General features: G+C 54.3%; 60 protein-coding genes and 2 tRNA genes (2 of these 62 running past the window's edge). 37 read left to right on the forward strand and 25 right to left on the reverse strand.

Annotated elements, in window-relative coordinates:
- Both dut and ABJV08_RS04540 read right to left on the reverse strand, forming a co-directional pair.
- Positions 1-100, reverse strand: partial view of a dUTP diphosphatase gene (gene dut / locus ABJV08_RS04535; RefSeq protein WP_348038582.1) — the start only. The gene continues 347 nt to the left of window position 1, outside the view; only the first 100 of its 447 coding nucleotides appear in the window; the start codon lies at positions 98-100; the stop codon falls past the left edge of the window.
- A complete protein-coding gene (locus tag ABJV08_RS04540) occupies positions 100-1,371 on the reverse strand; it encodes a bifunctional phosphopantothenoylcysteine decarboxylase/phosphopantothenate synthase (protein ID WP_348038580.1) in 1,272 nt (423 codons plus the stop codon). Before ABJV08_RS04540 ends, dut begins: the two co-directional genes overlap by 1 nt.
- 173 nt (positions 1,372-1,544) lie before the next feature.
- Between ABJV08_RS04540 and ABJV08_RS04545 the strand changes: the two genes are divergently transcribed.
- Both ABJV08_RS04545 and ABJV08_RS04550 read left to right on the forward strand, forming a co-directional pair.
- Positions 1,545-1,841, forward strand: coding sequence for a hypothetical protein (locus ABJV08_RS04545; protein ID WP_348038578.1), 297 nt, complete (start codon positions 1,545-1,547; stop codon positions 1,839-1,841).
- A 343-nt stretch (positions 1,842-2,184) separates the two neighbouring features.
- Positions 2,185-2,730: a hypothetical protein gene (locus ABJV08_RS04550; RefSeq protein WP_348297264.1), complete on the forward strand. Its 546-nt coding sequence runs from the start codon at positions 2,185-2,187 to the stop codon at positions 2,728-2,730.
- On the opposite strand, the gene ubiB is transcribed toward ABJV08_RS04550, so the two are convergent.
- Both ubiB and ABJV08_RS04560 read right to left on the reverse strand, forming a co-directional pair.
- On the reverse strand, positions 2,727-4,280 hold the full coding sequence (gene ubiB / locus ABJV08_RS04555; protein ID WP_348038574.1) for a 2-polyprenylphenol 6-hydroxylase: 1,554 nt from the start codon (positions 4,278-4,280) through the stop codon (positions 2,727-2,729). The two genes, ABJV08_RS04550 and ubiB, sit on opposite strands and share 4 nt — an antisense overlap.
- A gap of 13 nt (positions 4,281-4,293) precedes the next feature.
- A complete protein-coding gene (locus tag ABJV08_RS04560; RefSeq protein WP_348038572.1) occupies positions 4,294-5,034 on the reverse strand; it encodes a class I SAM-dependent methyltransferase in 741 nt (246 codons plus the stop codon).
- Between the two features lie 105 nt (positions 5,035-5,139).
- Between ABJV08_RS04560 and mutM the strand changes: the two genes are divergently transcribed.
- The 3 genes from mutM (at position 5,140) to ABJV08_RS04575 (ending at position 7,276) form a co-directional block, all read left to right on the forward strand.
- Positions 5,140-5,952, forward strand: coding sequence for a bifunctional DNA-formamidopyrimidine glycosylase/DNA-(apurinic or apyrimidinic site) lyase (gene mutM, locus ABJV08_RS04565; protein ID WP_348038570.1), 813 nt, complete (start codon positions 5,140-5,142; stop codon positions 5,950-5,952).
- A gap of 112 nt (positions 5,953-6,064) precedes the next feature.
- The gene (gene rpsT, locus ABJV08_RS04570; RefSeq protein ID WP_348038568.1) at positions 6,065-6,325 is read left to right on the forward strand and encodes a 30S ribosomal protein S20; all 261 of its coding nucleotides are present in this window, start codon (positions 6,065-6,067) and stop codon (positions 6,323-6,325) included.
- 276 nt (positions 6,326-6,601) lie between these two features.
- Positions 6,602-7,276: a DUF4136 domain-containing protein gene (locus ABJV08_RS04575; protein WP_348038566.1), complete on the forward strand. Its 675-nt coding sequence runs from the start codon at positions 6,602-6,604 to the stop codon at positions 7,274-7,276.
- Between the two features lie 12 nt (positions 7,277-7,288).
- On the opposite strand, the gene dnaA is transcribed toward ABJV08_RS04575, so the two are convergent.
- The gene (gene dnaA, locus ABJV08_RS04580; RefSeq protein ID WP_348038608.1) at positions 7,289-8,665 is read right to left on the reverse strand and encodes a chromosomal replication initiator protein DnaA; all 1,377 of its coding nucleotides are present in this window, start codon (positions 8,663-8,665) and stop codon (positions 7,289-7,291) included.
- Between the two features lie 595 nt (positions 8,666-9,260).
- On the opposite strand from dnaA, the gene ABJV08_RS04585 reads away from it, so the two are divergent.
- Positions 9,261-9,336: transfer RNA gene (locus tag ABJV08_RS04585), tRNA-Val, on the forward strand.
- Positions 9,337-9,368: 32 nt separating this feature from the next.
- Here ABJV08_RS04585 and ABJV08_RS04590 read toward each other — a convergent pair.
- From ABJV08_RS04590 to ABJV08_RS04600, 3 genes are all read right to left on the reverse strand, one after another.
- Entirely contained in the window at positions 9,369-10,043 is a 675-nt protein-coding gene (locus ABJV08_RS04590; RefSeq protein ID WP_348038564.1) for a cytochrome b/b6 domain-containing protein, read from the reverse strand.
- A gap of 6 nt (positions 10,044-10,049) precedes the next feature.
- Positions 10,050-10,565 carry a cytochrome c gene (locus ABJV08_RS04595; RefSeq protein WP_348038562.1) on the reverse strand — a complete coding sequence of 172 codons (516 nt, stop codon included), beginning with the start codon at positions 10,563-10,565 and terminating at the stop codon, positions 10,050-10,052.
- 127 nt (positions 10,566-10,692) lie between these two features.
- Complete coding sequence (locus tag ABJV08_RS04600) at positions 10,693-11,310, reverse strand: TlpA disulfide reductase family protein (protein ID WP_348038560.1); 618 nt, start codon at positions 11,308-11,310, stop codon at positions 10,693-10,695.
- Here ABJV08_RS04600 and argH point away from each other — a divergent pair.
- The 5 genes from argH to ABJV08_RS04625 are packed head-to-tail and all read left to right on the forward strand — an operon-like array spanning position 11,309 to position 15,472.
- Positions 11,309-12,685: an argininosuccinate lyase gene (gene argH / locus ABJV08_RS04605; protein WP_348038558.1), complete on the forward strand. Its 1,377-nt coding sequence runs from the start codon at positions 11,309-11,311 to the stop codon at positions 12,683-12,685. The two genes, ABJV08_RS04600 and argH, sit on opposite strands and share 2 nt — an antisense overlap.
- Before the next feature lies 1 nt (position 12,686).
- A complete protein-coding gene (locus ABJV08_RS04610; protein ID WP_348038556.1) occupies positions 12,687-12,938 on the forward strand; it encodes a lipoprotein in 252 nt (83 codons plus the stop codon).
- Between the two features lie 31 nt (positions 12,939-12,969).
- Positions 12,970-14,229, forward strand: a complete 1,260-nt coding sequence (gene lysA / locus ABJV08_RS04615; RefSeq protein ID WP_348038554.1) for a diaminopimelate decarboxylase — start codon at positions 12,970-12,972, stop codon at positions 14,227-14,229.
- Positions 14,226-15,002 carry an NAD(P)-dependent oxidoreductase gene (locus ABJV08_RS04620; RefSeq protein ID WP_348038552.1) on the forward strand — a complete coding sequence of 259 codons (777 nt, stop codon included), beginning with the start codon at positions 14,226-14,228 and terminating at the stop codon, positions 15,000-15,002. Before lysA ends, ABJV08_RS04620 begins: the two co-directional genes overlap by 4 nt.
- Positions 14,999-15,472, forward strand: coding sequence for a DUF2721 domain-containing protein (locus tag ABJV08_RS04625; RefSeq protein ID WP_348038550.1), 474 nt, complete (start codon positions 14,999-15,001; stop codon positions 15,470-15,472). Before ABJV08_RS04620 ends, ABJV08_RS04625 begins: the two co-directional genes overlap by 4 nt.
- Before the next feature lie 327 nt (positions 15,473-15,799).
- Here ABJV08_RS04625 and ABJV08_RS04630 read toward each other — a convergent pair whose 3' ends face one another.
- Positions 15,800-16,345 carry a hypothetical protein gene (locus ABJV08_RS04630; protein WP_348038548.1) on the reverse strand — a complete coding sequence of 182 codons (546 nt, stop codon included), beginning with the start codon at positions 16,343-16,345 and terminating at the stop codon, positions 15,800-15,802.
- A 50-nt stretch (positions 16,346-16,395) separates the two neighbouring features.
- Here ABJV08_RS04630 and ABJV08_RS04635 point away from each other — a divergent pair, with 50 nt between their 5' ends.
- The 4 genes from ABJV08_RS04635 to ABJV08_RS04650 all read left to right on the forward strand — a co-directional run bounded on the left by ABJV08_RS04635 (position 16,396) and on the right by ABJV08_RS04650 (position 20,040).
- Positions 16,396-17,160: a TlyA family RNA methyltransferase gene (locus ABJV08_RS04635; RefSeq protein WP_348038546.1), complete on the forward strand. Its 765-nt coding sequence runs from the start codon at positions 16,396-16,398 to the stop codon at positions 17,158-17,160.
- A 60-nt stretch (positions 17,161-17,220) separates the two neighbouring features.
- Positions 17,221-18,387, forward strand: coding sequence for a mechanosensitive ion channel family protein (locus ABJV08_RS04640; RefSeq protein ID WP_348038544.1), 1,167 nt, complete (start codon positions 17,221-17,223; stop codon positions 18,385-18,387).
- Positions 18,388-18,506: 119 nt separating this feature from the next.
- Positions 18,507-19,685, forward strand: a complete 1,179-nt coding sequence (locus ABJV08_RS04645; protein WP_348038542.1) for an acetyl-CoA C-acyltransferase — start codon at positions 18,507-18,509, stop codon at positions 19,683-19,685.
- Between the two features lie 61 nt (positions 19,686-19,746).
- Entirely contained in the window at positions 19,747-20,040 is a 294-nt protein-coding gene (locus ABJV08_RS04650; protein ID WP_348038540.1) for a putative quinol monooxygenase, read from the forward strand.
- On the opposite strand, the gene dgcA is transcribed toward ABJV08_RS04650, so the two are convergent.
- From dgcA to ABJV08_RS04665, 3 genes are read right to left on the reverse strand one after another with little or no spacing between them, the layout of a single operon-like run.
- Complete coding sequence (gene dgcA / locus ABJV08_RS04655; protein WP_348038538.1) at positions 20,037-21,017, reverse strand: N-acetyl-D-Glu racemase DgcA; 981 nt, start codon at positions 21,015-21,017, stop codon at positions 20,037-20,039. The genes ABJV08_RS04650 and dgcA overlap by 4 nt on opposite strands.
- Positions 21,018-21,052: 35 nt before the next feature.
- Complete coding sequence (locus ABJV08_RS04660) at positions 21,053-22,465, reverse strand: putative O-glycosylation ligase, exosortase A system-associated (protein ID WP_348038536.1); 1,413 nt, start codon at positions 22,463-22,465, stop codon at positions 21,053-21,055.
- Positions 22,458-22,625, reverse strand: coding sequence for a hypothetical protein (locus tag ABJV08_RS04665; RefSeq protein WP_348038534.1), 168 nt, complete (start codon positions 22,623-22,625; stop codon positions 22,458-22,460). The genes ABJV08_RS04660 and ABJV08_RS04665 overlap by 8 nt, the downstream gene beginning before the upstream one ends.
- A 109-nt stretch (positions 22,626-22,734) precedes the next feature.
- On the opposite strand from ABJV08_RS04665, the gene ABJV08_RS04670 reads away from it, so the two are divergent.
- Positions 22,735-23,967, forward strand: a complete 1,233-nt coding sequence (locus ABJV08_RS04670) for a TIGR04063 family PEP-CTERM/XrtA system glycosyltransferase (protein ID WP_348038532.1) — start codon at positions 22,735-22,737, stop codon at positions 23,965-23,967.
- A complete protein-coding gene (locus ABJV08_RS04675; protein WP_348038530.1) occupies positions 23,951-24,997 on the forward strand; it encodes a hypothetical protein in 1,047 nt (348 codons plus the stop codon). Before ABJV08_RS04670 ends, ABJV08_RS04675 begins: the two co-directional genes overlap by 17 nt.
- Before the next feature lie 13 nt (positions 24,998-25,010).
- On the opposite strand, the gene ABJV08_RS04680 is transcribed toward ABJV08_RS04675, so the two are convergent.
- Complete coding sequence (locus ABJV08_RS04680) at positions 25,011-25,340, reverse strand: hypothetical protein (protein WP_348038528.1); 330 nt, start codon at positions 25,338-25,340, stop codon at positions 25,011-25,013.
- Positions 25,341-25,658: 318 nt separating this feature from the next.
- Between ABJV08_RS04680 and ABJV08_RS04685 the strand changes: the two genes are divergently transcribed.
- Both ABJV08_RS04685 and ABJV08_RS04690 read left to right on the forward strand, forming a co-directional pair.
- The gene (locus tag ABJV08_RS04685; RefSeq protein WP_348038526.1) at positions 25,659-26,312 is read left to right on the forward strand and encodes a S24 family peptidase; all 654 of its coding nucleotides are present in this window, start codon (positions 25,659-25,661) and stop codon (positions 26,310-26,312) included.
- Positions 26,313-26,368: 56 nt separating this feature from the next.
- Positions 26,369-27,031, forward strand: coding sequence for an MBL fold metallo-hydrolase (locus ABJV08_RS04690; protein WP_348038525.1), 663 nt, complete (start codon positions 26,369-26,371; stop codon positions 27,029-27,031).
- 6 nt (positions 27,032-27,037) lie between these two features.
- Here the strand turns inward: ABJV08_RS04690 and ABJV08_RS04695 are convergent, their stop codons facing one another.
- Positions 27,038-27,427, reverse strand: a complete 390-nt coding sequence (locus ABJV08_RS04695; RefSeq protein WP_348038523.1) for an MAPEG family protein — start codon at positions 27,425-27,427, stop codon at positions 27,038-27,040.
- A 214-nt stretch (positions 27,428-27,641) separates the two neighbouring features.
- Here ABJV08_RS04695 and rpmF point away from each other — a divergent pair, with 214 nt between their 5' ends.
- The 4 genes from rpmF to ABJV08_RS04715 all read left to right on the forward strand — a co-directional run bounded on the left by rpmF (position 27,642) and on the right by ABJV08_RS04715 (position 31,038).
- Complete coding sequence (gene rpmF / locus ABJV08_RS04700; RefSeq protein WP_348038522.1) at positions 27,642-27,821, forward strand: 50S ribosomal protein L32; 180 nt, start codon at positions 27,642-27,644, stop codon at positions 27,819-27,821.
- A gap of 52 nt (positions 27,822-27,873) precedes the next feature.
- Positions 27,874-28,917: a phosphate acyltransferase PlsX gene (plsX, locus tag ABJV08_RS04705; protein ID WP_348038521.1), complete on the forward strand. Its 1,044-nt coding sequence runs from the start codon at positions 27,874-27,876 to the stop codon at positions 28,915-28,917.
- Positions 28,914-29,885 carry a beta-ketoacyl-ACP synthase III gene (locus ABJV08_RS04710; protein WP_348038519.1) on the forward strand — a complete coding sequence of 324 codons (972 nt, stop codon included), beginning with the start codon at positions 28,914-28,916 and terminating at the stop codon, positions 29,883-29,885. The genes plsX and ABJV08_RS04710 overlap by 4 nt, the downstream gene beginning before the upstream one ends.
- Before the next feature lie 112 nt (positions 29,886-29,997).
- Complete coding sequence (locus ABJV08_RS04715) at positions 29,998-31,038, forward strand: helix-turn-helix transcriptional regulator (RefSeq protein WP_348038517.1); 1,041 nt, start codon at positions 29,998-30,000, stop codon at positions 31,036-31,038.
- Positions 31,039-31,059: 21 nt separating this feature from the next.
- Here ABJV08_RS04715 and ABJV08_RS04720 read toward each other — a convergent pair.
- Together ABJV08_RS04720 and ABJV08_RS04725 are read right to left on the reverse strand one after the other, a co-directional pair.
- Positions 31,060-31,134: transfer RNA gene (locus ABJV08_RS04720), tRNA-Val, on the reverse strand.
- 43 nt (positions 31,135-31,177) lie between these two features.
- Positions 31,178-31,555 carry a response regulator gene (locus ABJV08_RS04725; RefSeq protein WP_348038515.1) on the reverse strand — a complete coding sequence of 126 codons (378 nt, stop codon included), beginning with the start codon at positions 31,553-31,555 and terminating at the stop codon, positions 31,178-31,180.
- A 225-nt stretch (positions 31,556-31,780) separates the two neighbouring features.
- Here ABJV08_RS04725 and ABJV08_RS04730 point away from each other — a divergent pair, with 225 nt between their 5' ends.
- Positions 31,781-32,581, forward strand: coding sequence for an N-formylglutamate amidohydrolase (locus tag ABJV08_RS04730; RefSeq protein WP_348038513.1), 801 nt, complete (start codon positions 31,781-31,783; stop codon positions 32,579-32,581).
- 227 nt (positions 32,582-32,808) lie between these two features.
- On the opposite strand, the gene ABJV08_RS04735 is transcribed toward ABJV08_RS04730, so the two are convergent.
- Together ABJV08_RS04735 and ABJV08_RS04740 are read right to left on the reverse strand one after the other, a co-directional pair.
- Positions 32,809-33,594, reverse strand: a complete 786-nt coding sequence (locus ABJV08_RS04735; RefSeq protein ID WP_348038511.1) for a SapC family protein — start codon at positions 33,592-33,594, stop codon at positions 32,809-32,811.
- 51 nt (positions 33,595-33,645) lie between these two features.
- Positions 33,646-35,094 (reverse strand): FAD-binding oxidoreductase, encoded by a 1,449-nt coding sequence (locus ABJV08_RS04740; protein WP_348038509.1) that lies wholly within the window; start codon positions 35,092-35,094, stop codon positions 33,646-33,648.
- Positions 35,095-35,267: 173 nt separating this feature from the next.
- Between ABJV08_RS04740 and ABJV08_RS04745 the strand changes: the two genes are divergently transcribed.
- Together ABJV08_RS04745 and ABJV08_RS04750 are read left to right on the forward strand one after the other, a co-directional pair.
- Positions 35,268-35,768 (forward strand): hypothetical protein, encoded by a 501-nt coding sequence (locus ABJV08_RS04745; protein ID WP_348038507.1) that lies wholly within the window; start codon positions 35,268-35,270, stop codon positions 35,766-35,768.
- Positions 35,769-35,875: 107 nt separating this feature from the next.
- Complete coding sequence (locus ABJV08_RS04750) at positions 35,876-37,252, forward strand: DEAD/DEAH box helicase (RefSeq protein ID WP_348038505.1); 1,377 nt, start codon at positions 35,876-35,878, stop codon at positions 37,250-37,252.
- A 7-nt stretch (positions 37,253-37,259) separates the two neighbouring features.
- Here the strand turns inward: ABJV08_RS04750 and ABJV08_RS04755 are convergent, their stop codons facing one another.
- The gene (locus tag ABJV08_RS04755) at positions 37,260-37,865 is read right to left on the reverse strand and encodes a hypothetical protein (RefSeq protein ID WP_348038504.1); all 606 of its coding nucleotides are present in this window, start codon (positions 37,863-37,865) and stop codon (positions 37,260-37,262) included.
- 127 nt (positions 37,866-37,992) lie between these two features.
- Positions 37,993-39,420 (reverse strand): sigma-54 dependent transcriptional regulator, encoded by a 1,428-nt coding sequence (locus tag ABJV08_RS04760; RefSeq protein WP_348038503.1) that lies wholly within the window; start codon positions 39,418-39,420, stop codon positions 37,993-37,995.
- A 307-nt stretch (positions 39,421-39,727) separates the two neighbouring features.
- Here ABJV08_RS04760 and ABJV08_RS04765 point away from each other — a divergent pair, with 307 nt between their 5' ends.
- From ABJV08_RS04765 to ABJV08_RS04800, 8 genes are all read left to right on the forward strand, one after another.
- Positions 39,728-40,855: a Re/Si-specific NAD(P)(+) transhydrogenase subunit alpha gene (locus ABJV08_RS04765; protein WP_348038501.1), complete on the forward strand. Its 1,128-nt coding sequence runs from the start codon at positions 39,728-39,730 to the stop codon at positions 40,853-40,855.
- On the forward strand, positions 40,852-41,328 hold the full coding sequence (locus ABJV08_RS04770) for a hypothetical protein (protein WP_348038500.1): 477 nt from the start codon (positions 40,852-40,854) through the stop codon (positions 41,326-41,328). The genes ABJV08_RS04765 and ABJV08_RS04770 overlap by 4 nt, the downstream gene beginning before the upstream one ends.
- Complete coding sequence (locus tag ABJV08_RS04775; protein ID WP_066743604.1) at positions 41,328-41,624, forward strand: NAD(P) transhydrogenase subunit alpha; 297 nt, start codon at positions 41,328-41,330, stop codon at positions 41,622-41,624. Before ABJV08_RS04770 ends, ABJV08_RS04775 begins: the two co-directional genes overlap by 1 nt.
- Positions 41,621-43,096 (forward strand): NAD(P)(+) transhydrogenase (Re/Si-specific) subunit beta, encoded by a 1,476-nt coding sequence (locus tag ABJV08_RS04780; RefSeq protein ID WP_348038498.1) that lies wholly within the window; start codon positions 41,621-41,623, stop codon positions 43,094-43,096. Before ABJV08_RS04775 ends, ABJV08_RS04780 begins: the two co-directional genes overlap by 4 nt.
- Positions 43,097-43,246: 150 nt before the next feature.
- The gene (locus tag ABJV08_RS04785) at positions 43,247-43,372 is read left to right on the forward strand and encodes a hypothetical protein (RefSeq protein ID WP_348038496.1); all 126 of its coding nucleotides are present in this window, start codon (positions 43,247-43,249) and stop codon (positions 43,370-43,372) included.
- Between the two features lie 102 nt (positions 43,373-43,474).
- Positions 43,475-44,170, forward strand: coding sequence for an amino acid racemase (locus ABJV08_RS04790; protein ID WP_348038494.1), 696 nt, complete (start codon positions 43,475-43,477; stop codon positions 44,168-44,170).
- Positions 44,171-44,298: 128 nt separating this feature from the next.
- Positions 44,299-45,492 carry a parallel beta-helix domain-containing protein gene (locus tag ABJV08_RS04795; protein ID WP_348038492.1) on the forward strand — a complete coding sequence of 398 codons (1,194 nt, stop codon included), beginning with the start codon at positions 44,299-44,301 and terminating at the stop codon, positions 45,490-45,492.
- Positions 45,493-46,512, forward strand: a complete 1,020-nt coding sequence (locus ABJV08_RS04800; RefSeq protein ID WP_348038490.1) for an SO2930 family diheme c-type cytochrome — start codon at positions 45,493-45,495, stop codon at positions 46,510-46,512. It begins immediately after the preceding gene.
- A gap of 13 nt (positions 46,513-46,525) precedes the next feature.
- Here the strand turns inward: ABJV08_RS04800 and ABJV08_RS04805 are convergent, their stop codons facing one another.
- Positions 46,526-46,966 carry a DUF2147 domain-containing protein gene (locus ABJV08_RS04805; protein ID WP_348038488.1) on the reverse strand — a complete coding sequence of 147 codons (441 nt, stop codon included), beginning with the start codon at positions 46,964-46,966 and terminating at the stop codon, positions 46,526-46,528.
- Positions 46,967-47,002: 36 nt separating this feature from the next.
- Positions 47,003-48,262, reverse strand: coding sequence for a multidrug effflux MFS transporter (locus ABJV08_RS04810; protein WP_348038486.1), 1,260 nt, complete (start codon positions 48,260-48,262; stop codon positions 47,003-47,005).
- A 93-nt stretch (positions 48,263-48,355) separates the two neighbouring features.
- Between ABJV08_RS04810 and ABJV08_RS04815 the strand changes: the two genes are divergently transcribed.
- Together ABJV08_RS04815 and dinB are read left to right on the forward strand one after the other, a co-directional pair.
- Positions 48,356-49,927: a pentapeptide repeat-containing protein gene (locus tag ABJV08_RS04815; RefSeq protein ID WP_348038484.1), complete on the forward strand. Its 1,572-nt coding sequence runs from the start codon at positions 48,356-48,358 to the stop codon at positions 49,925-49,927.
- 39 nt (positions 49,928-49,966) lie between these two features.
- Complete coding sequence (gene dinB / locus ABJV08_RS04820; protein ID WP_348038482.1) at positions 49,967-51,082, forward strand: DNA polymerase IV; 1,116 nt, start codon at positions 49,967-49,969, stop codon at positions 51,080-51,082.
- A 22-nt stretch (positions 51,083-51,104) separates the two neighbouring features.
- On the opposite strand, the gene ABJV08_RS04825 is transcribed toward dinB, so the two are convergent.
- From ABJV08_RS04825 to ABJV08_RS04835, 3 genes are all read right to left on the reverse strand, one after another.
- Positions 51,105-52,478 carry a glutamate--cysteine ligase gene (locus ABJV08_RS04825; RefSeq protein ID WP_348038480.1) on the reverse strand — a complete coding sequence of 458 codons (1,374 nt, stop codon included), beginning with the start codon at positions 52,476-52,478 and terminating at the stop codon, positions 51,105-51,107.
- Between the two features lie 74 nt (positions 52,479-52,552).
- On the reverse strand, positions 52,553-53,134 hold the full coding sequence (locus ABJV08_RS04830) for a YqaA family protein (RefSeq protein ID WP_348038479.1): 582 nt from the start codon (positions 53,132-53,134) through the stop codon (positions 52,553-52,555).
- A 12-nt stretch (positions 53,135-53,146) separates the two neighbouring features.
- Positions 53,147-54,694, reverse strand: coding sequence for an alanine/glycine:cation symporter family protein (locus ABJV08_RS04835; protein ID WP_348038477.1), 1,548 nt, complete (start codon positions 54,692-54,694; stop codon positions 53,147-53,149).
- 144 nt (positions 54,695-54,838) lie between these two features.
- Here ABJV08_RS04835 and ABJV08_RS04840 point away from each other — a divergent pair, with 144 nt between their 5' ends.
- On the forward strand, positions 54,839-55,529 hold the 5' portion of the coding sequence (locus ABJV08_RS04840; protein WP_348038475.1) for a DUF2855 family protein. The gene runs 380 nt beyond the window's last position; 691 of the gene's 1,071 nt are visible here — the first part of the coding sequence; it begins with the start codon at positions 54,839-54,841; the stop codon falls past the right edge of the window.

Below are 55,529 nucleotides of genomic sequence, written 5' to 3' on the forward strand. Positions count from 1 at the left end.
GAACATCCATGCCAGCCGAGCCGCTGGTTTCATAGGATGGCAAGGGAAGGTCGCCGGCGCTTTCTAGACGTTTTGCCGGAATATCAATGGGTTCAAACATCAGGCGAATTCCTCACTTATTTTGGCAACGAGCCGCCTTGCGACCTCCGGTTTTGGTAGCCGCTCCCACATTTCATTGCCGCTGTGGGTAATGATATGCACGCTATTGTCTGCGCCGCCCATCACATCCCCGGACACGTCATTGGCGACAATCCAGTCGCAGGCTTTTCTCTTGAGCTTTGCCTGAGCATGTTCCGCCACTTTCTCGGTTTCGGCAGCAAAGCCAATCAGCAAAGCGGGGCGCTGGTCGCTTTGGGCAAGACCCGCCAATATGTCCGGATTCTCGGTCAGTTTAAGCGGTGCCGGTGCCGCGCCTTTTTTCTTGATCTTCTGCCCGGATTGGTTGTCGGCACGCCAATCGGCGACCGCAGCAACCATGATCGCGACATCGGCGGGCAGGGCGTTCTGCACTGCCTTTTCCATTTCCAAAGCGGTCTGGACATCGACGCGCATGACGCCAGCCGGTGTGGTGAGGTGGACGGGGCCTGCCACCAATGTCACCTGTGCGCCGGCATCGGCAGCAGCGGCGGCGATCGCAAAGCCCTGACGCCCGGAAGAGCGATTGGCAATATACCGCACCGGGTCAATGGGCTCGTGGGTTGGGCCAGCGGTGATGAGGACATGTTTACCGCGCAATGGTCGAGGCCGGTCCGGCGCGAAGGCCGGCTGTCCGTCGAGGGGGTTGGGGCCCAGTTCATTGTCGGCCAGCAGATCGGTCACGTTTATGTCACCACCGAGCCGTGTTATAATTTCCGACAACATCATCGGTGGTTCAGGCAATCGGCCGGGGCCAAATTCACCACAGGCCATATTGCCTTCATCGGGCTGCATCACGGCAACGCCGTCGTTCTGCAGTTGAGCGATATTGCGCTGCGTTGCGGCATGTTCCCACATGCGGACATTCATTGCCGGAACCGCGAGCACTGGCGTGTCGGTTGCCAGGAGCAGGGTTGTTGCCAGATCATCGGCAATCCCGCCGGCCATTTTGGCGAGCAGATTTGCGGTCGCCGGACAGACTACCACCAGATCGGCCTCACGGCTGAGCTGGATATGCCCCATCTCGGCTTCGTCCTTCAGGCTCCATAAGGTTGTATGCACTTCATTTTCCGACAGCGCTGCCAATGTCATCGGCGTCACAAATTGCGCGCCTGAATCGGTTAGTACGCAGCGGACTGTCATACCCGCTTTCTTGATAAGACGAATCAGCTCGCTGGACTTATAGGCAGCGATCCCCCCACCAATGATCAGGAGAATATGTTTGGGTTCGTTCATAACGTTCTTCTTTACACCGAGAATTCCCTCGGTCCACATTTTCATAATCTACTTGTGACAATTCAATTCAATGGCTTGGTGTAAATGGAGAAAGCAGCCAGTTTGGAGAAGGGAGACAGCTTCGGAATGTTGGACGTTGGCGTGACCTCTCAATCATCGGCTTAGGCACCCGTTTGGCAATCAATATCGACACTGTCGCTGGCATGTGGTGGCGTTTTGTGCATAATGTAAAAAAAAGTAAAGTTGGTCGCGCATCAAGTTTGAAATCAGGGGTGTGCAATGAAACAGGTTTCTTCCGCAATATTATTGGTGGCCATGCTCGTCCCAGCGGTGGGCCTCACCACTTCATGTTCTTCCTCGATACAGCCGCCACCGCCGCCGCCACCACCGCCACCACCACCGCCACCACCACCGCCACCGCCACCACCACCGCCACCGCCGCCGCCACCGCCTTCTTTTCCCGATGTTAGAGTGTCGCCGGAGCTATGCAGAACATCGACCGATTCAGTCGTTATTGCCGCATGTTGGAATACCGGATGGTTGCAACCCGAGCCGGTACCTGCTGCTAACCCGCCACGGCGAAACCTGGGGCGACCTTTCCGGCCCGGAAATTTGAGCAGTGGCTATTATGGCGGTTATAGGCCGATGAATTCGAGCTCCGATGCTGAGGGCTTTGAAGATGCGGGCAACGATCCCTTGATTGAATGCATAATTCAAAACCCTAAATTGCGAGAAACGATCCGGATTGATGTTCGGGCCGTCGAATGTGAAAGCTTCACCCGCCAGATCCAGCGACTAAAGGATGGCGGTTACTTGCTGACGGTACCGCAAGCCATGCCATGGCGATCGAGCACCAAGGTGATTTTGGCGATGGCCAACAAGTCTTATCAAAAAGACCTGCAGCCGACAGAATCAGAAGAGGAGAATGGGCGAGTTTTTACCGGTGAAGTCGCTATTTCGCAGTTTATGTTTGCTGAAATTGTCGATGATTCGGGAGCCTTTGAAGTTTCGTCTCAATCGGAAAAAGTAGTCGATATGATGATTGATCCCACTCCAAAATGGGAATGGAATCTGAAAGCAAACAAGCTAGGAAAGCATGACATCACGGTGAGGATGGGGATTCGCTTAACTGCCAACGAAGGTGGACGGGATCGATATTTTCCGTTGCAACGGAAAACCATCAAAGTGTCACCGACCCTGTTACAGAGAGTTGAGCTGTTTTTCACCGATTTGACGAAATTGTTCAGTTCGCCGCAGGAAGCGATCGAAGAATTGGCGGCTTTATTTGGTCTGTTGGGCGCTTTGGGAGCAGCCTATTGGGCAATGCGGAAGAAATGGAGAAGGCCTGAAGCGGCCTAACCCCACCACCACATCGCGCCCGCACCTGCTACACCCGCGGCCAATGCTGTGATAAAATAGCGCCAGAAGCCGCCATCTTGGCCCTTGGTCCGTTTCGCCCACATCAATTCCACTTCGGCCACCGGCAGTGCAGGCGGCGCGCCGCCTTTGCGGGGAAGTTGGGCGTCGAGACGGCGGACAATATCCGGCAGCATCATCAATGTACCGACATCGTCATTAATCCGATCGGCGATGGCCGCTTCAGGGCCAAGTTCGCCGCGAATCCAGTCTTTCACATAGGGCCCGCTGGTGTCCCACATATTGATCAGCGGATTGAGGTCGGTGGCGATGCCTTCGACCATCACCATGGTTTTTTGCAGCAGCAGCAAGTGCGGCTGGGTTTCCATGTCGAAATCCCGGGTGATCGCAAACAGACCGTCGAGCATATCGCCGACCGAAAGCTCGCTTACCGGTTTGCCGCGCATCGGCTCGCCAACGGCGCGCAACGCTGTCGCGAAGTCCTCCATACTATGATGATCAGGCACATATTGCGCCTCGAAATGGATTTCCGCGACGCGTTTGTAATTGCCGGTGGTCAGGCCATAAAGAATTTCCGCTAGCCAGAAGCGCGCTTTCTTGTTGATCCGCCCCATGATGCCAAAGTCGATCGCGACAATGGTGCCGTCCGCTTTCACAAACAGGTTTCCCTGATGCATGTCGGCATGGAAATAGCCCGCTTCAATCGCCTGCTTCAAGAAGGTGCGCACCAGTCTGGTCGCGATATCATCAAGGTCATGGCCAGCCTCGATCAACGCGTCGCGTTTCGAAATTTTTATGCCATCGACCCAGTCTAGCGTCAGAACACGTCCAGAGGTGCGATCCCAGTCGATCGACGGTATTTCAAACTGGTCGACATTGGCCATATGCTCGGCCAGTTCCGATGCGCTTGCCGCCTCACGCCGCAGGTCCAGTTCCCGCATCGTCCAGCGACGAAAATTGGCGATCACCAGCGCAGGGCGGAGTCGGGTGGCTTCCCCGCCCAATGCTTCCAGATGAGCGGCCGCCCATTCGTATGTCTCGATATCCTGATTGAATTTCTTGATGATGCCGGGACGGAGGACTTTGACCGCGACATCTTTGCCTTCAATGGTTTTCGCCCGATGCACTTGTGCGATCGAGGCTGCGCCAACTTGGTCCGGATCAATCTCGCTATATAGCTCATCGACTGGTTTCCCGAGGCTGCTCTCAATCTCGTCTTTGATCTTGTCAAAAGTGACCGGCGGGAGATTGTCCTGGAGATCAAGCAGGTCCTTCGCAGCGGCTTCACCGATTATGTCTGGACGCGTTGCCAAAGTCTGGCCGAGCTTGATCGCCGCGGGGCCAATGGCTTGCAGGGCGGCAGAATAATTTGGTGTCTTGGGCTGGATCGTGCCCAATCTTGCAATACGGAACAGACGGCGGACCTGGGGTGGCGTTGCCTTGTGCTTTTCCAGGTCGCGCAGCGCGCCATGCTTGGCGAGTGTGCGGCCCCATTTCAGGAGGCGGAATATATGGGTGCGGGAACTGGTCATAAGATGGGGGCGCTTAGACCTTCCAGCCGCTGTGGATGGCGACCAGGCCGCCCATCATAGGTTCCACCTTCGTTTGGCTGAATCCGGCGGCTTCGATCATCGAACGAAATTTTTCCATCGAGGGAAATCTCGCGATTGATTCGGCGAGATAGCGATAGCTGGCTTCGTCATTTGCGACAGCCTTGCCAACCTTCGGTAGGATTTGATGAGAATAGGTCTCGTAAATCTTGTCAAAACCGGGCCAATTGGTCTGCGAAAATTCCATGCAATAGAAACGCCCGCCATATTTCAACACCCGATGGGCCTCTGCCAAAGCTTGATCAATGCGGGTGACATTGCGGATGCCAAAGACGATCGTATAGGCATCGAAATGGCAATCGGGAAAGTTCAGCTGCTCGGCATTTTGCTCGCTCCAGACGAGTCGTGTTTCATCTCGTTCAAGCGCCCGTTCTACGCCAGCGGCCAGCATGTCAGCATTGATATCGGAAACGGTAATATCTGCTCCGCTGTCGACCATCCGAAAGGCGATATCTCCGGTGCCGCCAGCCATATCCAGGATGGTCTCGCCAGCGCGTGGTTTGACGCGGCGCACGAAGCGGTCTTTCCATAGCCGATGGGTGCCACCGGTCATGGCGTCGTTCATCACATCATATTTGGAGGCGACGCTTGAAAAAACCGCGCCAACCCTGCCGGTCTTTTCGCTTTCATCGACCTCTTCATAGCCGAAGGAGACGGTTTTGCTTTCGATAGCCATTTTTTGCCCGTGCTAATTTTTCTAGAGAATCCCGAGTAGACGAGCCTTGGCAGCACTGCAATCACTCTGTAGCTGCCCTTTGGACCATAGCGGATAAGGATTGTCATGCCCGAACTGCCCGAAGTTGAAACGACCGTCGCCGGTTTGCGGCCTGTGCTGGAAGGGCAGCGACTCACGCTGGTCGAGCCGCGCCGCGCCGACCTGCGCTGGCCGATTCCTGTTGATCTGCGGCAACGGATGACGGGAGCTATTGTAACCTCGCTCGGCAGGCGTGCCAAATATGGGTTGGTAGAAACCGATCGCGGGGACGTGATGATTTTTCATCTGGGCATGTCGGGCCGCTGGCGGATCGATCCGGTGGAACTGGAAAAACATGACCATCTTTTGATCGAGACCGAGACTGGTCGTCGGATGGTGCTCAATGATCCTCGTCGATTCGGATCACTCGATATCGTGCGTGCGGAAGACCTGGATCGCTATAAGCCTTTTATATTGATGGGCCCAGAGCCGCTTGGGGATGATTTTAATGCGACCTATTTGAAGGGGGCAACCAAGGGGCGCAAGGCGCCGATTAAACAGCTATTGCTCGATCAGCGTATCGTTGCGGGACTTGGCAATATCTACGTGTGCGAAGCGCTCCACATGGCTGGTATATCGCCGCGCAAAAAAGGAGATGCGATTTCAAAGCCGCGCTATGAACGGCTGGTTGCCGCCATCAAAGAGGTTTTGACTGCCGCTATTGCAGCCGGCGGTTCGTCGCTGCGTGACTTTGTCCGGCCGGATGGAGAATTGGGATATTTTGCCAAAGACTGGCTGGTATATGGTCGCGAAGGAGAGGCCTGTCATTGCGGCGCGCTGGTACAACGGCGAGTCGATAGCGGGCGGTCGACCTTTTACTGTTCGCAATGCCAAAAATAAGCGGTTCACTAAGCTATTGACGGGAATCGGCTCCCACGCTATTGGCCGCCGTCTTGAGCCGGAAGCGATACGAAACGTCCCGGCATTTAATTTCAGATTTTGAGGGTTTTTCATGGCTAATACGCCGCAAGCAAAAAAACGTATCCGTCGCAACACGCGCCGCACCGCGATCAACAAAAATCGCCTGAGCCAGATCCGTACGAAGATCAAGGCCGTCGACGCAGCTGTTGAATCCGGCGATAAAGCCATAGCCGCAGCGGCGCTCAAAGCTGTTCAGCCAGAATTGGCACGCGGTGTGAGCAAAGGCCTGTATCACAAAAATACAGCATCGCGGAAATTCAGCCGTCTGACAAAGCGGGTTGCAGCGCTGTAATCAGCCTGACAATCTGACACAGAAAAACCCGCCCGATTGTGGCGGGTTTTCTTTTGGGCGACTGCCTTCTGATTCGCGAAAAACCCCTGCGCTCCGATTGCCGCTTTCGGAAAATGGCGCAAGAAGAGCGTGAAGGGCCGCTTTGTTTTTACTTGTGCAGATGACCTGAAAGGGTTCAAGTTGATCTGAGGTCGTAATCTGGCGCTGTTCAAAGCCGGTTCAGCCTGAATTCTCTATCATGCTGGTTATGATGATAGGCAATCTGAAGGAATAGACATGGCAAATTTGGTGAAGCAAAATCCTGGGCGTAAAGGGCTTTTACTGCTCGCGCCGCTTGCTCTTTTGACGCTGAGTGCCTGCGCAACACCCTTCCGCGCCGACGTACAGCGGTTTGTTGCGCTGCCCGACACCACAGGTCAGAGCTTCGCAGTGGTCGCCGCCGATCCTGATATGTCTGGCGGATTGGAATTCGGTCAATATGCTACATTGGTGGAACAACGCATGCTTGATCTGGGGTATCAGCGCAGCGCCGATCCCGCGGCAGCTGAGCTGCTCGTCAGCATGGACTATGATATCGATAAAGGTCGGGAAAAAACCGTGGGTGACTATGATCCGTTCATGTCATCTGCGAGATTTGGCGGCTATTATGGGCGTGGCTATTACGGCCGTCATCGTTACCGCTATGGATTCCACGACCCGTTCCTGTTCGGGGGACATGGTTTCTCCGGCTATAACGGGGTTCGCAGCTTCACCGTTTACACCGCCGAATTGGACATGAAGATTGACCGGGCCGTTGATGGCGAACGTCTTTTCGAAGGCAAGGCCGAGGCATTGTCACGGTCGAAAAACCTGACCTATCTCGTGCCCAATCTGGTTGAAGCAATGTTTACCGATTTCCCTGGCAATAGCGGTGAACAGGTCCGGATTTCGGTAGCGCCCGAGAAAAAATAGTCTCGCCGGCGCTCAGCTTTCCAGTTGGCGGAGAAGCATGCGGACGTCATTGTCCATTTCGCTATCTTCGCCACGCAGATGTTCGACCAATTTCACCGCATGGATTACCGTGCTGTGGTCACGACCACCGAATTTCCGTCCGATTTCCGGATAGCTGCGGGGCGTCATCACCTTTGCGAGATACATTGCGACCTGCCGCGGCCGAGCGACAGCCCGCGCGCGGCGTTTGGATGACATCTCATTTCGATCGAGCCGGTAATATTCGCAAACGGTGCGCTGAATTTCGTCAATCGTAATCCGACGGCGACAGGCGCTCAATATGTCGGACAATTGTTCTTCGGCCAATTCGCGGCTGATTTCGCGACCCGTTAGCTGTGCATAGGCAAGCAATTTGTTGAGACCGCCTTCCAGCTCGCGCAAATTGCGGCTGATCGTGCGTGCGAGAAATTCCACAACCTCTTCTGATACATGCTGATGCGGCATGGTGGCGAGACGATGTTTGAGAATGTCGCGGCGCAGTTCGAGGCCAGCAGACTGGATGTCAGCGACTAGTCCCATCGACAGGCGGGAGAGCAAGCGTTGGTCGACACCATCCAGCGCCTGAGGCGGACGGTCTGCCGCGACCACCACGCGCTTGCCTTGGCTGATCAGCGAATCGACCGTGTGCAGAAATTCTTCCTGTGTAGAATTTTTGCCAACGATGAACTGAATATCATCGACCATCAGCAAGTCGGCTTCGCGCAGCGATGCCTTGAACTCCATCCCCTCGTTGCGACGCATGGCAGAAACAAATTCGATCATGAACCGTTCGGCCGACATATAGATAATCGTGGAAGACGGAAATTCCTCGCGAAAGGCATGGCCGATGGCGTGCATCAAATGCGTCTTGCCCTGGCCGGTCGAAGATTGAAGATAGAGCGGGCTGAACAGGGGTTTTTCAGCCGCGGCTGTGCGCTGCGCCGCATTGAGCGCGAGAACATTCGAATGGCCCGCGATAAATTGGTCGAAGGTCATCCGAGGATCGAGGTCTAGCCGAAATTTGCTTTCGGGGTTGGCGTTGTGATGGCTGTTTGCCGCAGAGGTGCTCGCTTGCGATATCTGAGCGATTTTAGCAGCGCCGGACTGGGCTTGAAAAGAAAGGCCTTTGATTGCCGGGTGATGGGCTTTCCACGCGAGCAGCAAGCGTTCCGAATAACGATCACGCACCCAATTGGCCGCAAATTCCGAAGGGAGCGTGAGCTGCAAGATACCGGAGTCGGGGTCAAATGTGGTTAACTGTACGGGCTTGATCCACTGGCCAAAAATCTGTGCGCCGAGATCCCGCCGCAACCCGGCACAAATTTTTTGCCAAATCGTTTCGAGATCCGCAGAAACAATATTCTCAGATATTGCCGACTCATTTTCAGGCAGACCGTCAATCCGATCAGATACGCTTTCGTTCACGAACATCCCCCGACATTATCCCCTTGGCCCGCACAATAGCAGCGCCAAAATTCGATTTGAGGCTTCTTATTCCTAACCAATTCAATACCCCCCAGCCATGGGAATAGATCAGGCACAACAAGCCGATGTTGAAAACACTGTTTCAACCGATATTTTTATTTTCATTTGAGGCGAGGAAATTGCATCCGAAGCCGCCAGCCAAGATTTGTTACTAAGCGCCTGAGTCCGATTCGATCAAGGGTGGCGCTGTAAAAAAAATGAAATATTCCTGTTGACAGCGGCTAGCCTCGGTTTTTTCCAAAAAACCCCATAAGATACTGATTTATAACTATTATATTCTGTGGATAACATGGCAAAACGAGCGAATCGCGGAGTCAGCCTAGGTTCCGGAATTTTGGTTAACCGTCATAGCTGATGGATGCCTGAAATTTTCTAAATGGAAACTACATGATCAACCAATGTAAATAGGCTTGCCAAAGGCTTCATGATTTGGCAGTGGCGCTCGCCTAACCTCTACGATGTGAAATAGCATCGATCATGGGGGCGATTAGCTCAGTTGGTAGAGCGCTTCGTTTACACCGAAGATGTCGGCGGTTCGAGCCCGTCATCGCCCACCATTACCCCCATTTCATATTCGGCGGGGATCTCTTCAGCCAAGGTTGACGAGGGCGAAGACGCTAGCAAGCGACAGAGTGGCTGCGATTATCACCGGCAAAAGATGAGCGCGATTCTCTGGCAAGAGGTCGGACGGGAAATCTTGTCGGTCTCGATGACCGGAAATCATCGGCCAAACCAGCTTCTCTTTGATCACAAAACGGTAGATTGCGATGGCAATGAGGTGCAGCCCGATCAACAGGGATAATATTTTGAAGTTGAATTCATGGATATCCGCTGCTTCACGTCCGGTCTCGAATGAAATCCATATCGCAAGGGGGCCGGACTCAAGCCCGTCAACATCGACAGAAAATAGCCCGGTCGTCACTTGGGTAACCAGCGCCAGCAACAAGGCAAAGACGCTGAGCACCGACAAAGGGCTGTGGCCAAAAGTCGGAGCAAATTGACGGTTCCGCAATGTCCCGAGATAGGGTCGCAGCGATCCGATCCGTCGCACCATCGGCACGAAGCGCGCCGTCCAGCTTCCCATGAAACCCCATATCAATCGGAAAAGGACCAGGCTGAACATCGTTAGGCCCAGGCTCTTGTGCCAGTCCATATGGCCCTCTTCCGCTGTCCACCAAAGCAGAGGAACGAGGACAACCATCAGCCAATGTACCAATCTTATCGTCCAGTCCCAGACCAGGATTTTCGAAGGGCTAGTGGTCATCCCAGATCAGTCATCCAGGCGATATTTGTCGTGGCAAGCTTTGCAGGTGCCGCCTGTGGTTTTAAACGCGGCACCAATTGCAGCAACGTCTCCACCCTGAGCAATTGTCTCAAGCTGAGCGGCGGCCTCCTGCAATGCGGTGACCTTGTCGTTAAAATCGGCCGTGTTTTCCCAGATGACCGGAAGAGCTTCCGTTTCAACCCCAGATTCAGGGCCGGAACCTGCCGGGAACCAATCGGCCATGCCGACCGCTTCTTTCGGAACAACGGCTGCAGCAGTCTGGATCTGCGCCACATCCGGGCTACCGGCCTTTAATTGATCGCTGATGGCTTTGAACGCCTTGCCCATTTTCTTGAGCTGTCCCTGACGGGCTTCGATCTGTTCTTTGACTGTCATTCCGTTCGGGAGTTCAGCGCTCGCTGCTTCAGAGGCCGGTTCGCTTTCGCTATTTTGCCCGCACGCGGAGAGCAAAGTTAGTCCAGCAAGCGCCGGTAGAATGAATTGTATTTTGCAGCGTTTCATCGAAATCTCCCTCAAATCAGCAATGCAAAGACTAATAGAATTCGGCAGAAACACAAATGATTCTGGCGTTTGAAGCGGAGTTTCTTGTGTGCGGTTCGAACGGCTGCGCTTTTTTTAAGTGCCGGACCTAATTTTCGGAGAGTGTTTCCTCGAGCAGCGTAGCGGCCTTAGCGCCATCCCAATCCATGGCCCCGATGACTCTCCACACTTCTTTGCCCTGCGCGTTATACAGCACTGTGGTTGGCATAAGGCCGGAACCGAAGCCGAAGCTTAAACCGTTTTCCGGATCCAGATATGGCTCCAGTTCCCGGAAATCGCTGCGGGCAAAAAACGGCAGGACTTTCTCGGCACCCTGAATGTCTTGCGACACAACCAGCACTTCCAGACGGTCTTTCTCGCGCACCGCCAACTCGTCGAGCATCGGCATTTCAACAATGCAAGGCGCACACCATGTGGCCCAGATGTTCACCAATACCGGCTTCCCGATAAAATCGCTTAGTCTTACGGTGCGTCCGTCAGGGGCTTGGAAGGTCGTACCAACCATGTCTGTGCCGCGTTGCGAAATGTCTAGCTTTCCAACTAGGCCCGACACGCTTTCGATGATCTCCCCCTCATCCTGAGTCTCGCCCTCAGCAAATTCTTGCTCCGCTTCGCCGGAGTCTCTATCGCAGGCGGCTAGGCTCATCACTAGGACCATGAATAGGACGGTACGCATCACAAAAGGCACAAAAAATTCCAATATCATGTGGGGCGGCAGATTTGCTGATGGCCCTTCATCGATCATGCGCGAGATAAACGCGTCTATCCCGTTCGACAAGAAATTATGGCGGCATGATATTCGCGCTAGCTTGGCTCATGTAGCGATGTTGGCGGAACAGGGGATTGTCGAAGCGGAAGATGCAACGCAGATCATTCACGGTCTGAATCAGATTGCGCAGGAATTTGAGGCCGACGGAGTCACCGAAAACCTCGACCTAGAAGACATACATATGCACGTGGAAGCGCGTCTCGCAGAGATTGTTGGGCCAGTTGCCGGCCGTCTGCATACCGCGCGCTCGCGCAATGACCAGGTCGCCACCGATTTCCGGCTCTGGGTGCGCGATGCCATGGACATGGTCGATGGCGCGCTGGCGGCCTTGCAAAAGGCGCTGGTTGATCGCGCCGAAGAACATGCTGAAACCATCATGCCGGGCTTCACCCATTTGCAATCTGCGCAACCGGTCAGCTTAGGCCATCATATGATGGCTTATTATGAAATGATCCGTCGGGATCGATCGCGTTTTTCCGATGCCCGCAAACGGATGAACGAATCACCGCTGGGCGCAGCTGCGCTGGCGGGGACAGGTTTTTCAATCGATCGCGATAAAACCGCATCGATGTTGGATTTTGACCGGCCGACTGGCAATAGTCTTGATTCGGTTTCCGATCGGGATTTTGCTCTCGATTATTTGATGGCAGCAACCCAATGCAGTTTGCACCTGTCCCGGCTGTCCGAGGAATTTGTGATCTGGGCGAGCCAGCCTTTTGGCTTCATCAAACTGCCTGACAGTTTTTCGACCGGCTCCTCGATCATGCCGCAAAAACGCAACCCTGATGCTGCCGAATTGGTGCGTGGCCATTGTGGGCGCATCGCTGGTACGATGAATGCGCTCGTCATTACGATGAAAGGGCTGCCGCTCGCTTATTCAAAGGACATGCAAGACGACAAGCCACCCGTGTTTGAAGCCCATGATCTGCTCGGCCTGTCGATTGCCGCGATGACAGGCATGGTCTCCGAAGTTGAATTCAGTGACCAGCGGATGCGCGCGCTGGCTGAGGCCGGTTTCTCGACCGCAACCGATTTTGCCGACTGGCTGGTGCGTGAAGCCAAGCTTCCGTTTCGTGAAGCCCATCATGTCACGGGCGCAGTTGTGAGTCTCGCAGAAGAACAAGGCTGCGGTTTGTCCGATCTCACGCTGGAGCAATTCCAGGCCATCGACAATCGCATCCATGCCGGGGTCTTTGATGTGCTTGGAGTCGATGCCTCGGTGGCCAGTCGATCGAGCTATGGCGGCACGGCACCCGATCAAGTAAGGGTTCAGATTGCAAAGGCCAAAAAGATGTTGGGGCCGGAGAACTGAAATGAACAAAGTCCATTCCATCCTGTTGCTGGCTGGTGCCTCTCTCGTTCTGGCGGCCTGTGGCAATCGCGGCGCTTTGCAGCCAGCCAAGGGTGAGACCCTACCGCCCGCCATTTATGGCGAATCAGAAGCGCCCAGTGGCGAGGACTTGTTGCTGCCATCGACCCAGGCCTTCCCGGAGCGCAGCGATGAGCTGCTCCGCCGGTCAGAAGAACGGCAGGATGATGAATTTGATCTGCCTCCTCCCAGCTAGCTCCGTTTAACTCGTTTGAAAGTAGAAGATATTGGACCATTTCCAGCTCAAAAATGGTAAATTGCACGCGGAAGATATGCCGCTTTCGCAAATCGCAGAAGAGGTCGGGACTCCGGTCTATGTCTATTCGCGGGGGACACTGGAACGTCATGCCCGGGTTTTCCGCGAAGGCTTGAAAGATGCTGGAAAAATTCACCTCGCCTTCGCAGTGAAGGCGAATCCCAATCTTGCGGTGCTTAGAATATTGGCCAACCAAGGCTATGGTGCCGACGTGGTGTCTGGCGGCGAGTTGCAGCGTGCCTTGGCGGCGGGCATGAAAGCAGAAGATATTGTTTTTTCCGGGGTCGGCAAAAGCCGCGAGGAATTGACGCTGGGCCTCGACAAGGGGATCGGTCAGTTCAATCTGGAATCCGAAGAAGAGGGGCAAATGCTGGCAGCCATTGCTGCTGCTCGAGGCGTGAAGGCCTCGGCGACTTTGCGCGTGAATCCGGATGTCGATGCAGGCACCCATGCCAAGATTTCGACCGGCAAAAAGGAGAATAAATTCGGAGTGGCGATCGACGTTGCGCCCGATATATATGCGCGTCTCTCCAAGCTTGAAGGCCTCGATCTTCGCGGCGTTGCCGTGCACATTGGCAGCCAGCTGCAACGGCTTGAGCCATTGGAACAATGCTATGCCAGAATGGGCGAACTGGTAACGCAACTGCGTGGTGCGGGGCATGCCATTACCCATGTTGATCTGGGCGGCGGCCTGGGCGTTCCCTATAGGCCCGAGGACAATCCACCGAGCCCGGCGGAATATGGTGCCATGGTGGCGCGGGTGACCCGCGATTGGGACGTCACACTGATGTTCGAGCCCGGCCGGGTCATCGCCGGGAATAGCGGGATCATGATCACCAAGGTCATCCGTATCAAACCCGGAGTGAACAGCGATTTTGTCATTGTGGATGCGGCGATGAACGACCTGATGCGGCCGGCTATCTATGACGCGTGGCATGATTTTGAAGCCGTTGAGCCGACCGGCGAGACCATGGTGGCTTCGATTGTTGGCCCGATATGTGAAAGCAGTGATATTTTTGCCAAGGAACGCGTCGTCGATCAGGTCCAGACCGATGACCTCGGGGTTTTCCGCACGGCCGGAGCCTATGGCGCGACCATGGCGAATACCTATAATAGCCGACCTTTGGTGCCTGAAGTCCTGGTCGATGGCGACCGATATGCGGTGGTCGCCGAACGCATCGAGCCGGAAACGATCATGGCTGCGGAACATGTGCCCGACTGGCTGAAATGAAGCAGCTGCCGATCTTTGTGAACCTGCATGAACGCAAGGTCATATTGCTTGGTACCGGAGAAATGGCTGATGCCAAAAGGCGCTTATATGAGCGCGCTGGCGCTGTGGTTGTCGACGATGAAACGACGCTGGACGCAACGCTCGCGGTGGTTGCATTGGAAAATGATGACGAGGCGCTCGCTGCCGTAAAGCGACTCAGGGCTAGAGGGCTGCTGGTCAATGCCGTCGACCGGTCTGCCTTGTGCGATTACACCACACCGGCGATCATTGACCGCGATCCGGTGCTGATTGCAGTCGGGACGGGTGGTGCGTCTGCAGGCCTTGCCAAATCCTTGCGCCAGAGATTGGAACAATTGGTGCCCGGTAATTTGGGGCGTCTCGCAAGCGGTCTTTTTGCGGCGCGGGAAAGGATCAAACAGATCTGGCCTGATGGCGCGCAGCGGCGGAAGGCCATTGATGCCGCATTGGATCCGGGTGGCGTTCTGGATGTGCTTTCTGAACATTCAGAAGCGAAACTCGAAACTTGGCTGTCTATGCCTTTCGCAGATGATCTCTCCGAGGTTGAGGATCTGCTTTTGGCCAGTGCCGATCCCGATGATCTAACGATTCGCCAAGCGCGTTTGCTGGGTCGCGCCGATCAGGTCTTTGCCAGTGATGACGTGCCGGAAGCGGTGCTGGATCGTGCCAGGGCCGATGCAGAACGGTTCAGCCTTGCGCTTTGGGACGAGAAGCCCGCAAAAGGACTGACCTTGAGAATTAGGATGAAAATATGATCTCAATGCTGCCGGAACTGGGAAATCCAGACATTGTTACGGTCCTTCAAACTGCCATGGCGCCAGCATTTCTGCTGGTTGGGCTAGGCGGGATGCTCAATATTTTTACGGGTCGTTTGGCCCGGATCATTGACCGGTCGCGGGTCATGCAAGACCGGTATCTCGAAACTGAGGGGGAAGAGCATATTCTATGCGTTCAAGAGCTTCGGGATCTGCAACTGCGGATCAAATTTGTGAACAGCGCAATCTACTTTGGCGTGGTCAGCGCCATTGTGGTCTGCGTTTTGATCGCATTGTTGTTTGCGATGGGTTTGACCAACCATCCGGCTTTGGCGCAAATTGTGGCCGGGGCTTTCATTGTCGCGGTGATTTTGCTCTCGATAGCGCTGGTTCAATTTTCTCGCGAAGTGCGCATCGGTATTCGCGATTTCATGATCCGAGAGGAATATCTTGAGCGCGAAGACAGCTAGTTTTCGAACGGACTATAAGAGCCTCAAATGAAAAGAGACTGCCCATCACTCGGGATGGACAGCCTCTGAACATGGGTCAGCGGTAGGAAGTGCCGCTGCCGGGTTGCCTGATCCTTAGATCAGAATTGCTCCCCGAACGGATATTTCCGACCCCTGTGCTGAACCATGAGACATCGGACCACCTCCTTTCGCTTGTGAATAAAATACGAACTGTTGCATTGATAATTCTCCGCTGTTCGACGGTATGAATGTGAATCAAACGCGATCGACGAACAAGCCTTGAATTTTTTTATTTTGCTGTCACAATTGCGCGTTCCGGCCAGGATGTCAGGCCCGGCAATCTTCCACCACGCGACTGAATTCCGGCCAGACCGGGATAGCAAGCGACCTTAGCCCGCTCGCTTCGACCGCAAATCGGCCGCGACTATAGGAAATGCGATCCATCATGATATCGCCCGGAGATACCGAAATAGCAGCGTAATCGGGATTTCCCCCTGTGTTGCCAGCGGTATAAGATTGCAGGCCGGAACTTGCCCGCAAGACCATCTTGGTACCGTTTCTGAGCGAACCGGAGCGGGAAAGGAACAATTGCCGGCGCGATTTGTCACAGCGCACAATGAAGATCGCATCTCTATTGGCTTCACCAAATAAAGCCAGCGAGCCCCGAGCATCTTTTCGGTATACCCAAGCGCCCGGAGTGATTGGCCAATCGATCCATTCGCCTTGCGGCTGGACTATCGTGGGCGCTGGTGTTGGCGTTGCCAATGGTTTCGTCGGTTGCGGCGCGGGCGCAGGCTCGGGTGGCTCAGTTGCGCAGGCCGCCAGAGCCAGTACAGCCAGCGGAAAAAAGAGTGATTTGGATGTGATTCTCATAGCAAAGGAATATGGCCAAAAGCACGACGCTAGGCTAGTCCTCATTTCCCATGTCCCAGCCTGAACCCAAAGTTATAAAACAACGCGTTGATCAAATCCTGACGGATCGCGGTCTCGCAGAGAGCCGGGCAAAGGCGCAAGCCTATATCATGGCGGGTCTTGTGACCGTCGCCGGCAAGAAAATTGATAAGCCGGGCCATAAAATCGCCAGCGATGCGGCGATTGAATTGAAGGGCAAAGATCATCCCTGGGTTTCCCGCGGTGGTATCAAGCTTGACCACGGACTTCAGCATTTTGATCTTAATGTCGCCGGCATGACTGCTATGGATGTCGGCAGCAGCACGGGCGGGTTTACCGATGTCCTGCTGTCCTGTGGGGCGGAAAAGGTTTACGCCGTCGATAGCGGTACCAATCAGCTTGCCTGGAAATTGCGGCAGGATGATCGGGTCGTGGTGCACGAACAAACCAGCGCCAGAATACTTACCGACCAGCATGTTCCGGAAAAGGTGGATATCATCGTCTGCGATGCCAGCTTCATCTCGTTGCTCAAAGTGCTCGAACGGCCGTTCGAATTTGCCAAAGAGCAGGCCATGCTTGTGGCGCTCATAAAACCGCAGTTTGAAGCCGAGCGTATTGATGTTGGAAAAGGCGGCGTTGTTCGAGATGAAGCAGTACGCCAGGCGGTTTGCGACAAGGTGAACGATTGGCTGGTCTTATGTGGTTGGGAGGTTCTGGGAATCACCGAAAGTCCGATCACAGGTCCAAAAGGAAATGTGGAGTTTCTCATAGGCGCTCGGAAATCCGGCGGCGCTTAGAGAACGGGTTTTGGAACACTTGGCTTGTTATTTTCGGTGCTTCTCCCTAGCTGGAAACCTATGACACAAACGACGGATATCGCTCGCACACCGCTCCTGCCTGACGTTGGAACGTCTATCCAGCAAATGATGCTGGAAGGCTCCGATTGGCTGACAAACCATTATGTAGAGCTGATTATCGCAACGGCGGTGGGCACCGGATTCTTTTTCATATTGGGTGCGATCAAGCGGTTCGCAGCGCGCTATGTCCGCAACAACCAAAATCTGACCGGCTATCGGACCATCATCGTTACGGCGCTTGCCCGGACGAGCAAGTTCTTCATGCTCATGGTTTCGGCTGAGCTTGTCCTCAGTTTTGCCAATGCGCCGCCCAGCTTTGAGCGTCTAGTGCATGTTCTGTTCACGATATCGATGGTGGTGCAGGTCGCCATCTGGCTTCGGGAAATCATCCTCGGTCTGATCGTCCGTCGAACGTCTCAAGATCCTGACCAGCATGAAACGCTGGAAAATGCGATGGCTTTGATCCGCTTGCTGGTGACGGTCGTGCTCTTCGCGATTGCGGCGATCATGATCCTCGACAATCTAGGAGTGGATGTAACCGGTCTGATTGCAGGACTCGGGGTTGGCGGTATCGCCATCGGCCTTGCCGCTCAGGGCATTTTTTCCGATCTGTTTGCGGCGCTTTCCATCATTTTCGACAAGCCCTTCCGTCGAGGTGAAACAATCACTTATGATGATACCATCGGTACGGTTGAAAAAATCGGATTGAAAAGCACCCGGCTGCGGGCTGTGACTGGTGAAGAGATTATCATTTCCAACACCAATTTACTGGACAAAGAAATCATCAACTTCACCCGCCTGGCGAGACGGCGGACCCGGTTTTCTATTGGTGTTATCTATCAAACGCAGCCGGATGACGCGCGCCGAATTCCTGCCATTTTGAAAAAAATTGTTGAAGACAATGATGCGGTGTTTATCCGCTCGGGTTTTGTAGGTTTTGGTGATAGCTCGATCAATTTCGAACTCGACTTCGATATTATGAGCAGCGAATATGAAGTCGTCTATGAGGGGCGTCATAAAATCGGTTTGGCGATTTTGCAGACATTTAATGAAGAAGGTCTGGAATTTGCTTATCCAACGCAAACAACCTTCACGGCTGCGCCAAATGGCGAGATGGTCCTGCCTTATCCAGAAGGCGGTTTTGGCGCTCGGATTAGCAAAGACTAGCAAGGGCCAGCGTTCCGTAGCGGCAATGGACCGTAGAAAAAATGCCTTGTTAATTGGTCGGTTAACAGGGACAATGTGCGCCAAATTCGACTCCGATTTAAACATGAAGGAATATCAATATGCGTGACGCAGTCATCGTTTCCACCGCTCGCACACCCATAGGCAGAGCCTATAAGGGCGCTTTCAACACAACCACCGGCGCGACGCTGGGTCACTATTCCGCGAAAGCGGCCGTTGAAAGAGCTGGGATCGACCCGAGCATGATCGACGATGTGGTTTGGGGCAGCGCGCTGCAACAAGGTTCTCAAGGCGGCAATCTTGCGCGCCAAGTCGCACTTCGTGCCGGCTTCCCTATTGAAGTCCCGGGGATGACGATCGATCGGCAATGTTCATCAGGTCTGATGGCAATAGCCACCGCGTCCAAGCAGGTAACAGTCGACATGATGGATGTGGTTGTCGGCGGCGGACAGGAATCAATCTCGACCGTGCAGACACCGGAAATGCGCGTCCAACCCGATCGCGCACTGCTAGAAATGCACGATGATATCTATATGCCGATGCTTCAGACCGCCGAAATTGTTGGATCGCGTTATGGCATTAGCCGAGAAGCTTGTGACGAATATGCCCTCCAGTCGCAAATGCGCACGGCAGCTGCCCAAGAGGCTGGTCGTTTTGACGCTGAAATCGTTGAAGTGACGACCAGCATGGGCGTGCAAGACAAGGAAACCAAAGAGATTTCCCATGTCGAAGTCACCATCAACAAGGATGAGGGCAACCGTCCCTCGACCACGCTGGAAGGCCTGCAAGGATTGAAGCCTGTGCTCGGTCCCGGAAATATCATCACCGCCGGCAATGCATCGCAACTTTCTGACGGTTCTGCCGCCAGTGTTGTTATGGAAGCGAAAGCCGCAGAGAAGGCCGGCCTCAATCCATTGGGCCGCTATATCGGCATGGCTGTCGCGGGCACCAAACCGGATGAAATGGGTATTGGTCCCGTATTCGCGATTCCGAAACTGCTCGAGCGCTTTGGGCTGAAAATGGACGATATCGGCCTGTGGGAACTCAATGAAGCCTTTGCTGTTCAAGTGCTCTATTGCCAACAGAAGCTGGGTATCCCTGGTGAACTGTTGAACGTCAATGGCGGCTCTATCTCAATTGGCCATCCTTATGGAATGACCGGTGCACGTTGCACTGGTCATGCCTTGATCGAAGGCAAGCGTCGCGGCGCCAAATATGCCGTGGTGACCATGTGCATTGGCGGCGGACAAGGCGCAGCTGGCTTGTTCGAAATTTTCTAGAATAGAGATATATTGGGCCGGCGTGGAAACGCTGGCCCTCTTTTAATCAAGGAGAACCATCATGGCAGCAGTAGGCGTAGTAGCGACATTGACCGTGGCCGAAGGCAAGAATGCCGATTTTGAAGCCGCTTTTTCCGAGCTTGTCGCAGCAGTGCGCGCGAACGAACCGGGCAACGAATTTTATTCGGTGTTTCAGAGCAAAGAGAATCCGCAGGAATATAAGGTCCTCGAACGCTATGTCGATCAGGAGGCGCTGGATGCGCACGGGAAATCGGATCATTTCCGGGCAAGCGGACCGAAGTTGGCGCCCTGCATGGCTGCTGCACCGGTGATCGAGCGCTTAGACGGAATTTAATCCCCGTTATCTGGCGGCAAAATATGGCCCGCCTCAAATTCGAAGCGTTCGTCTCGGTCTTTTGCCAGCAGCAGAGGGCCGTCGAGATCAATCCATTGCGCGAGTTGTGCCAAAGCGAATGCCGGTCGAATTCCTAGCGATGTAGAAAGCATGCAGCCGACCATGATTTTCATGTTCATTGCTTGTGCCGCATGTGCGATCGCCATAGCCTCGGTCAATCCGCCGGCTTTGTCGAGTTTGATGTTTACAGCATCATAGAATGGGGCAAGCCTCTCGACATCGGCGCTCGTGTGGCAGCTTTCGTCGGCGCAAAGGGGGACAGGCGAATTTACGCCACTGATCAGATGATCGTGCCCGGCGCTGACGGGCTGCTCAATCAGTTCGACACCAAATTTCTTCAGCCGTTCGGCTTCAGCGGCAATGTCGAGATCGTTCCAACTCTCATTGGCATCGACTATCAGGCGGGCATTTGGCGCGCCGCGGTGGACAGCCGCAACCCGTTCATGATCACTCTGGCCCGATAATTTCAATTTCAGTAGGCCGTGCCCGTCAAGGGCGGCTTGATGGGCTTGGGCTTCCATAATCTCGGGCTGACCGAGTGATATAGTGAATGCCGTTGCCAAGGGTTTTGGATTGGGCAATTCAGCGATTTGCCAAAGGGGCTTGTCCTTTTTCCGGCGTTCCAGATCCCAGAGCGCACAATCTAGGGCATTGCGGGCGGCCCCACGCCTCATATGGTGTAGCAGCACAGAGCGATCGGGTGCGGGATGTTTCGCAACGAATTGCGTAATTTCCTCCGCACATTGCTCTGCGCTCTCTCCCTCATAATAAATGGGGGTTGCTTCGGCGGCACCAATGTAGCCGCCGTCCTCTATCTCGCATTTAACAATATCGACGTGGGTTTTGGTTCCCCGGCTAATTACGAAAGAACCGGCTACAGGCCATCGTTCGACGGAGACAGAAACAGAAAGCGCCATGCGTCGCTTCTACTGTCTTGTGCCGAATCCGTCACTCAATTTGTATAAGTGCCGCCGGGGGTCTGTAGGGCCAGGGGCTTTTTTGTTCCGGTTAGCCGTTTTTTGATCGGACGCCACTGGGCTTCTGCCGCACGGCGCGAAATGTAAGTGTCGAGACCGATCTGCAATGCCACCAGCATATAGATAAAGGGCTGGTAAGCGATTCCGACAAAAAGAGCGCCAACGAGGAAAATGATGTGACCGTGCTGCAAGGCGATGGCGAGGGGCGCGACCCATTGTTCGCCTTCCTTCTTTGATTTTGCATATTTTCGGCGCAACACTTCCATCCGCCAGATGCCGCCGACATGGATGATCAGCCACAGGATCAAGCCGGGATAGCCTTGCTCGCCGAGCATTTCGAAATAGCTGCTGTGAAACGCACGTGCTTCATCCTCGACAAGCCGGGCGTCGACATCGTCTGGATCAATGCCCCATTCTTCATATTGCGTGACGTCGACTTCCGACAATTCGTAGGTCAGCTTGTTGATCCGATAGACGTCAAACCCTCCGCCAAACGGGTTTTGCTTCACATAGTCCAAGGTCCATTGCCACACCGCGATACGGGTCGATGCGGATTGATCCGCTTCGTAATTTTCAATCGTTGCCATCCGGTCGGTAAAGCTTTGGGGCAGAAACGGAATGGACATCAGGCCGAGGGCGACGGCGACGCCTCCGTATAGCAATCGGTAGCGGACGAAGCGCAATTGCAGGACAACCCAGACCCCGATGCACACCAAACCGGTCCGCGCCTGGGTACCGATCGGGATGAGCAGGGCAGCCAAGACCAGCGCATAAGAGAATATTTTAACGCGCCAGTCTGGTGGAAAAATTGTACCGTGATTGGCGAGCCAGAGAATGAGCGGGATGATACAGATAGCGACCGTAGAAATGATCGATCCCTCATATAGGCCACTATTATTGTCGACCAGCAACACCAGGACGCCATAGCCGCCACCGGACGCCAATGTCTTGATGCCGCCCGTTATGATCAATGTGCCGGCACACAGCACCATGAAAAGGGCCAATGCCTCCAGCCGCAATTTGGTTTTGAGAGTGAGGGGCAGGAATATCGCGAATATCAGGGCCTTCCAAACCCAGCCCCATTTTTCCAGCGCCGCATCGGGGACTTCCGCCTGTATGGTGGTATACCCACAATAGGCCAGTAGAAGCAGCATCATCGCCTGCCGTATCGAGAACCGGCTGTCTTGTTTGTTGTCCGCGAACATATAACCGAGGAAGGCAAGCGCGAAGACTATGAGCGACAATGGTACAGAATTGAGCATGAAATAGCTCAGCCGCTGCGGGGCGACTATGTCGATATAGGCATAGACCAGGGTGAACAGAAACGGTCGCTTGAAAGCGATAAACAGCAGCGCCACCAGATATCCAACGAAGACGAGATCACGCATCGTGCTGTGACCCGCTGTTGGAAGGCCGATTCAAAAAGCCGCTGGGTTCTTTGTCCTGTTCCGGGGGATCTTCGAGATCGAGATCGTCGCGATGAATCAGACGCCAAGCCGCGATCAGCAGCAAGCCATGCGTCAACGCGATAGAAAAATTGTCAATCATCTACCCAATTCATCCCGGCACGAGCGGCGAACACACGCTCTTCTAATATCGGGCGATACAGGCATTGGGTTGACGGGACGTTAATCCTTTTTTGGCAATGCTTCAAACCATGACCCGGATATTGCACATCTTAGATCACAGCCTGCCGCTCCACAGCGGCTATTGTTTTCGCACAAGGGCGATCATGACGGCGCAAATTGCCAGCGGTTTGACCGTGGCAGGTGTGACCGGAGTGCGCCAGAACCAGCATGGTTATGTCGCAACGCAACCCTATGAGGACATCGATAACCTGCGTTTCTTCCGCACTATGGCCCAAGTACAAGGGCCTTCGCCGGTGCGCGAATGGCGAGAAGTTGCGGTTCTGGAGGAACGGATCGAACAAGTCATTCGTGACTGGCAGCCGGATGTTCTGCATGCTCACTCGCCTGCGCTCAATGGATTGGCGGCGTTGCGCGTTGCCCAGAAGACAGGATTACCGCTGGTCTACGAAATTCGGGCCTTTTGGGAAGATGCTGCTGTTGGCAACGGCACCGGCAAAGAAAATAGCCCGCGTTACTGGTTGACGCGACAGTTGGAGAACCATGTCGTTAGCGGCGCCGATGCGGTCGCGGTGATTTGCGAAGGTCTCCGATCTGATTTGATGGGCCGCGGCGTGAAGTCTGAAAAAATTACAATCTCGCCCAATGGCGTTGACCTGGATCTGTTCGGGGAACCGCCGGCCCGCGACGCCATATTTCTCGAAGAGCTGGGCTTGGCTGGAAAATCGGTCTTGGGCTTCATCGGCAGCTTCTATGACTATGAAGGGCTGGACGATCTAATCGCAGCTCTGCCATGTCTTCAATCATCCCATCCGGACGTGCATTTGTTGCTCGTTGGCGGTGGACCGAAAGAAGATGCGTTGAAGGCGCAGGTTGCTAGCTTGGGATTGGGAGACGCGGTGACCTTTACCGGGCGTGTGCCCCATGCGGAGGTGGAGCGCTACTATGGGTTGATGGATATCATGGTCTATCCCCGCAAGGCGATGCGTCTTACCGATCTCGTGACCCCACTAAAACCTCTGGAAGCCATGGCGCAGGGCCGTTTGGTGGCAGCGTCGGATGTTGGCGGGCACCGGGAGCTGATAAAGGACGGCGTAACCGGCACTTTATTCCCGGCTGGTGACCCAGAAAAAATTGCTGAAAAGCTGACCGGTTTGTTGAATAACAGCGGTTCATGGCCTCAAACCATTGAAACTGCGAAGAAATTTGTTGAGGCTGATCGTAACTGGTCGTCAAACATTTTGCGTTACACTCCGGTTTACCAAAGGCTGATTGCACGCAAACCATTTGAGCGCGCGGCCTAAGCTGGTGGAGATTGATGTGGACCCGACAGAGCAGGATATGGATCGGTTTAAAAAACCCGCGATAGCCATCGCGGGAGGCATTGCGGCATCGCTCGTGATCGCCACCTTGCCCCATGTCTATCTTGAAAATGTTGTCGGTGCGACCGGCCTATCCGAGCTTGTGTCAGCGGCGGCACCGCCGTTGGGGAATACAGCGCGTGGCCTGATCGCTGTGGTCGCCGGTCTAATCTCTGCTTCTACGCTTTACATATTCTTGAATCATAAACTGAAATTTCTTGGAGGAGGCTCCGATATGAGCTTGGCAATTCGCAAAAATTTGACACCAGAACCGATAGAGCCTGAGCGCGAAAGCAAATTGCGCTTTGCTGTTCCAAAGTTGAATCTTTCGGCAAAATCGCTGACCAAATTCCTCAAAAAACCAAAAAAATCTGCGGGCGAAGTGACCGAGCTGAAGGATTTGCCGGAGGTCAGGCCTGCCGATAGTCATCCAGATGCGCCAGCCCGCCAGCCGATATTTGCGGCTTCGGACTTGGGGACGCCGCTTGATGGAAAAATTCAGCAATTCGATCAACCGGAAGCAGAGCCGGAAATGGCCGAAGCGGTTGAACGCCCGGAGCCTACGATTGCACAGCCAGCCCCGTTTGTGGGCGAGAAGGTTTTTGCTGCGTCGCCCGAAGCAGATGTTGCGCCGGCGGCCGTTCAGGCTCCCATTTCGACGGAACAAGCCGATTTGTCGACCTTGTCACTCGCGGAATTGACCGATCGCCTAGAAACGGGCCTCAAGCGTTTGGAAGCATTGGAAATGCTGAAACGGAACGTGGAACCCCAAGTGACGCAGCAAGCTGCGCCGATCGTCGAAGAGCCCGCTCCGCAAGCGGAAGTGCCCGAAATGGCCGCTCCTGTTGCCATGCCACCGCTGCGGTCTGTTGCTTCCGTGGAAGCGGATGTCCAAGACAATCGGCAAGCGGATATGGATGCTGCCTTGAAGGCGGCTCTCGGCACTTTGGAGCGTATGACAGCCCATCGTTGATCCACTATTGGGCTCAGCGGTTATCGACGGGATCGATGATCGATAAAGCTTCGATCAGCATATGATCTTCTGATTGTTCGGTGGCTATAATATCCGCGACAAAATAGCCGGGTATTGCGAATTCGGTGTTTAGCAAAGCTGTGGCAAAATTCCGAAGGACACCCAATTGCGGGATCTCGGGCCAATCCACCGCATAGCTATAGCGTATTCCAGTGAAGGTGATGCTTGCCCAGGCGCGCTCACGGACCAGGCTGACCTTGGCCAAGTCCCCCGTCAGAGCGCCTATCTGAGTGGCCAGAATCATGCTCGGTGCTTGTGGGCGTCGCGCTGGATCAGCGGGCATGGTCTGCGCGCCATATGCTCATAAAATGCTCTGCTCTTTCAGATACCGGCTTACCGGGCTGGCGTCCGTTGCGCAGATCTTCAACAAAGCGAGGGTCGCTGACGGAGAGCCGACCGAACTTTGTCCATGGCATTTGGGTTTCGTTCAGAAATATTTCGATTTTTCGTAACAGTGGCACAAGCAGTTTCCTTCTCGCTGTTGGTCGTCTCTTGCGACGACTCGTTAAATAGGGAAATTCCTATTTGAATAGTGATTTCCTACATGTCTAGGAAAAATCCTATTGCCAATTTCGGACAGCAGAGCTATAATTGCGCCACTATGACCGAAGACCCCCGCCACGCCTTGGAGGAATTGATCCGCAGCAACGGACATGATTTTGCTGCAATATCGAAAATGCTCGGTAAAAATTCAGCCTATATCCAGCAATATATTCGTCGTGGTTCTCCCAAAAAGCTGGACGAGGAAGACCGGCGCAAACTGGCAGAATTTTATGATGTGGACGAGCGCTTATTGGGCGCTCCTGCAGTGCACGAAACGCTTGGATCAAGGCGGATAACTTCCGGTCAGTTGCTGCAAATCAAACAATTGCGGGTCGGTGCTTCGGCTGGCCCAGGATCATTGTCCGAAGATGAACAGGCCGAAGCCATGGGGTTTGGACCAAAGTGGCTCAAGCGACTGGGCGCAAACCCCGATAATCTATCACTGATTGTCGTTGATGGTGATTCGATGGAGCCGTCGCTCGGAGATGGTGACGACATCATGGTTGACCACAGCGCCGCCTCGCGGCCGTTGCGCGATGGAATATATGTGCTGCGGATGGACGATGTCCTGCTGGTTAAGCGCATCGCTATGGGCCCCTCTGGAAAATTTTCGGTCCGCAGTGACAATCCGCGATATCCTGACTGGGAAGATGTCGGTGCGGACAGCGTGAATATCATCGGCAGGGTTGTCTGGACTGGGCGCCGGTTGTGACCGGCTAATCAATAGGCGGCTTGCAACTTCGGGATGTTGTCGCCAAATAGTCCATCATGACAGAAGCACCTCTTAAGGCCGTGATTATTCCGGTCACTCCGCTCCAGCAAAATTGCACATTATTGTGGTGTACGAAAACCAACAAGGCCGCGCTTAGTGATCCTGGTGGCGATTTGTCGCGGCTTAAAGCCGCGGTCGAAGAACATGGTGTTGAGCTGGAGAAGATCATCATCACCCACGGCCATCTTGATCATTGTGGTCAGGCGGGCATGCTGGCCGAGGAATTGGGTCTCCCTATAGAAGGGCCGCACAAGGACGATCTGTTCTGGATTGATCAACTGGATAGCGATGGTGCGCGCTATGGGATGGAAGCAAAAAGCTTTGTTCCGGATCGATGGTTGGTAGATGGCGATCAAGTGACCGTCGGCGATCTAGTTCTCGATGTGATCCATTGCCCAGGCCACACGCCGGGGCATGTGATTTTCTATCATCAGCCTTCAAAACTAGCGGTCGTAGGCGACGTCATTTTTCAAGGCTCTATCGGGCGCACCGACTTCCCGCGCGGGAATCATCAGGATCTGATTGATGCCATCACCCAGAAGCTATGGCCGCTGGGTGATGACGTGACATTCATTCCGGGTCATGGCCCGACCAGCCAATTTGGCTATGAGCGTAAGACGAACGCATTTGTCGCCGATGATGTTTTGGCCGCGCGCTGAGCCTATTCAGCTCATGTAGGGAATCGTGATCGCGTAGATCGCAAGGCCTAGAAGCGTGAGCATTGTAACCAGGGTCCCAATCATGCGACCTTGGCCAAATGCTCCGTCGTCCATTCCTATGCCATGCGCAACGCGCCCTAGCAGAAACAAGCCGCCTACGATCCACAACCAGGTTGCAGAGCCGCTCGCCAGCTCGATGGCTGCAACCAGAAGCAATACAAATGGAGCGCTTTCGATATAGTTGCTATGGGCCCGCATACGGCGGATAACCTTGTCATTACCGCCATCACCGACACTGACTTTCTCACTGGTGCGCACCTGTCCGACGCGGATCATCAGCCATATATTGATCAACGCCGCAGCGCCCGCAATGGTCAGTGTAATCGGTAATATCATGATGTTCCCCTAGATGTTATTCTTATGGGACTTCTATAGGAGTAGAATGCTTGCAACGCACGGGAAATTCGTTATACGCGCCCTTCGCGTGCAATTGGCTGACGATTGACCGAGCGATTCTCTGCAATATTTCAGAGCCACGCTTGTTCGTCGATAATGTTTGGCTTGGTTGTGCGGACAGATGATATTTAAAATTTAAAGAACAGGCTTAGCAATGGCTGTACCTAAACGAAAAACTACGCCGTCCAAGCGCGGAATGCGCCGGTCACATGATGCTTTGAAAGTCGAAGCCTATCAAGAATGCCCGAATTGCGGCGAATTGAAGCGCCCGCACCATATGTGCGGATCTTGCGGTCATTATAATGGCCGGGAAGTCTTGGCCACCGATCTTTAATCGGCTAGTCTCTCCGCTTCTGACGCGCAATCAAGGGGAATAACCGGTGGGAATGAGACCGCGAATCGCGATTGATGCGATGGGCGGGGACGATGGCCCGCGCGTCATGGTTGCAGGCGCCGCGCTAGCGCGGCATCGTCATGCAGGCTTTCAATTTCTTTTTGTCGGCGATGAAACGCAGATTCGGGAAGCGCTCCAAAGTCACCCCGGTCTCAGCGCAGCATCTGATATTTTGCATGCAGAGAAAGTTGTTTCCGGCGACGATAAGCCGGGACAAGCGCTTCGCAGTTCCAAATCTACATCGATGGGAATGGCCGTCAACGCGGTTAAAACCGGCGAGGTCAGCGCTGCGGTAAGCGCTGGCAATACGGGTGCCCTGATGGCCATAGCCAAACTGGCTTTGCGCACGATGCCGGGTATCGATCGCCCGGCTTTGTCGGCGCTGCTTCCGACGATGAAAGATACCGATGTGGTGATGTTGGATCTCGGCGCGAATACCGAATGTAATAGCCGAAACTTGGTACAATTCGCTGTCATGGGTGCTGCTTACAGTCGCATCATGCACGGATTTGATCGCCCAAAAGTGAAGCTGCTGAATATCGGGACCGAAGCAGCAAAGGGGACCGGTACAATTCAGGAAGCTGCTGCGACTCTAAGAGGGGCCGCGGAACTGCACATGAATTTTCAGGGCTTTACTGAGGCGGACAAGATATCAACCGGAGAGGTTGATGTGATTGTAACCGATGGTTTTTCCGGCAATGTGGCGCTCAAAGCGCTGGAGGGAACGGCTCGCTTTGTTACCGATCTCCTCAAACAAAGTTTTTTGAGCAGCCTCCGCTCCAAAATTGGATTTTTGATTTCCCGGCCGGCTACGGAATTGTTGCGAGATCATCTTGATCCGAACAATCACAATGGTGCGGTGTTTCTTGGCTTGAATGGTGTCGTGGTAAAAAGTCACGGGAGCGCGGACGCAAAAGGCGTGGCCAATGCTGTTGAAGTTGCTGCCCGACTGGTAGAAGATAGCATTCTTGGAAGAATCAGTGAAGATTTGACGAAAATCAGCCAACCTAATCCTGCTCCAGAGGTGTCCAAATGAACGCTGCTGCAACCCGACGTTCGGTTATAAAGGGCACTGGTTCGGCACTGCCACGGACGCGGGTATCCAATGCCGAGCTCGCTAAGCGCGTGGATACAACGGATGAATGGATCGTCGAGCGCACCGGTATCCGATTCCGCCATATTGCCGAAGATGATGAAACAACATCCAGCTTGGCCACCGAAGCGGCTGAGAAAGCCATGCAAGCCGCTGGCTTCAGCAGTTCCGATATTGATCTCATCATTGTTGCCACTGCGACGCCTGATCAGACGTTCCCGGCAACGGCAACGATCGTTCAGCATGCATTGGGTTGCAATGGCGGCGTCGCTTTTGATGTGGCTGCGGTGTGTTCAGGCTTTCTATACGCGCTGTCTGTAGCGGATAGCATGATTCGAGTTGGCAGTGCGCAAAATGCATTGGTCATCGGCGCCGAGACGTTCAGCCGCATTCTAGACTGGGAGGATCGCGGGACGTGCGTGCTTTTCGGCGATGGAGCCGGTGCAATCGTTCTGTCCGCCGAACATGGTGAAGCCGGTGTTCTGGGAACGCGGTTACACGCAGATGGTGCCCATAATCAGCTGCTATATGTTGACGGCGGTGCCGGTACGACCGGAACTGTAGGCAAGCTGCGCATGAAAGGCCGTGAGGTGTTCCGTCATGCCGTTGTCAATCTGGCATCGGTTCTAAAAGAAGTCTTGGAAGAAGCCGGTGAATCGATCGACAATGTCGACTGGGTGGTTCCTCATCAGGCCAATGCGCGCATATTGGATGCCACTGCGAAAAAGCTCCACTTGTCTCCAGAAAAAGTGATCAAGACCGTTGATTTGCATGCCAATACCTCTGCGGCATCGGTTCCATTGGCATTGGATACCGCTGTACGGGATGGTCGAATCAAGGCCGGCGATCTGCTTGTCTTGGAAGCTATGGGTGGCGGTTTTACCTGGGGCGCATCGGTCATCCGGTACTAATTCAACCGTTCTGACGCACAGACAGGCCCTAAAATGTAGGCTTCGTCGCCGATTTTACAATTTGGTCGAAAGCTGGTTGAGAAAATCGCTTCTCGGCTCCTAGCTCTGCGGCATGGATTATCCGCTATCCAAAAATTTGAAGATCTCGGCTCAGTTTTTATACCGAGCCTATCTCAGCTGTCATGCACTGCAGGCGCGAAAGCCGCAATTGTTGAGCGCATTACAATGTTCCGAATCGGAACTGCGAGATCCCGGTTATCAATTGGGTGATCAATCGATAGCCAGCCTTTGCGCGGCAGCTAGAGAAGAGCTTAACCGCATGGATGTCTATTCTTTGATCGGCAAGAAAATGGTTCCGCGAGGCTTTTCTGACTCTGGCTTTGCCGCCTTTTTCCAAGCAAGCTTTGGCGAGGGACTCATCAAGCTTGTTGAAGAACAAAGGCTGGGCGGTGAGAGGCCCGTCGTGAAAATCATGTCTCTTTCCAGCGGTGATCGGCTGGTATGGGATCATGACAAAATGGTTTCCCCGGATCTGCTTCACATCGTCTTCGCGCTTGTTTATCATTGTGGTGAATTGCTTGCAGATGGCCGTTTTAAAACTGTTAAGGCAGCCCATTTCGAGCATCCGCGCCCTGAAGGCTTTAGGCAGCTCCCCGAAGGCAATGCGAACAGAGAGCCTATCCCCTGTTACTTCAACCGACCCTCGACTTATCTGGAATATCATCCTCGGGCCATCAACATGGCCTTGCCGCTGCACAATCCGGAAATCCTGACTGCGATGCGCAAGCAAAAGACCTTTTTTGCCAGAAGCAGATTCGAGCGGGCGAGCCCTGTTAAGCTGACTTATGAGTATCTGCTATATCTTCTCGACAAATCCGGCCTTAGCCTTGATTCTGCCGCGCTAACATTTGGCATTGCAGAGCGGACATTGCGGCGTAAGCTGGTCGCGGAAGGCATGTCCTATCGTCAGCTGTTGGAGCAGGTCCGACGAGACACCTGTCAGCTTTACTTTTTGGAGGGTAGGCGCAACCTATCCGAAATAGCCGCAAAACTCGGTTATAGCGAGTTAAGTGCATTCACCCGCGCCTATACGAGCTGGTACGGCCATCCCCCAAGTCAGGACACTGGATCGGCGGCAGCGCTAGCTGCCTGAACAATATAATGTCTCTGAAAATGGTGGGCGTAGAGAGAGTTGAACTCCCGACCCCTTCGATGTCAACGAAGTGCTCTACCACTGAGCTATACGCCCACGCTGGAGGCCGTCTAGCCAGCCGCTTCGGCTGGCGCAAGGCCTAATTCAGGTCGCTGATACTGTCAGGTTCAAACAGCCGGTCGACCTCCAGAACCAGATCCCGCAAATGGAACGGCTTGGACAATATTTTTGCTTTCGGAACGGATTCCCCGGCGCGTAATGTTACGCCAGAAAAACCGGTGATAAACATGACTTGGGTTTCTGGGCAGACGGCGGCACAATGTTGTGCCAGTTCGATTCCATCCATCTCCGGCATGACGATGTCCGTTAACAAAAGATCAAATTTCTCCGCTTCAAGCAGCGGAACTGCTGCAGTTCCGCGGTCTACGGCGACAACTTCATAGTTGGCTTTCTGCAGAGCCCGTGTAAGATGCTCACGCATCGCCTGTTCATCTTCCGCGAGGAGAATTCTGATCATTTTGTCGTGCCTTCCCGAATATGTCTGATTGCAGACCGGCCATTATGCCGAGGCCAGTATATAAGTGCAAATCGGTTAATTTTTTGCCGAAATCGAGGATTTTTTTGAAGGCGTGTGTTGGCTGTTTTGGGGGTGAACATGTCCAGTTCTGTTCCAGATAGGCCAAGGTCCTCGGGATCGCCGTATTTTCTGTCAAATGTAGACGGGCCAAAATTTCCGGTGCTGGTGAGCGTACCGCACTCCGGCCGGGAGTATCCGTCCGAGTTGCTCGACAATCTGAATGTTTCAGCGTCCCATCTCCTCAGATTGGAAGACCGCTATTCAGATCGGCTAGCGGCCTCCGCTATTGGTTCCGGTTTCCCGTCGATTATTGCCAGAAAGCCAAGGGCTTGGGTCGACCTAAACCGCAGCCCTTCCGAAATCGATCCGGATATGGTGGCCGGGATGGATCGGGCGCAGACCCCCCAGATGAGTAGAAAAGTCAGAGGTGGATTGGGCATATTGCCGCGTCGCCTGCATGGCGCCGGAGACTTGTGGCGAGAAAAATGGCAGCACCGGCATGTTATGGATCGAATCGAGCAAGATCATGAACCCTATCATCTGATGGTAGAGCAACTTCTTGATCAGATTAAATCTGCCTTTGGTTGTGCGCTCCTCTTGGACTTGCACAGCATGCCATCGGTGTCCGATGAAAGCCGCCGCCCCATTGGGTTTGTTGTCGGCGACCGATTCGGGCGCAGTTGCGACTCGAGATATGCCGAACTGGTCGCTGAGCATCTAAGGTTTCATGGTCATCACGTCCAAACCAACCACCCCTATGCGGGCGGCTATATTCTAGAGCGACACGGAAACCCCGGTAGGAATATTCACGCCTTTCAACTCGAGGTGGATCGATCATTATATCTTGACCAGAGCATGCGCGAGCCGATTCCAGCGGCCGGGTCTGTCGCGAAATTGATTCGCGACTGTTGCGTGATGCTGGCCGAGCAATTGTCTGGCCGTCATCATCTGGAAGCGGCGGAATGAGTGACTTCCAATAAAAAACCACCTCGCCGGTTAGGCGAGGTGGCCAAGGTTCAGGGAGGTGGCATTTCGAAGAAATGCCTGCAGGGAACCGATCGGGGGATGCGGTCCCATACACCATCAATGTGGGCCTTGTTGGGACGAGTTGCAAGTCCCAATCAGTTGATTATTGTTCGATTGCTACTGGCCCGGTTCAGTTGAACCGGGCGAGATAACAGGCTGCCGTCCGGTCAGACTTGAACGGAAGGAACTTCCGTTACTTCTGGCATCTTGCCGGCGCTGACCTGTCTTGCGAACACATCGCGCATCAATTGCAGGGAGAAGAGATGGGCATAGATCAACGGCAAAATTCCGTTCTGGTTGAGCTTGCGAAGTTCATCGCCGCGCAGGTCACGCAGTTTTTCTTCGTTGACCATCTTGAAGCCACGATAGACAAAAGGCTTGTCAACGCCGTTCTGTTCGATGGAAACTTCGCCATCCATCAGCAATTCCAGTTTTTCAAGCTCTTGCACAAACTGGCCTGTGCGTTGACCGGCCTGTTCAAACTGCTCGCAGAAATCCAGGATATTCTTGGTCGTTTCGCTTGGTTGATCCTTGTCAAACAAAGCGTCGCCTTCTTTATATTCGCCGATCGCATCTGTTGTCGGGTCGAAGCAAAGCGACAGTTCTTCAGCTTCCGGGCTCAATTTGGCCAACATGAAAGGGTAGCGCCGGACATAGGCTGGAACATAAGCCGGTTCGCTGAAACGACCTTCGTCGTTCATGAAGGTGTTAACGCCTTCATTCAATCCCATCAGGATCAATGGTACGCTGTTGTCACCGACTGAAAACACAATCGGGTAGTTGCGCGAAGCGCTGGAAAATTCTTCTGTGGTGATCGGTATGGCGTGCTGGGACTGCATGAAAGATGCATCGTCGAGCCCTTTGACTTTCCATTTCGCATGTTCTTTGGAATTGAGTGGGACAAGGTCCTTGTAGAACATTGGTAGTGCTTGCGCTTGCGGCGTGCTCGCCATGGTCAAATTCTCCGAAAAATTACTGTTGATACCGAATAGTTGTCTTGCGCTTTAAGAGCCTGATTGGCTGGACGCAAGAGGAACGAGTTTGCCCGGGTTCATAATGTTCTTTGGATCAAGCGCCATTTTTATCGCGCGCAGCATAGAGAGGCGCGCATCGGACGATAGTCGCCCCAGTTCCGTCCGCTTGTTTTGCCCGATGCCGTGCTCGGCTGAAATCGAACCACCGGCTGCAATGACGAGGTCATGGACGAGCGGCGTTATCTGAGTGCTATAGTCTCGCATCCATTCCTGCGCCTTTGCGCCTGCGGGTGCCTTGACGTGAAAATGCACATTGCCGTCACCCATATGGCCGAATGCAGCGACTTCTGTCCCGGGGAATTTTGCCTCGATGACCGGCGAGGCTGTGTTGATGAATTTCGCCATGCCGGGGACGGGAACGCTGATGTCATGTTGCAAAGCGGGCCCATTCGCGCGTTCCGCTTCGGCAATGGAATCTCTGATTTTCCAGAAATCCTCGGCTTGCTGCTCGCTGGCCGCGAGAGTTGCATCCTCGATGAGATTGCGCTCCAGTGCTTCTGCTAGCAGATTTTCAATGATCGACCGGGGGTCTTGTGCTTCCGGTTGATCGCGGACGATTTCGATCAATACATGCCAGCTATGAGATTCTTCTAGGGGCGGACGGGTGCCTGGGATGTGGCGTAAAACTGATGTCAGGCAGGAGGCCGGGATGATTTCAAAGCCTTCCAGCGATTGCGGGGTCCGGCTATTGAGAAATTGGAACAATTGATAGGCTGCATCGGTGCTTTCAACGCCAGCCCACGCAACGCATCGGTCCACTAAGGCAGGCACGCTTTTCAACGTCGCGGCGGTGACCACTCCCAACGTGCCTTCGCCCCCCACGAACAATTGTTTCAGATCATAGCCGCGATTGTCTTTTTTGAGTGCCGCAAGCCCTTCGAAAATATCCCCGTTGGGTAGCACGGCTTCAATCCCTACAACCAATGACCGCATTGTTCCGTGGCGCAGCACCTGCGTGCCACCGGCATTTGTAGAAATGAGGCCGCCCACTGTGGCCGAGCCTTTGCCGCCCAGAGTCAGCGGGAATCTTTGGCCTTCATCGGCAAGGGCTTCGTGTAGATTTTGCAGAATGACGCCGGCTTCGCAGATAACCAACTGGTCGTCGCTCTCAATGGCACGGATCTGGTCCATCCGGCGGAGTGACAAGAGGATCGAGTGCCCGCTGTCATCGGGTGTTGCACCGCCGACCATGCCGCTATTTCCGCCCTGTGGAACGATGGCCACGGCATTTTCATTCGCAATTTTCAGAATCTCTGATGTCTCTCGCGTGTTCGCGGGAGAGATCATCGCTGTTGCTGCGCCGGTATAGCGTCCGCGCCAGTCGGTCAGCCAGGGAGCCATATCATCACCAGCACTGGTGAACCCTTTTGCGCCCACAACAGATTCCATCTGTTTCAGCCATTGCATTGTTTCTGGCATTGTCACTCCTGGGTCGTGGTCATATCTTTTTGCATCTAAGGTTCATATCCATCATCACTGCGCTGACGTGATGGACAAATTGCTGCAAGTTGCCATAGATGGTATTTTCTCAGTTCATGCAATATTCAATCGCCGTTGATATAGCGAAGACAAGGGTTAGTTAAGGGATTTTGGTGAGCCTGTCACTTACAGCAATATTGCTGCTCTCTGTGCCAGATACGCATGAGGTGCAGTCGGTGGATGATGTATCTACAGAAGCGGCGGCGACTTATGTGCCGGCCCGCCCTATCTCCTATGCACAAGTTCGAATTGAAAAACGGGTGATCATTCGGGTGCCTCGACGACGCGCGAGGCCATTGGCGCCGCGCGCCGATTTTTCTCGGGAGGCCCCGAAAATTACATATCGCGAAAAGAAAATCGGAAAATGCCTGCCAATGAACAATATATTGGGCGTGCAGATGTTTGCGGATCGATATCTTGACCTTGTTACCAAAGACCGCAGGCGAATTCGGGCGGAACTCGAGGACAAATGTCAGGCCCGCAGCTTCTATTCGGGTTTCTATGTAGAGAAAACCAAGGATGGCAGAATATGCGCCAGCCGCGATATCCTGCACTCGCGCACGGGGGCGAAATGTGAGATTGAGCGGTTTCGGGAACTTGTTCCTAAACCCTAGATCAAGCGAGAAAGCTTGACAAAATCGCGATATGCGATCATTGCCCGGCACAGCCCGAGAGGCTGAGACCGGATGCAAGGTGCATCCTATATTTTTCCGGAACCACTATGAAATTTGCCGATATCGGCCTGTCTGAAGAATTGCTGAAATCTGTAGCCGAGGCTGGCTATGATGAGCCGACGCCAATACAGGCTCAGGCTATACCTCCCGTACTGATGATGAAAGACATCATTGGCATCGCTCAGACCGGGACCGGCAAAACGGCAAGCTTTGTGCTGCCGATGATCGATATCTTGGCCCATGGCCGCTCGCGTGCGCGCATGCCGCGGTCGCTCATTCTGGAGCCGACTCGGGAATTGGCTGCGCAAGTTGCCGAGAACTTTGAAAAATATGGAAAAAATCATAATCTCAGCATGGCCCTGCTTATTGGCGGGGTTTCCATGGGGGACCAGATCAAGTCCCTAGAGAAAGGTGTCGATGTATTGATCGCCACACCAGGCCGGTTGATGGATTTGTTCGATCGCGGACGGATTTTGATGTCGGGTTGCGAATTGCTGGTGATCGACGAAGCGGATCGTATGCTCGATATGGGTTTCATCCCTGATATCGAATCCATCTGCTCGAAATTGCCTTCTACCCGCCAAACGATGCTGTTTTCCGCGACAATGCCGCCGCCGATCAAGAAATTATCGGATCAGTTTCTCAGCAATCCCAAATATATCGAGGTCTCGCGACCAGCAACGGCCAATACCTCGATCGATCAATCGCTGATTGAAATTGCTCCTAAGGGCAAACGCAAATTGCTGGTCGATATATTGGACAATGAAGGCGTCGAAACAGCGATCATCTTCTGCAATCGCAAAACCGAAGTACGGGATCTGTGCCAAAGCCTGCGCAAAGATGGTTTCGATGCCGGCCAGATCCATGGTGATATGGATCAAAGTTCGCGACTGGCGGAGCTGGAACGATTTAAATCCGGTGAAATCAATATTTTATGCGCATCCGATGTCGCTGCTCGCGGGCTGGATATCAAGGGCGTCAGTCACGTCGTCAATTATGATATTCCATGGCATCCGGACGATTATATCCACCGGATCGGCCGGACCGGCCGGGCAGGCGCAACCGGCGTCGCCATCACATTTGTAACCCGCAGCGATGCCGAGCATGTCGAGAGCGTGCAAAAATTGACGGGGATGAAAATTCCTGTGCGCCCCGAACGTAAAGGCAAAGCAGGCAACAAGCCGGCTGAAAAATCATCATCGAAGCCTGCACCGGCAAAACCGGACGCACCAAAGGCCAAAGCGCCCCGGCAGGATGATCGGCCAAAAAATCCTCGGCAGGACGATGCTCCGAAGAAACCGCCACGCCCTGAAAAGGTTCGCGAAGAAAAGCCACCTGTGGCGCAGGGCGGTAACAATGATACAGCCGATGATGGCTGGAACGGCCCGATGCCTAGTTTTCTAGGCGCTAAGCTCGACCGTTAGGATTCTGCTATTGCAGGGTGAGGCTATCCAATATCGTTGAAGCCAGCGGGTCTGTCGCCTTGGCCTGATCGGCGGCATAGGTGATTTCTGCTTGTACCATAGTGCCATCCGGTTTCCGGAGCATCCGCTGGTTCGATTTCACGCCTTCGGTCAAAATGCCCGAGGCGCGATATTCATTTTCGCCAACCGCTGCACCATTCATGGTTTCGTTGCTGTCTTCGACCGCTTGAACCGTTTTGCTCCAAGCCGCGTCTTCGCGATTCTCTACCCAACTCACCGCCAGTTTCGCGCTGCTTTCCGCGTCGACGAATGTACCGCCATTGTCATCACTGGCCGCTGCATCTGCTTTCCAGGCGTCCGGTACCAGGATCGTATAGCCGCGTAATGCGTTGGTATAGCTGTCTAAACTGGCCAGATCGACAGCCGCTTTCTCATCATCCCCGTCGGCTTCGGCGGCTTCGTCGCGAATGGCCTGACTGGCGGCATCCGCTTGTTGTGCCAGCTCTTCGCTTGATGGAACATCGCCCACCGCTTCCTGTTTTCCGCAGGCCGATAGGAGCAGTGCGAGCGTGAGAGCGGCACCGAGTGGAAGAGTTGGAAGCATGTTTTTCATAGCAGCAAGACTTAAGACCAGCGGTGCCAAACATCAATGGCGATGTTGGATTTCGGTTGGATTTGCTGCAATTACAGATGGCCGAAAATGTCAAATCCAACACAGGATCTTTCAGACATCGTTGGAATTATGCCGCGTTATCAATGCCCAAATCAGCCAGCTTACGGTATAATGTCGAACGGCCGATGCCCAAACGCCGCGCAACTTCGGTCATCCGGCCGCGATAATGGCCAATGGCAAGGCGGATCACGTCGGCTTCAATTTCTTCGAGCGGCCGCAAATTACCATCCTCGCTATATAATGTGATGCCGATGCCTTCTGGGCTGGCGATGAGGTGCGATTCATCATCCCCGGATTCAGCCACAAAGGATGCGATTTGCGGAAATTCCTCACAAGTGAGCGCATTGCGGTCGCACATAACGGCCGCGCGAAAGAGCACGCTTTGCAATTGGCGCACATTTCCCGGCCAGCGGTAGCTGCGCAAAAGATTGAGCGCTTCGTCGGTGATGCCCAGGCTGCGCAGGCCGGGTTGAAGCGCCAGGCGCGCGAGAAAATGTCGGGCCAAGGCAGGAATGTCGCCGGTCCGGTCGCGCAGCGGGGGGATGGTCAGCTGAACAACGTTCATCTGATAATAGAGGTCTTCCCGATAATTGTCATTTTCGACTTCGCGCTGCAATTTGCGATTGGTGGCGGCAATGATCCGGACGTCGAGCTGAAAACTGTTCGGGCTGCCGAGCGGCTGGATTTCTCCATGTTTCAGAAAACGCAGCAAGCGAACCTGTGTCTCGGGTGGAATCCGATCAACTTCATCCAGGAATATCGTGCCACCCTCGGCTTGTTGCAGCAGTCCAATCTTGCGATCGAAAGCACCGGTATAGGCGCCTTTCTCATGACCGAAGAGGATCGAATCGAGCAAATTGCCAGTGATCGCGCCACAGTTGAGCTTCAGCATAGGCAGTTTGGAACGGGGGCTGGCGGCATGTATGGCATCGGCGATGACTTCCTTGCCAACGCCGCCTTCTCCCTCGATCAACACCGGAACCCGGGCACGGGCCGCCTTGGCGGCGATCGCCAATGCGGCGCGGAAGGCTGGCGTAGCGCCAACAATCTCTTCAAATTCAAGCGGAACCGAAATTTTCTCGGTCAGCGGGCGCAATTCGCCGTCATCTTTCGATGATTCAACCGCGGCATCGAGAGCCTTAAGCATCAATTCCGGTGCGACGGGTTTGATCAAATAATCGGTGGCACCGGCGCGCACGGCGTCAACAGCTTCGGTAATCGAGCCAACAGCGGTGAGCATCAGGATCGGCAGGGCAGGACGACGGGACTTGAGTTCGGTAATAAGATCAGTGGCTTCCGAGCCAGGAACCCAATGATCGAGGATGATCGCATCCAGCATCATGCCGTCTTGCGTGCCAAGGGTTGCAATCGCGGTTTCGGCGTCTCGCGCATAGATTGTGCGAAACCCTGCCCGTGAGGCCAGCGCGGAAATCAAACGGCATTGTGCAGGCTCATCATCGATCAGCAGCAGTAATTTTGTGTCATTTTGCGCCATTTTTGTCCCGATTGTGCCAGAATGAAGCATATTCTTAGCGGCAACCGGTAAAGAGCCGATTAAGGGCCCATCATATTTTCTATTCAAAATGACGGTGGGTAAGTCTTGAGCGGCGAGTAATATAGGGTTACACCTAGTGCCTATTTTGAACAAAGACATGGGGAAATCATGACATCTAATAACAATATGGGACCGGCAGAAGAATCATATAGCGGCTTTTTGTCGTTGCTGAAAATTGGAACGATTGGATCCGTTCTGGTAACAATATTGGTTGTTGCTCTAATATCCTAACTGATTGGAATGCTTTGTGAAAATTGCGGTTTTGAAGGAACTCGCTGAGGGCGAGAAGCGTGTGAGCGCGTCACCAGAAACGGTTAAGAAATTTATCGCTTTGGGTGCCTCAATGACCGTCGAAAAGGGCGCTGGCGTGTCTGCGTCCGTGTCCGACAAAGACTATCAGGATATCGGGGCAACGGTCGGAACACGCGCCGCGGCCTTGAAAGACGCGGATATTGTTCTGGGCGTTCAGGGCCCTGACCCGAAATCGCTCAAAGGCATGAAGAAGGGGGCTTGGCTCGTCGCCAGCCTCAATCCTTTCGGTGAACGCAAGCGGGTCGATGAATATGCCAAGCTGGGGATTGATGCCCTAGCGATGGAATTCATGCCGCGGATCACCCGCGCGCAATCCATGGACATTCTTTCGAGTCAGTCGAACCTGTCGGGTTATAAGGCAGTGCTCGAAGCGGGGGCGCATTACGGGCGCGCTTTCCCAATGATGATGACGGCTGCTGGCACGGTATCGGCTGCCAAATGTTTTGTCATGGGTGTGGGCGTTGCCGGATTGCAGGCGATCGCCACAGCAAGACGATTGGGCGCACAGGTCAGCGCAACCGATGTGCGGGCTGCGACCAAGGAACAGATTCAATCGCTCGGCGCAAAACCGATTTTCGTGGAAAGCGTCGAAGGAATCGAAGGCGAAGGCACTGGCGGCTATGCCACCGAAATGAGCGAGGAATATCAGAAGGCGCAAGCCGAGCTGGTTTCTTCTCATATCGCGAAGCAGGATATTGTTATCACCACGGCGTTGATTCCGGGCCGTCCGGCGCCGCGTCTGATTTCGGATGCGCAGATCGCAACGATGCGAACCGGCAGCGTGATTGTCGATCTGGCGGCTGAACAGGGCGGCAATGTCGAAGGCGCTGTTGCTGGCAAGGTTGTTGAAAAACACGGCGTCAAAATTATCGGCGCGAACAATATGCCATCGAGCATGGCGGCGGACAGTTCCGCGTTATTTTCTCGCAATCTATACAATTTCCTCAGCGCATATTGGGATGAAGAGGCCAAGCGGCCGGTGTTGCCCGATGATGATGAAGTAACGATCGGGATCCGCCTCACCAAAGATGGCAAGGTCGTAAACGAGCGCTTGTTGGCGTGAAAACCCGCTCTAGCCTGATAGCCTTGCTAGCCTGCTTGCCAGCGCCCGCCTTGGCGTTCAGTCCGCAACCTGAATCTATCTCGCCTGCGGTTCTTTTCGAAGCGCAAACGGAACGCACGGATTTGCGCTATGAGATACGTTTCTATTTTGACCTAACGGAACCGGCTTGTCCTCCGGCGACTCCGGAAAAATATCGGACTGTTCTTGCAGAACGGGAAGGGGATTTTGAAAATTTCATCTCGTCCATGCAAGATACACAGCTGCTACTCGACGTGAACATCGCGGTGCAAGACGGTCGAAGAAATGCCTATGCGCGGCAATCTATCGTCGATTGCAGCTATCCCGAAGTCCCGACGGAGCTGCAGGCTAAAGTTTTTAAAATGGAAATGGCAATGGCTCGCAATCAACTGGAAAGAATCAAGAGTGCGGCGCAGGTCGCCTTAACCCGACTGGGTATGGAAGGGGACGAATAATGGACTTTATATCAATTCTCTCAATCTTCGTGATGGCCTGTTTTGTGGGCTATTATGTCGTCTGGTCGGTGACTCCGGCCTTGCACACGCCGTTGATGGCGGTAACCAATGCGATCTCCTCGGTGATCATCGTGGGTGCGCTGATTGCCGCGGCAGCAGGGTCGCAGGCGGATGGCGGCCAGACCGCCAAATGGTTGGGACTGGTCGGTGTCGTTCTCGCCAGCGTAAACATATTTGGCGGCTTTGCCGTGACCGAGCGGATGCTCGCAATGTACAAGAAGAAGGAGCGCAAATGATGCGAAATGCATTGATTGGCGCATCCGCGCTTCTATTCTCAACCCCTGCGCTCGCCTCCTCTGGTGAGGCGGTGAACCCTTGGGTCGCGACGGCTTATCTGGTTGCCGGCGTTCTCTTCATTCTCGCCCTGCGCGGTCTGTCTTCGCCGGAATCAAGCCGTACGGGCAACCGTTTTGGCATGGTCGGCATGTTGATCGCTGTGGTCACAACCTTGTGGACACATAGCATCGCAAGCCTCCCGGAAATCGGCATCGCTATCGCCATTGGCGGCGCAATCGGTTTCTTTACCGCGCGCCGTATCGCCATGACCGACATGCCACAGCTGGTTGCTGCCTTCCACTCGCTGGTTGGTATGGCCGCTGTGTTGGTCGGTGTTGCCGCCTATCTCAATCCCGGTGCCTTTGGCATCTTGGATGCGACGGGTGAAATTTTAACGGTCAGCCGTGTTGAGCTGGGCCTCGGCGTCGCGATTGGTGCGATTACCTTCTCTGGTTCGGTTATCGCCTTTCTGAAACTCAACGGCAATATGTCCGGTGCGCCGATCATGTTGCCAATGCGCCATGTCATCAATCTTGGTGTGTTGGCCGGAATCATCGGCCTGACCGCCTATTTTGCGATTGCGCCAACCATCGGTACCGGAGCGATTTTCTGGACCATTGTCGGGCTCAGCTTTCTCATCGGTTTCCTGCTGATCATTCCGATCGGCGGCGCAGATATGCCGGTGGTCGTGTCGATGTTGAACAGCTATTCCGGCTGGGCAGCAGCAGCCATGGGTTTCACTCTGGGCAATACCGCCATGATCATCACCGGTGCGCTGGTTGGTTCGTCGGGCGCTATTCTGTCCTACATCATGTGCAAGGCCATGAACCGTAGTTTCATTAGCGTGATTGCGGGCGGCTTTGGCGCAGAAAGCGGGCCAACGGAAGGCGCCACGAAGATCGACCGGCCATGGAAACGTGGGTCTGCTGAAGATGCCGCCTATATGATGAAACAGGCAGAAAATGTGATCATCATTCCTGGCTATGGCATGGCCGTTGCGCAGGCGCAGCATGCTTTGCGTGAAATGGGCGATATGCTCAAAGAGGCTGGCGTTGGTGTTAAATATGCCATCCACCCGGTCGCGGGCCGGATGCCGGGTCATATGAACGTCCTGCTTGCCGAAGCGAATGTGCCTTATGATGAGGTCTTCGAACTGGAGGATATCAACAGCGAATTTGCCCAGGCCGACGTGGCTTTTATCATTGGTGCCAATGACGTGGTCAACCCGGCGGCGAAAACCGACAAGGGATCGCCAATTTATGGCATGCCCGTGTTCGATGTGGAGAAAGCCAAGACAATTTTCTTCATCAAGCGCTCTATGGGCGGCGTCGGCTATGCCGGGGTTGATAATGAGGTTTTCTATATGGACCAGACCATGATGCTGCTCTCTGATGCCAAGAAAATGTGCGAGGAAATTGTCAAAGCGCTGTAGCGGCGGCCATCCCAACTGTGCCAAATGGGGACAGGATTTGTGCGATACAGGATGTGACGCTGGATTCTGCCGATTTTGGTCTATTTATATTTCATTGAAGTCGACGAACCCGCCTATTGAGTGATGTGCGGGTTCCAGGAATGGAATATAATGAAAGACATCGGACCCTATTTGAAACTGACGGCGGTTTTGACGTTGGCGGTTCTCCTTGCTTATCATAGCCCGGGACAGTCGACGGACGGCTTTTCGGGCGATCGGACTATTGCGTCCGATTGATCGCCTTTGACAATACTTGTATTTTTGTGCCGCAGCGCATAGCCTTTAGAGCTGTTCGAGTGGCGTTATTGTACACCGCTTGCCAAGGGATTTAATATTTAGATGCGGAAAATTGGCCTCATTGGCGGGATGAGCTGGGTATCGACCGCCAGCTATTATGAGCGGATCAACAGCGAAGTGCAGAAACGGTTAGGCGGTTTTGCCAGCGCGCATATGTTGATCGAAAGCGTTAACTATGGTGACTATGCCCGGTTGCAGTCTGATGATGACTGGGATGCGGCAGCGGGTTTGATGACCCGGTCGGCCAAGCGGTTGGAACAATCAGGTGCGACCGCGATTTTGATCTGCTCCAATGCGATGCACAAAATCTACGATCAGGTGCAACCGGAAGTTGGCATTCCGATCCTGCATATCGCCGACTGTGTGGGCGAAAAAATGGTCGCCGATGGGATCGCTTCGGCGACATTGATCGGGACCCGTAACGTGATGACCGAAGGCTTTTATCGCAAGCGGCTGGTTGGCAAAGGGATAACATTATCGCCGCCCGACGAAGAACGGGTCATGGAAATTGACCGGATCATCTACGAAGAATTGATGTTCAATCAAGCCAAGCGCGATTCCGAACGGACGATGAAAACCTATATCACCAATATTGCCAAGATGGAGATCGAAGCGGTCGTATTGGGCTGTACTGAGCTTGATCTGATCGTCGATACCAAGGCGAATATCTTGCCGATCTACGACAGCACCGAAATTCATGCCGATGCTGCAGTGGATTGGATATTGTCCGAAGCCTAGCTTTGACAGTCTAAAAACCACGGACAAGACAAAACGGCCGACATGTCCAAATTACTGACATGAGTGTCAATGCTCTTGGCATGGGCGGGATTTTGCGGCACTATCCTGCACAATTGGAGGAGAGAGATATGATCCGCAGTTTATTGGTCGCCACCGCGCTTTGCCTGAGCGCTCCAACACTCGCAAAAACCGTTACCGTCGCGCCGGGTGCCGATGCGCAGGAACGGCTGCAGGAAGCTCTTATTCTTGCAGAGCCCGGAGATGTTGTGGAGCTGAGCGCGGGTCGCTTTGATCTCGTCGATGGTCTCTCCCTGGATGTAGATGGCGTGACCGTTCGCGGCGCTGGCATGGCGCAGACCGTGCTCAACTTCGCCGGACAATTGGGCGCCGGAGAAGGCCTGCTGGTGACCTCGGACAATGTTGTGTTGCGCGATTTTGCGATCGAGGACAGCAAAGGCGACGGCATCAAATCGAAGGGCGCGGACAATATCGTCTATTATAGGTTGCGGGTGGAATGGACCCGCGGGCCGCATTCGGAAAATGGTGCATATGCGATCTATCCGGTGGAAAGCACCAATGTGCTGGTCGACAGCGTGACCACGATCGGTTCATCTGACGCGGGTATTTATGTCGGTCAGTCCGAAAATATCATCGTTCGCAATTCGGTCGCCAGCTTCAATGTCGCCGGCATCGAGATTGAGAACAGCGTCGGCGCGGACGTTTACAACAATGTCGCGGTCAACAATACCGGCGGCATATTGGTGTTCGATCTGCCCAATATTCCGAAACAGGGTGGCCGCAATGTCCGGGTGTTCGACAATATCGTGGTCAATAACAACACCCCGAATTTCGCCCCCGAAGGCAATATTGTTGCGGATGTTCCCGCTGGCATGGGTGTCATGGTGATGTCGCATTATGAGGTCGAGGTGTTTGAAAACCGCTTCGCAGAAAATGGCACCGGCAACATATTGATCGTATCCTATACCAAGGGTCAGGACGATCCCAATTACAACCCGAAGCCGATCGGTGTACGGGTGTTTGAAAATGATCATGGCCGGGCAGGCTATAAGCCTGCCTTTGCTGGTGGTGAGATGTTGAAGGCCGCCTTTGGAGGCGCCATTCCGCCGATTGTCGAAGATGGTACGGGTGACAATATCCTGATCGGGGATGATGTCGCGATCCTGTCCTTGGGTCTGACCGAACCGGGCCAGCCCTTGACCGAAGCCAAACCCTCTTTGGCGGAAGGGGCTAGCGAACCCTTTGACGGCCGGCAACTGAAGCCGATCACCTTGCCCCAGGCGATGGAAGACGCAATCAAATAGATGCGATTGCTGGTTTCCGCTTGTGCGATTGTCGCGCTGACCGTCTCGGTCGGCGCGCGGGAACCTGCGGGCGTCGCGGATGCGGTGATCCTGTCCGATGGTCTGCCACGGAGCCTTTCGGACTATCGGTTTTTCAAAGATGGTGCCGGTTGGAAGCCGAATGAACGGGTCGAGCCCTATGCGCTAAACATGCCTTTGTTCACGGACTATGCGGAAAAATACCGGTTTGTCTATGTGCCGGAAGGGCAACAGGCCAAGGCCAATGGCGACGGATTGCTGGACTTTCCGGTGGGATCGGCGCTGATCAAGAGCTTTGGTTATGAAATTGATGGCAAACCGCGCTTGCTCGAAACACGGGTGCTGCTGCACCGTGCTGATGGCTGGCTGGCCTTGCCTTATATCTGGAACGAAGCGCAGACCGAAGCCAGGTTGAAGGTGGCAGGGGCGCGGATTCCGGTAACCTTCACCGATCCCTCCGGCGAAGAGCGTTCGATCCGCTATGGCGTGCCCAATAAGAACCAATGCAAGGAATGCCACGGTCTTTCCGACGCGGTCATGCCGATTGGCCCCAAGGCCCGCAATCTGACGCATGACGGACAGCTAGCGAATTTCGTCCGACTGGGTCTGATCGATCAAAACCCCAAAGTCGAATATCGGATTCCGACATGGGGGGAAGCCAATGCGCCGCTGAACGACCGTGCGCGGGGCTATCTGGACATCAATTGCGCCCATTGTCACAACGTCAACGGCTCGGCCAGCAACTCCGGCCTGTTCCTGACCTATGAAGAGAAAATGCCGGTGCGCTTCGGTGTCTACAAGCGCCCGGTAGCGGCGGGGCGGGGCAGCGGCACCCATGATTTTGATATCGCTCCGGGTGATCCCAACGGCAGCATCATGATCTATCGCCTCAACAGCCTCGATCCGGGCATCAGCATGCCGGAAGTGGGTCGTTCCATGGTTCATGACGAAGGCGTGGCTTTGCTAAGCCAGTGGATTGCGGAGATGGACGAGAAGGACTGAGGTCCTACAACCTCTACTTAGCCCGAGCCCAATTCTGCGCCTGACAGAAAAATGCGACGCAGCCCTTCATCTCGAGTCGATTTTGGGATTTCAGGCGGACTTCCGAGCGATAGGTTTTGCCATTCTTCGGGTCATAGATCTTGCCGCGCCAGATTTTGCCATCAGGCTTGAATCCGGTCAAAATCGCCATGCCCAAAAGCGTACGACTGCGCAGTTTTTTGTTAGGATTGTTGACGTCTTTCTGGCCCGTACCATCGGGTGGCGGGACCAGATATTTATAGATGCGTCCGCAGACGGTTGCGCCGCATTTGGAAATCTTGATGATGGCATCCCGTTCCTGGGTCATCCAATTGCCGTGGATCGAGTCCGCCGCCAGTGCGGGGGTCGCGAAGGCGAGCGCTGCGGGGATCAGGCCGGCTGCGATTTTGCCGGGTGTCGAGAGTGAAAATGCCATGCTTTTGTCCTTGTGATGGGCCATTCTACCCCAAGCCTATAAAGTGTCAATCTTCGCTAGCTTGTCTCTGGTTACGCCAATCTGAACGCGGCGGAACAGGCGACCCTCTTCGGCCCAGAATATGAAGGTCAGAGATGCCAGTCCGCAGACCAGATAGCCGGCGGCAATCGGCATGATGGTTCCGTTAAATTGCAGACCGATTGCCGCGCCAATCGAAGCTGACAGCAAGGTGCGGGAAAAGTTCTGGAAGGAAGAGGCCACGCCCGCGATTTTTCCGAAAGGCTGCATCGCGATGGAGCTGAAATTCGCACCGGTTAGTCCGACCATCGCCATGGAAGGTGCAACCAGCGCAGTAAAAGTCCAGATATTGATACCGTCTGTCATGGCGAGGATAAAGTGGATGGCTGACATCAGAATGAAGAATATAAGGGCTGACTGCGACACCCGGCGCGCGCCAAAGCGCATGACGATGCGGGAATTGGCGAAGCTGCCGAGTGACATGGCACCTGCATTCAGCGCGAAGAAATAGACGAAAAGATCCGCGGCATCGAACAGGTCGAAAAAAATCTGCTGGGCTGATGCGATATAGGCGAATAACGGTGCCATCATCAGGCCGCTGGCCATGACATGGCCAAAGCTGTTGCGATTGAAGAGAACCTGACGCCAAGCCGAGACGATGGCTTTGGGACTTATCGGGGTTTTATTGTCCGGGTGCAGGGTTTCCGGCAGTCTTGCCCAGACCCACAGGAACAAGCACACTCCGGCCGCGGACAGGATCAAAAAAATCACCTTCCAAGGGGCCACCAGCAGCACCATTTGACCAAGCAGGGGCGCGGTGATCGGGACGATCATGAAGACCATCATGATGGTCGACATGGACCGCGCCATTTCATCGCCCTCATAACGATCCCGGATGATGCTGTTCACCAGCACGCCCAGCGCAGAGGCCGCCAATCCCTGAATGAACCGGGCGATCAGAAGCATGTCATAATCCCAGGCAAAGGCACATAGGATACCAAAGACGACGTAAACGGCCGTGGTGATCAGCACGATGGGTTTGCGTCCGTAGCGATCCGCCAACGATCCATAAATGATCGAGCCTATCGCCATGCCGTAAAGATAAGAGGTTATGACCGCTTGCCGGTCGTTGACCGTTAGCAGGCCGAAGTCATCCGACATCAACCCCAATGCTGGCAGCATCATATCAATGGCTAGCGCGTTTAAAGACATCAAGCCGGCAACCATGATGATCAGCTCGATACGACCGATCGGAAAAGGATGTGCTCTGTTGTCCACCGACGGGCTATGGCAAGATCACATGAGTGTGGCTATAGCAGAAATGATAAGTTTGATACTCCCGTCGATCGCCGGTACCGAAGGAAAAACGCAATGATGAAGCCGGTATTCTTGCACCTCGTATGGATCGCAATGCTGATCTCCGGAACCAGTGCGGCACACGCAGAAACAATATCGACAGAAGGCAGTTGCGCTTCCGTGCAGCCTGACATCTGGGGAGAGGATAAGCCGGATGTCACCCGGCATGATGTTGACGGGTCTCAGATTGAATCCATGTCCGATTTTAAGCGTATGATCGTCAAGCGGAACGCCGGAGTTTCCATTGTCAGAGGCGGCGATTTTTCCGGATGGGACTTTAGCGCCATTCCCCTGTCTGGCATTTGCTTTGAACAGAGCAAATTGGGGGACGCAAACTTTGCCAATGCGATCGGGCGCGGTGTGGGTTTTATCAAGTCGGATTTGACTGGCGCCAATATGAAGGGTGCTCGCATGCCCGGTATCATGTTCCGCAACGCCGGATTGACTGATGTGACAGCAACGGGCGCCGATTTTTCCAACGGCAGGTTTGATGGCGGCTGGTTCGAAGGGAATATCGAGCGCTGGAATCTCGACCGAGCAAATATGACCGGCTTCACCTTCGATTGCGGCATCACTTTAACCGATGGTTGCCCGGTCTATCAGGGTGGGGCCGGGATGAGCGCAAAGGGCGCGGACATGCACCGCGCAACGCTGCACAGCTTTGGTCTCTACAATGTCGACATGACCGATGCCCGGCTGGATCAAACGATCATCGGGCCTCGCCAATTGCCTTATTTGAAGACGGCAGAATTTCGTGGTGGCATCGTGCTGCGCGGCGGCGATAGCGATGTGCAGCTGACCGCAGAAGAAGCGCAAAATCTAATGTCTGAAAATTCCAAGCAAAAGGCGAAAGAGGCCCAGCCTGCCTTTGATTGCGGCAAAGCAGCCAGCAAGGTCGAAAAGGAAATTTGCGGAGAATATAGTCAGGACCTGCGCGCGATGGACCGGAAATTGTCGTCTCTGTATAAAAAGGCAAGGGCCGGATATGCTGGCGTCCGTGCTAGTCAGCGCGCTTGGCTAAAACAGCGTAACCGTTGCGGGGCATCGGAATATCCTATGGATTGCCTTCGGGAAACCTATAGCAAACGGATCGGCGTGTTGTTGGGCTTGATGGGCCAATCGGAGTGGTTAGGCCGCGGGGAGGCAGCGCTTTTCATTGGCGACATTTTGCCGGTTTCCGAAGATTTTGCAGATTCTGATCTATATTCCAAAATCACTCCTGCTTTGATCGGTGCGTCGATGAACGAGATTCTGATCGAGCGGGGGAAAGACGGACTCTACCAGATCAAGGGCAGTGCCGTGGGCGCCAACGCCCATTTGTGCAGCCTCTATGCCTCCCATCTCTATCTCGACCGGAAATCCGGCTGGTATATACCGGTATCGGAAACGGCGGCGGTCCCGATCTTCCGGATCATCGGCAATCGGCTAGAGATATTTGCCAATGGTCGACCGGATTATAAAGAATATCCCGAGGCATCCAATTTCATGAGCTGCGGCATGCGCGCCGGTTTTTCGGAGACGGTCCGGGTTGATGCCGACGATGCTGTAATTGAGCGCTATAGAAAATCACTGAACGAAGAAATGTAGCCGCTCCCCAAGCGGAGCAACAGTCGCTAGACTGACGCAATGTCCGATTCCACGCCAGATCTGCTGCAGCGCAAGATCATCCATATTGACATGGATGCCTTTTTTGCGAGCGTAGAACAGCGGGATTTTCCCGAATTGCGCGGCAAACCGGTGGCTGTGGGCGGTTCATCAAAGCGTGGTGTTGTGGCAGCGGCTTCTTATGAAGCGCGCGAATTCGGGGTTCGTTCGGCGATGCCCTCGATCACTGCCAAGCGTCGCTGCCCCGACCTGATTTTCGTGAAGCACCGGTTCGCGGTGTATCGCGAAGTGTCGCAGCAGATACGCGCGATTTTTCGAACCCACAGCGATCTTGTCGAACCGCTTTCGCTCGACGAAGCCTATATCGACGTGACGCAGGACAAGATGGGCATCGGCAATGCCACAAGGATTGCCGAGATGATCCGCGCCGCGATCAAGCAGCAGACCCAGCTGACCGCCAGCGCCGGAGTCAGCTATAATAAATTTATCGCCAAAATTGCTTCGGACCAGAACAAGCCCGACGGGATTTGCGTGATCAAGCCGCATCAAGGGGCGGATTTTGTCGCGCAGCTTCCGGTGCGCCGTTTCTTTGGTGTCGGCCCCAAGACGGCGGAGCGGATGGCCAAGTTGGATATCCACACCGGCGCCGATCTTCGCGCGCAGTCGCAAGATTTTCTGCGCCAGCATTTTGGCAAATCGGCGGGCTATTTGTTTCGCGCTTCGCGCGGTGTGGACCATCGCGAAGTGCGCTCCAACCGCATCCGCAAATCGGTCGGCGGCGAACGAACCTATGGCGATGACTTGGTGTCGGACAGCGATCTGCACGACGCGTTCGAACATATTATCGACATCGTGTGGAACAGCATCGCCAAATGCGAGGCGCGCGGGCGGACAGTGACGCTCAAGGCCAAATATGCCGATTTCCGGCAGGTGACGCGGTCCCAATCGGTGGATCATTATGTCGCGGACAAGAATGAATTTGCGGCAATCGGGCGCGAGTTGCTGGCGAGCATCATGCCGGTTGAAAATGGTGTCCGCCTATTGGGCCTTACACTCGCCAATCTGGAGGGTGCGGAGAATAAGCAGTCGAATAGCGCGGAAGGTGACGATCCTGATCAGGAAGCCTTTGATTTCTGACGATTCGTCACGCTTGTTCTGGTCAGAAACTCATTTCGTCATAGATCTTGCTGACATCGCCATTCCATTCGCCATGATAGCGGTCAAGCAATTGTGCTGCTGGCGATTTGCCTTTGGCAACCACCTCGCGCAGCGGATCGAGGAAACCACTTTCGTTGTCGCCGCTGACGTTCAGACGGTTGCGCGCCGTCAGACCGGCAGAGGATATCTCCAGAATTTCGGCAGCGAGATCGTTTAATTTTTCGCCATTGGGAATGGGCGTATCGAGCCCGAGTGCAGGAACGGCATTGCGCAACTCTTCGCGCTCTTCCATGCTCCAGCCCTTCACCCTATCCCAGGCAGCGTCCAGCGCCGTCTGATCATAGAGCAGGCCGACCCAGAAAGCGGGTAGCGCGCAAATGCGGTTCCACGGACCGCCATCGGCACCGCGCATTTCGAGGAAGCTTTTCAGGCGCACTTCCGGGAAAGCGGTGGAAAGATGGTCGTTCCAGTCCGAAAGGGTTGGCTTTTCGCCCGGCAGCACCGACAGATTGCCGTCGAGAAAATCCCGGAAGCTTAGGCCTGCGGCGTCGATATATTTGCCATCGCGGAATATAAAATACATCGGCACGTCGAGCATATATTCGGCATAGCGCTGATATCCGAAATCCTCGTCAAACACGAAGGGCAGCATACCGGTGCGATGCGGATCGGTGTCGGACCAAATATGGCTGCGAAAGCTCTGATAGCCGTTGGGCTTGTTCTCGGTGAAAGGCGAATTGGCGAATAAGGCGGTGGCAAGCGGTTGCAACGCCAGTCCGACCCGGAATTTCTGCGCCATATCGGCTTCATTGGCATAGTCGAGATTGACTTGAATGGTGCAGGTCCGCAGCATCATGTCGAGCCCGAGCGTGCCAACCCGCGGCATATGATTCTTCATGATCTTGTAGCGGCCCTTGGGCATGGTCGGCAATTCGGCGCGGGTCTTGTCGGGCCACATGCCCATGCCAAGAAACCCTTTGCCGGTCTTTTCGCCAATTGCCTTCACCTGCTGCAAATGGCGTCCGGTTTCGTTGCACGTCTCGTGCAGATTTTCGAGCGGCGCGCCGGACAGTTCCAGCTGGCCTGCGGGTTCCAGACTGATCGCGCCATCGGAACCGGTCATGGCAATGACATTGCCATTTTCGTGGACGGGTTCCCAGCCAAACTCCTGGGTGGCGAGCAGCAGATCTTTTATGCCACCCGGTTCGTCATAGCTCGGGGCATGATGGTCAGTGGTGCAATAGACAAATTTCTCATGCTCGGTACCGATCCGCCAGCTATCCTTGGGCTTTTCGCCCTTGACCATTGGTTCGACCAATTGGCTAAGATTCTCGATCACGGGATCGTCGGTGCTGGAAACCTGTCTGGTGCTCATGATCCGGCCTTAAGAAAAGATCAGCGGCGGTGCCACTGAAAAAATGCTGTTCCGCTGAAAGCTTTTATTGTTTGTCATAACAGCCAGCGGACCGCTGCAAAACCACCGATGAACAGGATGCCGCCAACCGTTGTGGCCAGCGCAAAATTCTTGTCGATCCAGTCTTTCATCGGTGGTCCGAAATAGCGCAGCAGGACGGCGACCAGAAAAAAGCGCGCGGCCCGGGCGATAATTGCGGCACCGATCAATATATACAGAGGCATTGCAGTGCTGCCTGCGGCGATGGTGATCACTTTGAACGGCAGCGGCGTGAAGCCGGCAAGCAGAACGACAATCCATCCCTGTTCATTAAAATTCTGTGCAAAAACATCGAATTTATCGGTGACCCCGTAAAATTCGAGGATCGGCATGCCGACGGTTTCAAAGACAAAATAGCCAATGGCATAGCCGAGCAGTGACCCGAGTACCGATGCGATGGTGCAGATTAGAGCATACCAATAAGAGCGCTTTGGCTTTGCCAGACACATGGGGGCCAGCATGACATCGGGCGGGATCGGGAAGAAGCTGGATTCAGCAAAGCTTATCCCCGCAAGCCATTTGGTCGCTTGCGGATGGCCCGCCTTGTCGAGCATCCACTCGTAGAGTCGCTTAAGCATGTCTGATGTACCTCAAGCGCTGCTGTCGTCTTCTAGCAATTCCTTAGGCGTTTCCCGGCCATGGTCGGTGCCGGCGGATCGATTGCCCTTGGCGAGAGCGAAGACCACGCCGGACAGCGCCAGCAAGGCAATGATGTTTGGGAGGGTCATCGCCGCATTGGAGATGTCTCCGAGACGCCAGACCAGCTGCAACGGCGCGAAGGAACCGATGAAGATGACCACACACCAAAGGATCCGCCAGATCATGTGCAGGGTTTTCTCGCCCTTCAAACTGGACCCTGGCAGACGGTCGTACAGATAGGTGATCGCCCGTTCGCCATAATAGCTCCAGGTGAGCAAAGTGGTGAAGACGAACAGGATCAGCGCGATCGATACGATCAAAGTACCGATCGGAACGCCAAAGACCATAAACGGAAAGGCTGCGGCATAGGCGCCGGATGTCATGGCAAAACCCTGCAAGTCAGATTGCCACGCATGTTCAACAACCTGTTTGACGCCATTGGCATCGGTGAAGGTGAAATCGCCGGCGACGGTCAGCATGACCAATGCGGTCATCGTACAAATAACCACCGTGTCGATAAAGGTGCCCATCATCGCAAAGCGGCCCTGTGCCGCCGGATCATTGGTTTGCGCGACCGCATGAGCGATTGGCGTCGAACCCTGTCCCGCTTCGTTGGAGAACAATCCGCGCGCAACACCCGCCCGGATGGCCATGATGATCGCGGCCCCGAGGAAGCCACCGCTTGCCGATTGGACGTTAAACGCTCCATCGAAAATACGGCCGAAGGTTTCAGGCAGATAAGGCAGGTTGATCAACAAAGCGATCATCGCCATCAACAGATAGGCGCCTGCCATCCAAGGGACGATGGTTTCTGCAACCTTGCCGATGGATTTAATGCCGCCGATAATAACCGCAAACACAGCCACTGCAGCAACCGCTCCGCCAATCCATTCCGGCACGCCGAACAGCTCGCTGGCGCTGTCGCCGAGGCTGTTGGCCTGAATACCATTGCCCGTAACCAGGGCTGAAAACAGGGTGCCGAGACAGAATAGGATCGCAAGCCATGTCCATTTGGGGCCAAGGCCGATGGCAATATAAGTCATCGGGCCACCACGATAGGTACCGTCGGCAGATTGAGAGCGAAAGCGCACGGCCAGTGAACCTTCTGCAAAAGCAAGGGCCATGCCGAACAGGGCCGTTACCCACATCCAGAAAATCGCACCGGGTCCGCCCAGCGTGATCGCCGTGGCGACCCCCGCAAGATTGCCGGTGCCCACTTGGCCAGACAATGCAGTGGAGAGCGCTGCGAAGGGAGATATCTCACCCGCGCCTTTTTTATCAGATTTCTTGAACAACCCTGCCAGTGCCGGGAAAAGGCGCCGCAATGGATAGCCGCGCAAGCCGATCATGAAATAGATACCGGCACCCAATAGGATGACAACCATCGGTGGAATCGGGAGTATTTCTACTCCGTCCCAGCTTCCGCCCCAGATAAAATCCGACACGTTGGTGATCGGCTGGATCGCCGCTTCGAGACCTGAAACAGGTGCTGCACTCACAAAACTTCTCCCCGATGGCGCCATGGGCGCATATTCTTTCCCGTGTGGCTGGATTAGCAGGCGGACGGTTTTTGGCAAATGCTTTTGCCATCTGGAAGCTAGCCCCTATGCTGGGTGCGAACCGGAAAATCGGATGGAGTCAGAATGATGCAGAGCCTGTGGGTAAAAAAAGACGATCTTGTGCAATCAGAGTGGCATGACAGTGACGTGCCGGTTTTGGCTGACGGGCAGATTCTACTCGCGGTCGAAAAATATGCGCTGACGGCCAATAATATTACCTATGCAGCGGTCGGTGATGGCTTCGGCTATTGGAACTTTTTCCCAACCGGCGATAACGAATGGGGAATTGTTCCGGTCTGGGGTTTCGCCAATGTCGTTGCGTCTGAAAATGCGGATATTGCGGTAGGCGAACGGGTTTACGGCTATTTGCCGATGGCTAGCCATTTGCTCGTCACGCCAACCAATGTGCAAGAGGGTGGCTTCGTGGACGGGGCTGCACACCGGCAGGGACTGGCTATCATCTACAATCAATATCACCGGTTGGGACAAGAGGAGAGCCCGCTTGAAGCAGAGCGCGCCATTTTCCAGCCTTTGTTCACCACCAGCTTCCTGATCGAAAATTTCATGCGGTCGAATGACTGGTTCGGTGCCGAAGCGTTGCTGATGACCAGCGCGTCATCGAAAACCGCGCTGGGTCTGGCGATGGTGACGAAAAACCTGAGCCCGACAATCAAGCGCATTGGTCTGACGTCAGCGGGCAACAAGAGTTTTGTCGAGCAATCCGGGCTTTATGACGAGGTTCTGACCTATGATGCGCTCTCGGCTGCTGATGCCG

This window comes from Parasphingorhabdus sp. (assembly GCF_039982395.1).
In the GTDB taxonomy this organism is placed as follows: Bacteria; Pseudomonadota; Alphaproteobacteria; order Sphingomonadales; family Sphingomonadaceae; genus Parasphingorhabdus.

Bases quoted from the DNA above. Each gene is read 5' to 3' on its own strand.
- ABJV08_RS04715 (WP_348038517.1), top strand. From the start codon at position 29,998: ATGGATTATCCGCTATCCAAAAATTTGAAGATCTCGGCTCAGTTTTTA.
- dinB (WP_348038482.1), top strand. From the start codon at position 49,967: ATGTCCGATTCCACGCCAGATCTGCTGCAGCGCAAGATCATCCATATT.
- rpsT (WP_348038568.1), top strand. From the start codon at position 6,065: ATGGCTAATACGCCGCAAGCAAAAAAACGTATCCGTCGCAACACGCGC.
- ABJV08_RS04805 (WP_348038488.1), bottom strand. From the start codon at position 46,966: ATGGCATTTTCACTCTCGACACCCGGCAAAATCGCAGCCGGCCTGATC.
- ABJV08_RS04660 (WP_348038536.1), bottom strand. From the start codon at position 22,465: ATGCGTGATCTCGTCTTCGTTGGATATCTGGTGGCGCTGCTGTTTATC.
- ABJV08_RS04795 (WP_348038492.1), top strand. From the start codon at position 44,299: ATGATCCGCAGTTTATTGGTCGCCACCGCGCTTTGCCTGAGCGCTCCA.
- ABJV08_RS04750 (WP_348038505.1), top strand. From the start codon at position 35,876: ATGAAATTTGCCGATATCGGCCTGTCTGAAGAATTGCTGAAATCTGTA.
- argH (WP_348038558.1), top strand. From the start codon at position 11,309: ATGTGGGGCGGCAGATTTGCTGATGGCCCTTCATCGATCATGCGCGAG.
- ABJV08_RS04735 (WP_348038511.1), bottom strand. From the start codon at position 33,594: ATGGCGAGCACGCCGCAAGCGCAAGCACTACCAATGTTCTACAAGGAC.
- ubiB (WP_348038574.1), bottom strand. From the start codon at position 4,280: ATGACCAGTTCCCGCACCCATATATTCCGCCTCCTGAAATGGGGCCGC.
- ABJV08_RS04625 (WP_348038550.1), top strand. From the start codon at position 14,999: ATGATCTCAATGCTGCCGGAACTGGGAAATCCAGACATTGTTACGGTC.
- ABJV08_RS04690 (WP_348038525.1), top strand. From the start codon at position 26,369: ATGACAGAAGCACCTCTTAAGGCCGTGATTATTCCGGTCACTCCGCTC.
- ABJV08_RS04755 (WP_348038504.1), bottom strand. From the start codon at position 37,865: ATGAAAAACATGCTTCCAACTCTTCCACTCGGTGCCGCTCTCACGCTC.
- ABJV08_RS04825 (WP_348038480.1), bottom strand. From the start codon at position 52,478: ATGAGCACCAGACAGGTTTCCAGCACCGACGATCCCGTGATCGAGAAT.
- ABJV08_RS04590 (WP_348038564.1), bottom strand. From the start codon at position 10,043: ATGACCACTAGCCCTTCGAAAATCCTGGTCTGGGACTGGACGATAAGA.
- ABJV08_RS04815 (WP_348038484.1), top strand. From the start codon at position 48,356: ATGATGAAGCCGGTATTCTTGCACCTCGTATGGATCGCAATGCTGATC.
- ABJV08_RS04540 (WP_348038580.1), bottom strand. From the start codon at position 1,371: ATGAACGAACCCAAACATATTCTCCTGATCATTGGTGGGGGGATCGCT.
- ABJV08_RS04785 (WP_348038496.1), top strand. From the start codon at position 43,247: ATGAAAGACATCGGACCCTATTTGAAACTGACGGCGGTTTTGACGTTG.
- ABJV08_RS04725 (WP_348038515.1), bottom strand. From the start codon at position 31,555: ATGATCAGAATTCTCCTCGCGGAAGATGAACAGGCGATGCGTGAGCAT.
- ABJV08_RS04560 (WP_348038572.1), bottom strand. From the start codon at position 5,034: ATGGCTATCGAAAGCAAAACCGTCTCCTTCGGCTATGAAGAGGTCGAT.
- ABJV08_RS04710 (WP_348038519.1), top strand. From the start codon at position 28,914: ATGAACGCTGCTGCAACCCGACGTTCGGTTATAAAGGGCACTGGTTCG.
- ABJV08_RS04595 (WP_348038562.1), bottom strand. From the start codon at position 10,565: ATGAAACGCTGCAAAATACAATTCATTCTACCGGCGCTTGCTGGACTA.
- ABJV08_RS04695 (WP_348038523.1), bottom strand. From the start codon at position 27,427: ATGATATTACCGATTACACTGACCATTGCGGGCGCTGCGGCGTTGATC.
- plsX (WP_348038521.1), top strand. From the start codon at position 27,874: ATGAGACCGCGAATCGCGATTGATGCGATGGGCGGGGACGATGGCCCG.
- ABJV08_RS04630 (WP_348038548.1), bottom strand. From the start codon at position 16,345: ATGAGAATCACATCCAAATCACTCTTTTTTCCGCTGGCTGTACTGGCT.
- ABJV08_RS04665 (WP_348038534.1), bottom strand. From the start codon at position 22,625: ATGATTGACAATTTTTCTATCGCGTTGACGCATGGCTTGCTGCTGATC.
- ABJV08_RS04800 (WP_348038490.1), top strand. From the start codon at position 45,493: ATGCGATTGCTGGTTTCCGCTTGTGCGATTGTCGCGCTGACCGTCTCG.
- mutM (WP_348038570.1), top strand. From the start codon at position 5,140: ATGCCCGAACTGCCCGAAGTTGAAACGACCGTCGCCGGTTTGCGGCCT.
- ABJV08_RS04620 (WP_348038552.1), top strand. From the start codon at position 14,226: ATGAAGCAGCTGCCGATCTTTGTGAACCTGCATGAACGCAAGGTCATA.
- dgcA (WP_348038538.1), bottom strand. From the start codon at position 21,017: ATGGCGCTTTCTGTTTCTGTCTCCGTCGAACGATGGCCTGTAGCCGGT.
- ABJV08_RS04775 (WP_066743604.1), top strand. From the start codon at position 41,328: ATGGACTTTATATCAATTCTCTCAATCTTCGTGATGGCCTGTTTTGTG.
- ABJV08_RS04640 (WP_348038544.1), top strand. From the start codon at position 17,221: ATGACACAAACGACGGATATCGCTCGCACACCGCTCCTGCCTGACGTT.
- ABJV08_RS04680 (WP_348038528.1), bottom strand. From the start codon at position 25,340: ATGCCCGCTGATCCAGCGCGACGCCCACAAGCACCGAGCATGATTCTG.
- ABJV08_RS04780 (WP_348038498.1), top strand. From the start codon at position 41,621: ATGATGCGAAATGCATTGATTGGCGCATCCGCGCTTCTATTCTCAACC.
- ABJV08_RS04830 (WP_348038479.1), bottom strand. From the start codon at position 53,134: ATGCTTAAGCGACTCTACGAGTGGATGCTCGACAAGGCGGGCCATCCG.
- ABJV08_RS04670 (WP_348038532.1), top strand. From the start codon at position 22,735: ATGACCCGGATATTGCACATCTTAGATCACAGCCTGCCGCTCCACAGC.
- ABJV08_RS04645 (WP_348038542.1), top strand. From the start codon at position 18,507: ATGCGTGACGCAGTCATCGTTTCCACCGCTCGCACACCCATAGGCAGA.
- ABJV08_RS04740 (WP_348038509.1), bottom strand. From the start codon at position 35,094: ATGCCAGAAACAATGCAATGGCTGAAACAGATGGAATCTGTTGTGGGC.
- ABJV08_RS04685 (WP_348038526.1), top strand. From the start codon at position 25,659: ATGACCGAAGACCCCCGCCACGCCTTGGAGGAATTGATCCGCAGCAAC.
- ABJV08_RS04760 (WP_348038503.1), bottom strand. From the start codon at position 39,420: ATGGCGCAAAATGACACAAAATTACTGCTGCTGATCGATGATGAGCCT.
- ABJV08_RS04575 (WP_348038566.1), top strand. From the start codon at position 6,602: ATGGCAAATTTGGTGAAGCAAAATCCTGGGCGTAAAGGGCTTTTACTG.
- ABJV08_RS04790 (WP_348038494.1), top strand. From the start codon at position 43,475: ATGCGGAAAATTGGCCTCATTGGCGGGATGAGCTGGGTATCGACCGCC.
- ABJV08_RS04600 (WP_348038560.1), bottom strand. From the start codon at position 11,310: ATGATATTGGAATTTTTTGTGCCTTTTGTGATGCGTACCGTCCTATTC.
- ABJV08_RS04650 (WP_348038540.1), top strand. From the start codon at position 19,747: ATGGCAGCAGTAGGCGTAGTAGCGACATTGACCGTGGCCGAAGGCAAG.
- ABJV08_RS04610 (WP_348038556.1), top strand. From the start codon at position 12,687: ATGAACAAAGTCCATTCCATCCTGTTGCTGGCTGGTGCCTCTCTCGTT.
- ABJV08_RS04635 (WP_348038546.1), top strand. From the start codon at position 16,396: ATGTCCCAGCCTGAACCCAAAGTTATAAAACAACGCGTTGATCAAATC.
- rpmF (WP_348038522.1), top strand. From the start codon at position 27,642: ATGGCTGTACCTAAACGAAAAACTACGCCGTCCAAGCGCGGAATGCGC.